Source organism: Janthinobacterium sp. ROICE36 (assembly GCF_002869965.1).
Taxonomy (GTDB): Bacteria; Pseudomonadota; Gammaproteobacteria; order Burkholderiales; family Burkholderiaceae_D; genus Janthinobacterium.
Map to the genome: position 1 here is coordinate 1 of NZ_PEBS01000048.1, position 44107 is coordinate 44107.

General features: G+C 62.6%; 40 protein-coding genes and 2 pseudogenes. 15 read left to right on the plus strand and 27 right to left on the minus strand.

Annotated elements, in window-relative coordinates; genetic code table 11:
- Positions 1 to 247, plus strand: a pseudogene (locus tag CSZ94_RS18565) (IS630 family transposase); the annotation flags it as partial.
- Between the two features lie 4 nt (positions 248 to 251).
- On the opposite strand, the gene CSZ94_RS18570 reads toward CSZ94_RS18565, so the two are convergent.
- Positions 252 to 1199, minus strand: a complete 948-nt coding sequence (locus tag CSZ94_RS18570) for a YihY/virulence factor BrkB family protein (protein ID WP_102122871.1) — start codon at positions 1197 to 1199, stop codon at positions 252 to 254.
- 67 nt (positions 1200 to 1266) lie between these two features.
- On the minus strand, positions 1267 to 2298 hold the full coding sequence (locus tag CSZ94_RS18575) for an OmpA family protein (RefSeq protein WP_102122872.1): 1032 nt from the start codon (positions 2296 to 2298) through the stop codon (positions 1267 to 1269).
- A gap of 472 nt (positions 2299 to 2770) precedes the next feature.
- Between CSZ94_RS18575 and CSZ94_RS18580 the strand changes: the two genes are divergently transcribed.
- Positions 2771 to 8524, plus strand: coding sequence for an alpha-2-macroglobulin family protein (locus tag CSZ94_RS18580; protein WP_258001077.1), 5754 nt, complete (start codon positions 2771 to 2773; stop codon positions 8522 to 8524).
- A gap of 17 nt (positions 8525 to 8541) precedes the next feature.
- Positions 8542 to 10638, plus strand: coding sequence for a penicillin-binding protein 1C (gene pbpC / locus CSZ94_RS18585; protein ID WP_102122874.1), 2097 nt, complete (start codon positions 8542 to 8544; stop codon positions 10636 to 10638).
- Here pbpC and CSZ94_RS18590 read toward each other — a convergent pair whose 3' ends face one another.
- The 5 genes and pseudogenes from CSZ94_RS18590 to CSZ94_RS18600 form a co-directional block, all read right to left on the minus strand.
- Entirely contained in the window at positions 10639 to 11190 is a 552-nt protein-coding gene (locus tag CSZ94_RS18590) for a DUF2875 family protein (RefSeq protein ID WP_180977533.1), read from the minus strand.
- Complete coding sequence (locus tag CSZ94_RS29310; RefSeq protein ID WP_180977534.1) at positions 11166 to 11600, minus strand: type VI lipase adapter Tla3 domain-containing protein; 435 nt, start codon at positions 11598 to 11600, stop codon at positions 11166 to 11168. Before CSZ94_RS29310 ends, CSZ94_RS18590 begins: the two co-directional genes overlap by 25 nt.
- A gap of 82 nt (positions 11601 to 11682) precedes the next feature.
- A pseudogene (locus CSZ94_RS29445) lies at positions 11683 to 11943 on the minus strand (T6SS effector phospholipase Tle3 domain-containing protein); the annotation flags it as partial.
- 110 nt (positions 11944 to 12053) lie between these two features.
- Positions 12054 to 12302 carry a hypothetical protein gene (locus CSZ94_RS18595; protein WP_102122876.1) on the minus strand — a complete coding sequence of 83 codons (249 nt, stop codon included), beginning with the start codon at positions 12300 to 12302 and terminating at the stop codon, positions 12054 to 12056.
- Positions 12303 to 12353: 51 nt separating this feature from the next.
- Positions 12354 to 13034, minus strand: coding sequence for a hypothetical protein (locus CSZ94_RS18600; protein WP_146009845.1), 681 nt, complete (start codon positions 13032 to 13034; stop codon positions 12354 to 12356).
- 161 nt (positions 13035 to 13195) lie between these two features.
- Between CSZ94_RS18600 and CSZ94_RS18605 the strand changes: the two genes are divergently transcribed.
- Entirely contained in the window at positions 13196 to 13714 is a 519-nt protein-coding gene (locus CSZ94_RS18605; protein ID WP_146009846.1) for a hypothetical protein, read from the plus strand.
- A 32-nt stretch (positions 13715 to 13746) separates the two neighbouring features.
- On the opposite strand, the gene CSZ94_RS18610 is transcribed toward CSZ94_RS18605, so the two are convergent.
- The 7 genes from CSZ94_RS18610 to CSZ94_RS18640 form a co-directional block, all read right to left on the minus strand.
- On the minus strand, positions 13747 to 14091 hold the full coding sequence (locus tag CSZ94_RS18610; RefSeq protein WP_102122879.1) for a hypothetical protein: 345 nt from the start codon (positions 14089 to 14091) through the stop codon (positions 13747 to 13749).
- 105 nt (positions 14092 to 14196) lie between these two features.
- Positions 14197 to 15543, minus strand: coding sequence for a sigma-54-dependent transcriptional regulator (locus CSZ94_RS18615; protein WP_102122880.1), 1347 nt, complete (start codon positions 15541 to 15543; stop codon positions 14197 to 14199).
- Positions 15543 to 17438, minus strand: coding sequence for a sensor histidine kinase (locus tag CSZ94_RS18620; protein WP_102122881.1), 1896 nt, complete (start codon positions 17436 to 17438; stop codon positions 15543 to 15545). The genes CSZ94_RS18615 and CSZ94_RS18620 overlap by 1 nt, the downstream gene beginning before the upstream one ends.
- A 77-nt stretch (positions 17439 to 17515) precedes the next feature.
- Entirely contained in the window at positions 17516 to 18307 is a 792-nt protein-coding gene (locus CSZ94_RS18625) for an ABC transporter ATP-binding protein (protein ID WP_102122882.1), read from the minus strand.
- Between the two features lie 11 nt (positions 18308 to 18318).
- A complete protein-coding gene (locus CSZ94_RS18630; protein ID WP_102122883.1) occupies positions 18319 to 19140 on the minus strand; it encodes an ABC transporter permease in 822 nt (273 codons plus the stop codon).
- 15 nt (positions 19141 to 19155) lie between these two features.
- A complete protein-coding gene (locus tag CSZ94_RS18635) occupies positions 19156 to 20157 on the minus strand; it encodes an ABC transporter substrate-binding protein (protein ID WP_102122884.1) in 1002 nt (333 codons plus the stop codon).
- A 395-nt stretch (positions 20158 to 20552) separates the two neighbouring features.
- On the minus strand, positions 20553 to 20789 hold the full coding sequence (locus CSZ94_RS18640) for a hypothetical protein (RefSeq protein ID WP_102122885.1): 237 nt from the start codon (positions 20787 to 20789) through the stop codon (positions 20553 to 20555).
- A gap of 480 nt (positions 20790 to 21269) precedes the next feature.
- Between CSZ94_RS18640 and CSZ94_RS18645 the strand changes: the two genes are divergently transcribed.
- Positions 21270 to 21770, plus strand: a complete 501-nt coding sequence (locus tag CSZ94_RS18645) for a winged helix-turn-helix domain-containing protein (RefSeq protein WP_226938940.1) — start codon at positions 21270 to 21272, stop codon at positions 21768 to 21770.
- Between the two features lie 236 nt (positions 21771 to 22006).
- Positions 22007 to 22879 carry a zinc-dependent peptidase gene (locus CSZ94_RS18650; protein WP_102122886.1) on the plus strand — a complete coding sequence of 291 codons (873 nt, stop codon included), beginning with the start codon at positions 22007 to 22009 and terminating at the stop codon, positions 22877 to 22879.
- 9 nt (positions 22880 to 22888) lie between these two features.
- Here the strand turns inward: CSZ94_RS18650 and CSZ94_RS18655 are convergent, their stop codons facing one another.
- Positions 22889 to 23578: a LytR/AlgR family response regulator transcription factor gene (locus CSZ94_RS18655; protein WP_102122887.1), complete on the minus strand. Its 690-nt coding sequence runs from the start codon at positions 23576 to 23578 to the stop codon at positions 22889 to 22891.
- Positions 23575 to 25248: a histidine kinase gene (locus tag CSZ94_RS18660; protein ID WP_102122888.1), complete on the minus strand. Its 1674-nt coding sequence runs from the start codon at positions 25246 to 25248 to the stop codon at positions 23575 to 23577. Before CSZ94_RS18660 ends, CSZ94_RS18655 begins: the two co-directional genes overlap by 4 nt.
- A 153-nt stretch (positions 25249 to 25401) precedes the next feature.
- On the opposite strand from CSZ94_RS18660, the gene CSZ94_RS18665 reads away from it, so the two are divergent.
- From CSZ94_RS18665 to CSZ94_RS18680, 4 genes are all read left to right on the plus strand, one after another.
- Positions 25402 to 27504 carry a serine hydrolase domain-containing protein gene (locus tag CSZ94_RS18665; protein ID WP_180977535.1) on the plus strand — a complete coding sequence of 701 codons (2103 nt, stop codon included), beginning with the start codon at positions 25402 to 25404 and terminating at the stop codon, positions 27502 to 27504.
- A gap of 95 nt (positions 27505 to 27599) precedes the next feature.
- Positions 27600 to 27749, plus strand: a complete 150-nt coding sequence (locus tag CSZ94_RS28085) for a hypothetical protein (RefSeq protein WP_180977536.1) — start codon at positions 27600 to 27602, stop codon at positions 27747 to 27749.
- A gap of 178 nt (positions 27750 to 27927) precedes the next feature.
- Positions 27928 to 28482, plus strand: a complete 555-nt coding sequence (locus CSZ94_RS18675) for a hypothetical protein (RefSeq protein ID WP_102122891.1) — start codon at positions 27928 to 27930, stop codon at positions 28480 to 28482.
- Positions 28483 to 28678: 196 nt separating this feature from the next.
- On the plus strand, positions 28679 to 29038 hold the full coding sequence (locus tag CSZ94_RS18680; RefSeq protein WP_102122892.1) for a hypothetical protein: 360 nt from the start codon (positions 28679 to 28681) through the stop codon (positions 29036 to 29038).
- A 21-nt stretch (positions 29039 to 29059) separates the two neighbouring features.
- Here CSZ94_RS18680 and CSZ94_RS18685 read toward each other — a convergent pair whose 3' ends face one another.
- Positions 29060 to 29926, minus strand: coding sequence for a universal stress protein (locus CSZ94_RS18685; protein WP_102122893.1), 867 nt, complete (start codon positions 29924 to 29926; stop codon positions 29060 to 29062).
- A 168-nt stretch (positions 29927 to 30094) separates the two neighbouring features.
- On the opposite strand from CSZ94_RS18685, the gene phbB reads away from it, so the two are divergent.
- On the plus strand, positions 30095 to 30841 hold the full coding sequence (gene phbB / locus CSZ94_RS18690) for an acetoacetyl-CoA reductase (RefSeq protein ID WP_102122894.1): 747 nt from the start codon (positions 30095 to 30097) through the stop codon (positions 30839 to 30841).
- 176 nt (positions 30842 to 31017) lie between these two features.
- Here phbB and CSZ94_RS18695 read toward each other — a convergent pair whose 3' ends face one another.
- The 7 genes from CSZ94_RS18695 to CSZ94_RS18725 form a co-directional block, all read right to left on the minus strand.
- Positions 31018 to 31389, minus strand: coding sequence for a TraR/DksA family transcriptional regulator (locus tag CSZ94_RS18695; protein WP_258001078.1), 372 nt, complete (start codon positions 31387 to 31389; stop codon positions 31018 to 31020).
- A 62-nt stretch (positions 31390 to 31451) separates the two neighbouring features.
- Positions 31452 to 31892, minus strand: a complete 441-nt coding sequence (locus tag CSZ94_RS18700) for a VOC family protein (protein ID WP_102122896.1) — start codon at positions 31890 to 31892, stop codon at positions 31452 to 31454.
- A gap of 106 nt (positions 31893 to 31998) precedes the next feature.
- Complete coding sequence (locus tag CSZ94_RS18705) at positions 31999 to 32472, minus strand: hypothetical protein (protein WP_102122897.1); 474 nt, start codon at positions 32470 to 32472, stop codon at positions 31999 to 32001.
- Positions 32457 to 33263, minus strand: coding sequence for a hypothetical protein (locus CSZ94_RS18710; protein ID WP_102122898.1), 807 nt, complete (start codon positions 33261 to 33263; stop codon positions 32457 to 32459). Before CSZ94_RS18710 ends, CSZ94_RS18705 begins: the two co-directional genes overlap by 16 nt.
- 88 nt (positions 33264 to 33351) lie before the next feature.
- Entirely contained in the window at positions 33352 to 34143 is a 792-nt protein-coding gene (gene otnI, locus CSZ94_RS18715; protein ID WP_102122899.1) for a 2-oxo-tetronate isomerase, read from the minus strand.
- A gap of 134 nt (positions 34144 to 34277) precedes the next feature.
- The gene (locus CSZ94_RS18720; RefSeq protein ID WP_102122900.1) at positions 34278 to 35651 is read right to left on the minus strand and encodes a DEAD/DEAH box helicase; all 1374 of its coding nucleotides are present in this window, start codon (positions 35649 to 35651) and stop codon (positions 34278 to 34280) included.
- A 227-nt stretch (positions 35652 to 35878) separates the two neighbouring features.
- Positions 35879 to 36130, minus strand: a complete 252-nt coding sequence (locus CSZ94_RS18725) for a hypothetical protein (RefSeq protein WP_102122901.1) — start codon at positions 36128 to 36130, stop codon at positions 35879 to 35881.
- A gap of 216 nt (positions 36131 to 36346) precedes the next feature.
- Here CSZ94_RS18725 and CSZ94_RS18730 point away from each other — a divergent pair, with 216 nt between their 5' ends.
- Positions 36347 to 37000 carry a hydrolase gene (locus CSZ94_RS18730; RefSeq protein WP_102122906.1) on the plus strand — a complete coding sequence of 218 codons (654 nt, stop codon included), beginning with the start codon at positions 36347 to 36349 and terminating at the stop codon, positions 36998 to 37000.
- A 45-nt stretch (positions 37001 to 37045) separates the two neighbouring features.
- Positions 37046 to 38896: an amidohydrolase gene (locus CSZ94_RS18735; RefSeq protein WP_102122902.1), complete on the plus strand. Its 1851-nt coding sequence runs from the start codon at positions 37046 to 37048 to the stop codon at positions 38894 to 38896.
- A 14-nt stretch (positions 38897 to 38910) separates the two neighbouring features.
- Here CSZ94_RS18735 and CSZ94_RS18740 read toward each other — a convergent pair whose 3' ends face one another.
- From CSZ94_RS18740 to CSZ94_RS18750, 3 genes are read right to left on the minus strand one after another with little or no spacing between them, the layout of a single operon-like run.
- Positions 38911 to 40275: a vWA domain-containing protein gene (locus tag CSZ94_RS18740; RefSeq protein ID WP_102122903.1), complete on the minus strand. Its 1365-nt coding sequence runs from the start codon at positions 40273 to 40275 to the stop codon at positions 38911 to 38913.
- Positions 40275 to 40889: a TadE/TadG family type IV pilus assembly protein gene (locus CSZ94_RS18745; protein WP_258001080.1), complete on the minus strand. Its 615-nt coding sequence runs from the start codon at positions 40887 to 40889 to the stop codon at positions 40275 to 40277. Before CSZ94_RS18745 ends, CSZ94_RS18740 begins: the two co-directional genes overlap by 1 nt.
- A complete protein-coding gene (locus CSZ94_RS18750) occupies positions 40886 to 41377 on the minus strand; it encodes a TadE/TadG family type IV pilus assembly protein (protein WP_258001081.1) in 492 nt (163 codons plus the stop codon). Before CSZ94_RS18750 ends, CSZ94_RS18745 begins: the two co-directional genes overlap by 4 nt.
- Before the next feature lie 276 nt (positions 41378 to 41653).
- On the opposite strand from CSZ94_RS18750, the gene CSZ94_RS18755 reads away from it, so the two are divergent.
- Together CSZ94_RS18755 and CSZ94_RS18760 are read left to right on the plus strand one after the other, a co-directional pair.
- Entirely contained in the window at positions 41654 to 43351 is a 1698-nt protein-coding gene (locus tag CSZ94_RS18755) for a sensor histidine kinase (RefSeq protein ID WP_102122904.1), read from the plus strand.
- A 39-nt stretch (positions 43352 to 43390) separates the two neighbouring features.
- Positions 43391 to 44014, plus strand: coding sequence for a response regulator (locus CSZ94_RS18760; protein ID WP_102122905.1), 624 nt, complete (start codon positions 43391 to 43393; stop codon positions 44012 to 44014).
- Positions 44015 to 44107: the final 93 nt, after the last annotated feature.

A 44107-nucleotide genomic window follows, 5' to 3' on the forward strand; every position in this document is an offset into this window, starting at 1 on the left:
CACGCCGACGTCCGCCTCCTGGCTCAACATGGTCGAGCGCTTCTTCCGCAGTTTGACAACGGATCGACTCCAGCGCGGAGTCTTTCGTAGCGTCCATGAACTGACCGTCGCAATCCATGAATATATTGCGGCCCATAATCAGAATCCGAAGCCGTTTGTATGGACCGCCAAGGCTAACGACATCCTGCAAAAAGTGATCCGTGCCAATCGGAGGCTTAGTTCAAAGAATAACGAAGCACTACACTAGCTGCTTACGACTGGTGGCGCTTCAATATCTTGACTTGCACATCGCCGTCTTCCGTCTTCGGCATATCCTTCATGCTACCCAGTTGCAGGGCGAACTGGCGCGTGAACTCGGCACCCAGGAAGAAAATTTGCGCCGAGTAATACACCCACAGCAGCAGGGCCACCAGCGAACCGGCCGCGCCATAGCTGCTGGCCACGCCGCTATTGCCGATATACACGCCAATCGCATATTTCCCCAGTGAAAACATGAAGGCCGTGCCCACGGCGCCGATCAGCACGTCGCGCCAGGACAGGTGCACGCGCGGCAGCATTTTATAGATGACGGCAAACAGGCTGGCGATGACGGCAAAGCCGATCAGGTTCGACAAAATGGTAAACAGCACGGCCGTGTCCTTCCACACGCCTTCCCAGAAGTTGGCGAGTATGGCCATGGCTGCATTGACCACCAGCGACACCATGAGCAGGAAGGCCAGCACCAGCACCAGGCCAAAAGACAGCAAACGCGTGCGCAGCATGTCCCAGGCGCCCGCTTCCTTCAGGGCTGGCACTTGCCAGATTTCATCGAGACTGGCTTTCAGTTCGGCAAACACGCTGGTGGCGCCAAACAGCAGCAGGGCGCTGGCGATGAGGGTGGCGATGCGGCCCTGTTCATGGTTCTTCGCGCCGGCCAGCACCAGCTGGATGGCTTCGGCGCCTTGCGTGCCCAGCAAACCTTGCAGTTGCCCCATCAGTTCGCCGCGCGCGGCGGCCGGGCCATAGAAAAAGCCGGCGATGGCGATCACCAGCACGAGGATGGGGGCGATGGAAAACAGGGTGTAGTAGGCGAGGGCGGCGCCCTTGCTTGAGGCGCGGTGTTCCAGCCATTCGGTGACGGAACACACGATGACACTGCGCATCTGCTTGCTGAACGACGCCAGGCCGGCCAGTCTGGGATAGCGGGTAGAGAAATTCATGGTGGCTTTCAATGAAAAAAAGGGGCCGCAGCCCCTTTTTTAACTAGTGGCGTACCACTGGTATTACTTATTGTACACGGCGTTCGATGGTGATCTGTTCCACTTCAACGCGGCGGTTTGGTTCCAGGCACTTGATCAGGTCGGCACGTTTCTTGTTATTGCAGGTGACGACAGGATTGGTGGAGCCCTTGCCTTCGGCCGTCAGGCGGTTGGCGGCGACACCGTGGCCGACCAGGTATTCCTTGACTGCATCAGCGCGCTGCTGCGACAGTTTCAGATTGTACTTGGGCGCACCGATGCGGTCGGCATAACCACTGATGACGACATTGTTGACGTCCGGCGCAGCGTTCAGCACACGGGCGATCTCGTCGAGCTTGGTCTGTGTCGAGCCCAGCTTGGCGCTGTCGAAGGCAAACAGCTCGGTTGACGACATCGTCACTTTTTCAAAGCGTGGTGGCGGTGGCGGTGGTGGTGGCGGCACGACCACGACGACTTCCTCGCGCACTGGTGGTGGTGGTGGTGGCGGTGGTGGCGGCGGTGCAGGCGGTTTGTCGAACGCGAAGTTCAGGCCCACGGTGACATAGTAGTTGTTGGACTTGCTGCTCGGATCGAAGGTATTGCCGCGCAGGAAACCGTGCACATTGCGCACGTCAGCCTGGAACGACAATTGATCATTGATCGTGGACTGGAAGCCCAGGCCCACGCTGGCGTATGGCGAGCTCTTGCTGCGCTCGCCAAAGGCGAAGCTGGTGTCCTTGTCGCGCTGCATGCCGGCACCCACCAGCAGGAAGGGGCGGAAGGCTTTACGCGAGAACATGTACAGGCCGTCTACGCCCAGCGTATTTTGCTGGTAGCGCTGACCGCCATCCTTGGAGCGGGCGTACGTGGTGCCCAGCTGGATATCCCAGTCCGGGGAAACAGGCTTACCGAAACGCAAGCCTGCGCCATAGCCGGTTTTATCCGTGGCAAAGTCGGAATCTGGCTTGAGTGCGTTGATGCTAGGTTGAATATACCAGGAGGGATTGATTTCCTGGGCATGTGCGCCGAGGGCGGAGCACAGGACTGCGGCGGCAACGGCGATTTTTTTTAGATTATTCACAAGTAACTCCCAACGTTGATAAGAGATTTTCTCTACAGCATCAAAGCGACATTTTGCTACACGTGCTATTGCATGAGATAGACAAGGACTCCAGGTGCGCCCGTCTTGCGATAAATGCACTGCTGTTGGACTAAGAATACGATTCCAGGTTCGCGAGGTCGGTGCGTTAGCGCACAAAGCATTGTTGTATATCAATGGTGTTGCAGATTCACGACAAATACTCTAGTGTTGAAAAAAACTAATTTACTCGGTGGAATTTTGACCCGCACGGCCACTTCCTGGCGCCGTGGCAAGAGGCAATCGAACGACTTGTTCCCTGCATGCCACTGTATATTAGCAACAATGATGAGCTTGATAACTAATATTGTATTGATGTTGTATTCCTGCCGCGTTCTGTTGCCTTGCCGGGCTTGCTCCAGGCAACTTGTGCGTGCCGCAGCCAGCTCCGCCACTTTTCATCAAGGAGTTACCCGTGCCTGACCACCCCCGTATTTTTTCTTCCCCGCTGTCTGGCAAACTGGGCCCGCTATGTTTGCTGCTCTCGCTAGGCATGGCTACGCCGGTCTGGGCCGATAGCGGCGTGTCTCTGTTTTCACCGAGCGGCACGGTCAAGGCCGTGCGCCAGGTAAGGGCCCAGTTCGCCACGCCAATGGTGCCGTTCGGCGACATGGGCTTGCCCGCGCCGTTCGCCATCGATTGCGGCAAGGCCGAGCCTGCCGTCGTGGCGGGCGCCGGGCGCTGGGCTGACGAGCGCAACTGGAACTATGATTTCGAGCGCGACTTGCCGGCCGGTGTGGCGTGCAGCTTTAGCTTGAAGGCGGGACTGAAGGACCAGGCGGGCCAGCCCTTGCAGGGGACGACGTCCTACCGCTTTTCCACGGGTGGCCCGGCCATCGTCGAGGCCGTACCTTATGACGGCCAGCCGTATATCGATGAAAACCAGATTTTCGTGCTGGGTCTGGACGCCGTGCCGAACGCCGCCAGCGTGGCCGCGCATGCGTATTGCCGCGCCGATGGCATCAATGAAAAGATTCCCGTGCGGCCGCTTGTAGGCAAGGAGCTGGAGCAGGTCTTGACCCTGCGCAAGAGCTTCCTCGACCGCTACCTGACTGTCTACTTCAAGAAGCAGGGGACGGTCTGGAAGGTGGGCATGCCCGTCGCCAGCAAGGGCGCGCCGCCGCTGCCCGTCACCGTGCTGCAATGCAAGCGCAGCTTCCCCGCCAACGCCAAGGTCTCGCTGGTGTGGGGCGAGGGCATTGCCAGCGCCAGCGGCATTGCCACGGAGAAGGCGCAAACCTTGCAGTACAAGACGCGGCCCGATTTTACGGCCAAGTTCAGCTGCGAACGCAGCAACCCGAAAGAGCAGTGCATCCCCTTCCTGCCCATGCGCGTGCAGTTTTCCGCACCCGTGAAAGCGTCGCTGGTGCGCGCCATGACCCTGACAGGGGGCGGCAAGACGTATGCGCCGACGATCTCGAAGGAAGAGGAAAAAGCGGAATTCGTGCAGTACGTCACCTTCAACGGTCCTTTCCCCGTGCAAGCCAGTTTTGTGCTGAGCTTGCCGCCGAAACTGACGGACGACGCTGGCCGCGCCTTGCTCAACCGCGCGCGTTTCCCCATGACGGTGCGCACGGGCGAACAGCCGCCGCTGCTGAAGTTTCCGGCCCCGTTCGGCATTATCGAAGCCAAGGGCGACGGCTTGCTGCCCGTCACCGTGCGCAATATCGAGCCCGTGCTGGTCGGCAAGGAAATTACCCATTCATCGGCGGCCACCGGCGCCACCTTGCGCGTGCCCGACAATGACGACAAGTTCATCATCGAGTGGATGCAGCGCCTGGCCGGCAATGGCGCCGGGGGCGAGTACTGGCAGCCTTACGCCCAGTACGCGGGCAACATGAGCAAATCCGTGCTGGCCGATGCGGCCGGCACGCGCCCCATCAGCCTGCCCCGTCCCGATGGCAAGAAAACCTTTGAAGTGATCGGCATCCCGCTGCAGAAACCGGGCTTTTACGTGGTTGAACTGGCCAGCCCCATCCTCGGCAAAGTGCTGCTGGGCAAACCCACCACGGCCTACATCCGCACGGCCGCGCTGGTGACCAACCTGGCGGCCCACTTCAAGCACGGCGCGCAATCGTCGCTTGTGTGGGTGACGTCGCTGGACAAGGGCGCGCCTGTTGCGAAGGCGCAAGTGGCCGTGCGCGACTGCGCCGGCAAGCTGCTGTGGCAAGGCGCCACAGGCGCTGACGGCGTCGCGCAGATCCCCGGCGAGCTGGCCAATTCCAGCTGCAAAAACAATGGCCGCTACTTTATCAGTGCGCGCAGCGGCGGCGACATGACGTTCACCCTGTCGGACTGGGTGGGCGGTATCGAAGCCTGGCGTTTCAACCTGCCCACGGACGACACGCGCGCCGACAACACCTTGCTGGCCACGGTATTCGACCGCACTCTGCTGCGCGCCGGCGAAACCGTGCACATGAAGCATTTCATCCGCAAGCACACGGCCGAAGGCATGCGCCTGGTCGACAAGAACAACGGCCCCGGCAGCGCCACCTCCGTCGTCATCACGCACCAGGGCAGCGACCAGAACTATCAGCTGCCCCTGCGCTGGTCGGCTACCGGCACGGCGGAAAACGACTGGGTGATTCCCGCCGACGCCAAGCAGGGCGAGTACAGCGTGACGATGGCGGGCCGCCCGTCCGGCAGCTTCCGCGTCGAAGCGTTCCGCGTGCCGACCATGAAAGCCGTGCTGCAGGGTCCGAAAGCGCCCGCCGTGCAGGCGAAACAGCTGGCTCTGGATGCGCAAATCAGCTACCTGGCGGGCGGCGCTGCCACCAACGCGCCCGTCAAGCTGCGCACGGTGTTGCAAGACAAAAGCGTGACGTTTGCCGATTATCCCGATTTCAGCTTCAGCAATGGCGACGTGAAGGAATGCCTGGTCAAGCAGGGCACCGGCTACGACGACGATGAGGGCGAATGGCAGGATGAAGGCAATGGCGGGCGCGCCGGAGCCGGGGCGACTGCCGCGCGCACGCAAAGTTTGACCTTGGACAAGGCGGGCGGCGCGCGCATCGTCATCGACCAGTTGCCGCAACTGTCCGCGCCGCGCGACCTGGTGGCGGAAATGGCTTTCCAGGATGCGAATGGTGAGACGGCTTCCGTTGCCACGCGCGTGCCGCTATGGCCATCGAATGTGGTGATCGGCATCAAGCCCGACGCCTGGGCCTTGAGCAAGGATGCTTTCAAGTTCACGGTCGCCGTGCTGGGCACCAATGGCAAGCCCGTGGCGAATGCACCGGTCGCCGTCGATTTCTTCCAGCGCAACAGCTATTCGCATCGCCGGCGTTTGATCGGCGGCTTCTATGCGTATGAAAACAGCAGCGAAATCGTCAAGCTGGGGCCTGCATGTTCGGGCAAGACGGACAACAAGGGCTTGCTGATCTGCGACGTGAAGGCGCCCGCCAGCGGCAATTTGATCTTGCGCGCCCGCACGCAGGATGCTGCCGGCAACGCGGCCGTCGCCAATCGCGAAACCTGGGTGGCCGGCAGCGGCGACTGGTGGTTCAACGCCAGCGACAACGACCGCATCGACGTATTGCCGGAAAAGAAACGCTATGAACCGGGCCAGGAAGCGAGCTTGCAGGTGCGCATGCCTTTCCGTTCGGGCACGGCGCTGATCACGGTCGAGCGCGAAGGCATCCTCGACACCTATGTGCGCCAGCTCAATGGCCGGGAACCGGTGGTGAATATCCCTGTCAAAGCGAATTACGCGCCGAATGTGTATGTCTCCGTGTTTGTCGTGCGGGGCAGGGTCGATGGCGTGCAGCCGACGGCCTTGGTTGACCTGGGCAAGCCGGCCTACAAGATGGGCATCGCACCCCTGAACGTGGGTTGGCAGGCGCATGAGCTGAACGTCATGGTGGTGTCCGACAAGGAAGTGTATAAAACGCGCGACAAGGCGGAAGTATCCGTGCGCGTGCGCCGCGCCGACGGCAAAGCCTTGCCGGCCGGCGCCGAAGTGGCGCTGGCGGCCGTCGATACGGGGCTGCTGGAGCTGATGCCCAACGATAGCTGGAAGTTGCTCGACACCATGATGGCGCAGCGCAGCCTGCAGGTGGAAACGGCGACGGCGCAGATGCAGGTGATCGGCAAGCGCCACTTTGGCCGCAAGGCTTTCCCGGCCGGCGGTGGCGGCGGCAAGGGCGCCAGCCGCGAACTGTTCGACACTTTGCTGTTCTGGAAGGGCACCGTCAAGCTCGATGCCAAGGGTGAAGCCACGGTGCAAGTGCCGCTCAACGATTCCTTGACGGCCTTCCGCATCGTCGCCATCGCCAGCGCCGGCAAGGAACTGTTCGGCACGGGCAGCACGGATATCCGCAGCTCGCAAGACTTGATTTTGATGTCGGGCTTGCCGAACCTGGTGCGTGAAGGCGACCAGTTGCGTGCCGGTTTCACGGTACGTAACACCTCGGCCGCAGCGCTGAACGTGGAACTCAATGCCACGGCGGCCGGCAAGGCCTTGCCGCGCCAGAGCTTGACGTTGGCGGCGGGGGAGGCGCGCGAAACGGGCTGGGATTACCAGGTGCCGCTCGGTGCGGCAAGCATCGTGTGGGATATTAGCGCCAAGACGGGCAGCGGGCTTGGCAACACCTCCGATCAACTGAAAATCACGCAAAAAGTGGGTCAGGCCACGCCCGTGCGGACGTATCAAGCCACCTTGCTGCAGATCGACAAGCCCGTCAATATGTCGGTGCAAATGCCGGCCGGCGCCTTGCCGGGCCGGGGTGGAATCCAGACCAGCTTTGTCGCCAGGCTCGGTGGCGAGCTGCCCGGCGTGCGCGAGTACATGGCCGCCTACCCCTACACCTGCTTCGAGCAAAACACCTCGAAGGCCATCGCCTTGCAAGACCAGGAGGCGTGGAACAAGCTGGCCGCCAGCTTGCCCGCCTATCTGGATAGCGACGGCCTACTGAAATATTTCCCCATCATGGAGCAGGGCAGCGACAGCCTGACGGCGTATGTATTGTCGGCAAGCCGGGAAGCGGGCTATGCGATTCCCGAGCAGACGAAGAACCGCATGGAAGCAGCCTTGACGGCTTTCGTGCAGGGCCGTATCGTGCGCCGTTCCGCGCTGGCCACGACCGACCTGGCCGTGCGCAAGCTCGCTGCGCTGGAAGCGCTATCGCGTTCGAACAAGGTGCCGCCCGATGCGCTCGACAGCATCAGCATCAACCCGAATGTATGGCCCACGTCCGCCGTCATCGACTGGAGCTTGTTGCTGCAACGCACGCCAAGCCTGGCGCGCCGCGATGCGCTGCAAGCCGAGGCGCAGCAGATCCTGCGCAGCCGTTTGAACTTCCAGGGCACGACCATGGGTTTTTCCACCGAGCGCAAGGATAACTGGTGGTGGCTGATGGTCTCCGGCGACGTCAACGCCAACCGGCTGCTGCTGGCCGTGATGGACGACCCGGCGTGGAAGGATGACATCGGCCGCCTGGTGCGCGGCAGCATGGGCCGCCAGAAGAAGGGGCGCTGGGATACCACGGTGGCCAACGCCTGGGGTACCCTGGCCATCAATAAGTTCTCGGCCAAGTTTGAATCGACGCCCGTGACGGGCGCCAGCGCCGTGAAGCTGGGCGGCGATACGCAAGCGCTCGTGTGGAATGGCGCGGCGAAAGTGGGACCCGTGTTGCAAGCGTGGCCGAAGGGCACGGACACCCTGGGCCTGGCGCACAGCGGCACCGGTAAACCGTGGGCCACCGTGCAAAGCCTGGCGGCCATCCCGCTCAAGGCGCCCGTCTCCAGCGGTTACACGATCAAGAAAACCATTACGCCAGTGGAACAGAAAACCACGGGCTACTGGTCGCGCGGCGATGTCTACCGCGTGCGCCTGGACTTGTCGGCGCAGGCGGACATGAGCTGGGTGGTGGTCGACGACCCGATTCCCGCCAGCGCCACCGTGCTGGGCAATGGCCTGGGCCGTGATTCGCAGCTGCTGACGGCCGGCGAAAAATCCACGGGCTGGGTCTGGCCCACGTTCGAAGAACGGGCCTTCGATGCTTTCCGCGCGTATTACGCGTTTGTGCCAAAAGGCACGTGGAGCGTCGAATACACGGTGCGCCTGAACAATGCCGGGGATTTCAGCCTGCCGGCCACGCGCATCGAAGCCATGTATTCGCCCGAAATGTTTGGCGAGTCGCCGAACGTGAATGTGAAGGTGGCGCAGTGAAAGGGTTTGTTTTACTGATGGGCGGCCTGCTGGCCGGCCCGGTCTTCGCTGAAGCGATATTGACGCCGGCCCAGGTGCAAGCCGCCTACCGCAGTTCGGAAGCGCAGTTGCTGGACCGCAGCGGCGCGCCCCTGCAATCGTTACGCGTGGACATGCAAGTGCGGCGTTTGCCCTGGGTGGCGCTGGCCGACATTTCTCCCGCCGTGCAGCAAGCCGTGCTGCTGGCGGAAGACCAGCGTTTCATGCGCCATGGCGGCGTGGATGTGTCCGCGCTGGCCACGGCCGCCTGGGACAATCTGTTTTCGAAAAAGCCCCGGGGCGCCTCGACCATCACCATGCAGCTGGCGGGCCAGCTGGACGCCGACTTGCAGGCGCAAGCGGGCGGGCGCAGCCTGCGCCAGAAATGGGAGCAGATGCGTGCCGCGCAAGCCATCGAAGACAGCTGGAGCAAAGCGCAGATTTTTGAAGCGTATTTGAACCTGGTGTCGTTCCGTGGCGAGCTGCAGGGCATCGCCTCCGCCTCGTACAGCCTGTTCGGCAAGGCGCCGTCCGGCCTGAATCAGACGGACGGCATCATTTTGGCCAGCCTGGTGCGGGCGCCGAATGCGCCGCCAGCCACCGTCACGCGGCGCGCCTGCGCGCTGGCCAAAGAGTGGCGCATGGACAGCAGTTGCCAGTTGATCGGCCAGCGCGTGCAGACGGCCTTGCAGCGCACGGCCCTGTACGCCGACCTGGCCCCCGCGCCACAAGTGGCGCAGCAGCTGCTCAAGCAATCGGGCGCCGCCGTGCGTAGCACCCTCGATGGTCCTCTGCAGCGCTTTGCGCAGGAAAACCTGCGCCAGCAACTGGCCTCCTTGCGCGAGCGCAATGTCAACGATGGCGCCATCATCGTGCTCGACAACCGTAGCGGAGACATTCTTGCCTATGTCGGCAACGCGGGCGGCAGCCACGTCGATGGCGTGGCTGCCCTGCGCCAGGCCGGTTCCACCTTGAAACCATTCCTGTATGAACTGGCCATCGAGCGCCAGCTAATGACGGCCGCGTCCGTCATGGACGACTCGCCGCTCGACGTCGCCACGGCGTCGGGCATGTATGCGCCGCAAAACTACGACCGCAATTTCAAGGGCCATGTCAGCGCCCGCACCAGCCTGGCCAGTTCGCTCAACATTCCCGCCGTGCGCACGGTGTTGCTGGCGGGGCAGGAGGGCTTTTACAACCGCCTCAAGGAAGTGGGCCTGTCCAGCCTGACGGAGCCGGCCGAATACTACGGCCCCTCGCTGGCGCTGGGCTCGTCCGAAGTGACCCTGCTGGAACTGGCCAACGCCTACCGCGCGCTGGCCAATGGCGGGCTGTACAGCACGGCCATCCTGCAGCCAGGGCAGGCCGGCAAGGACCGGCGCCGCGTGATGGAAGCGGGCGCCGCCTTCATCGTCGGCGATATCCTGGCCGACCGCGCCGCGCGCAGCATGACGTTTGGCTTGCGCAACGAGCTGGGAACGAATTTCTGGAGCGCCGTCAAGACGGGCACCAGCAAGGACATGCGCGACAACTGGTGCATGGGTTACTCGGCGCGCTACACGGTGGGCGTCTGGGTGGGCAACTTCGACGGCAAGCCCATGTGGGACGTATCGGGCGTGACGGGCGCCGCGCCCGTGTGGCGCGACGTCATGGATTACCTGCACAAGAACGTGCCCAGCCATGCTCCTAAGGCGCCACCCGGCGTGCTGCAGCAGATGGTGGCATACCAGCCCGCGCTGGAAGCGCCGCGCCGCGAATGGTTTATCGCCGGCACGGAAAGCCCCGTCATCGCCGTGCTGGGCGACAGCGTGAAGCCGCCCGCCATCGTGTATCCGGCCGAGGACAGCATCCTCGCCATCGACCCCGACATCCCGCCCGCCCTGCAGCGCGTCTTCTTCCAGGCGCAAGGCAGCCGCGATTTGCGCTGGGTACTCGACGGCAAGGACATGGGCGCGGCGCTTGACAGCATCAGCTGGTGCCCCGTGCCGGGCAAGCATGCACTGGCCCTCGTCGACGCCACCGGCAAGACGGTGGCAAGGGTAGCGTTCCAGGTGCGGGGCAACGCCTTGGCACAGCTTGCCGCACAGGGTAAATAATCAGTTCGTTGGATAATTCGCCGGGTCGGTGGCTGGCGTGACGTAATGCCGCAAGACGTCACCGCCGTGCGGATGCTGCTGCTTGCGGCGTGTCTCTTCCGATGGCGGGCTGATCAGCACGATGCTCGCTTCCTCCGGCTTGCGTAAATTCACCACCGCGCTGACGCCGCCATCGCGGTAGCTGCCCATCACGGCTATGGCCATTTGCACGAACAGGGTGGCCGCGCCCGTGTTGCCCAGGCGCTGATCCGTGTCTATCCACTGCGCCGTGTTGCCGCTGTCGAGTTCCGTGCCGCCATCTTCCGCATGTTTCAGCAAGGTTTTGTGCAGTGTCACCAGTTGGGCCTGATTGCCGCCTGTGGCGGCGGTCAGCCGCGCCGGCGCGGCGGACCGCTCCGCTTCCGGCAAGCTGCGCAAGGCTTGTTCGCGCTGGTCGCGCCGCGTGAACGGCTTGCCGTGTTCATCCGTCATCCTGACGAACGTGGGCCGGTGGATGAAGCCGAAGGTCGGCAGGCGGTCCAGTTGCGTCAGTTGTTCCTTGTTGAACGGCAAGGGTATCCGGATGCTCGCTGAAGCGGCGCGGACCGGCAATGAACAGATGCCAGTGCAGGCCGGAGGGTGCGGCGCCAGCGGCCAAACCTATTACCGGCGCATCGGGGCGGTCCAGCATGCGTGAGTTGTAGATAGGTGGTTCCGCGTTCAACACGGGCACGCCGAAATACATAGGGATGTACTTGGCGCCATTTTCCAGCGCCACTGCGGCCACCCGACATTCCTGATCTTTCCATGGCATCCCATGGATACTTTTCTTTGTCCTGTTCGCGGATGCTGGCATAGGCGTTTCCCTTCTGCAGCGCTTCCCACAATTTTCCTTGTCGGTATTTGTCCAGGGTGACGCCGAGGCCGATGACTTCCAGCACATATTCCCTTTTTTCCTGCTTGGTGGGCGTAGCCAGTTGCACTTGCGGCTTTGCGACGGCGACAGGCTTGGACGAATGCAGCCAGCGTGCACTTGAAATAGATGGCGTCCGGATCGGCGATCACTTCATGCTTGTCGGACGCTTGTGGCAGGCGGTAGGTGGCCGGGGTGAACACGTGGCCGTCGCCATACATGCGCGCATCGAGTCCCTGGCATAAACCCTTTTCCACGGCGCCAACACTGGTGCCCACGTCGTTGACGCCATGGATGACGATGACGTTGCCTGGCAGCTCAGGGCGGATGTGCACGATGGCGTCCTGCATGCGGCCGGAATAGAGCAGGGCGGTGCTCTTGCCGCCGGTGTAGGGAAGTTTGGGATACGCCATCGCCGCTCCATGCTGACCAGACAGGACAGCGTAGAGGGGCGCGATGGCGGATTAGTTGTATTTGCGAAAACTTTGCCGGAAAGGAGGCAGCGTTGCCGTGGATGCAGCCTCTACCGGCTGGCCGGCTTGCCCTTGGACAGCTTGCTGTCCGCCAGCCCCGGCGCGCCCCACAACAGGCCCATCCAGATGCAGAACGACAGGCCGCGGTGCAGCGATGCGAAGCACAGGCCGAAAATCAGGCTGCGCGCGAACGGGTTCGTGTTTGGCAGGTTGGCACTGTCGAGCAGAAACAGGGTGGCGACGGCGGCAACCGTCATGACGGGCAGCATGAACCACCATTTGCGTTCGATTGGCGACATGATTTCCTCGTAAGAAGTGTGTTACCGATTCTAGCGCAATATTGTCAAAAATTACGGCGCACTGATGATTTTCGTCAATGCGATACGATACGCAGGCTGCACATCGCCATCCTGGTCCAGCTTATCCGTCATGATCACGCCGTAACCTTGCGCGTACCACACGTATTCGCCGCTTTTGCCTTTGCTTTTTCCACCGACGTCACGCAGTTCGAACTTGCAGGCGTCGGGGAAGCGGCGCCCGCCCAGTTCCAGGCGTTCCCAGCCCAGGAAGGTGATCGAGAAATCGCGTTTGTCGGTGCGCGTGGAGGTGGTGATCTTGTCGGACAGTCCCGCCAGCGGGTAGTGGGTGCTTGTTTGCGTGTCCGTGAATTGCACGCGCACTTCCTGGCCGGGGCGCATCTTGGCGGGGATGGCGGACTGCGGCGCGTAGACGTTCTTGCTGCGCACGCTGCCGTCTTCGTTGTAGTGCACCATGCCAGTCAGGAATACCTGGCCGTCGCGGATGTTCTGGTAGGACGTGGCCAGCAGCACGCCGCCGTCGAGGATCAGCTGCGTTCCCTTGAGCTTCTTGCCCTCGAAGGTTTCTTCGACGTTGATTTGCGCGTCGCCATTGTTCTTGCTGAACTTGATACCCGTCGTCAGCTCCATGCAATCGCCCACCGTGGGCGCCGCCTGTACACTGGCGGCGGCCAGTACGCCTGCCGCCACCATCGCTTGCCATGCTGCTTTCATTGCCATCCTTGTTATTTTTAATGATGCGATGATAGCGTGCGGCTACTGTTCATGAGTGCACGATTGCATTATGCTCGAACTGCGGGCGGCATCAGGACCACCTGCGATTGGCGTCAGCGGGCCGCGCGTTTCGCGGCATGGATCGTTGCAGGAGTTAGCCCATGACATTACGATTGTCGATATTGCTGTCCTTGCTGTACGGTGCGCTCGCGCTGCCAGTCGCGCAGGCGGAAGATGCGCCCTATGCCATGCGCGCCGCTTCGGCGCCTGTGCAAGGCGCGCTGGATCTGGGTTTCCTGGATGAGGCGCCCAACCGAAAATTCAAGCGGCGCGTGGACTTGTCCGGCATCACCCGTGCCGACGACTTGGCGGTCGTCAAGGCGGCCATCAATCCTGTCGTGGTTTTTTTTCAGGTAACAGGGGCGGTACGCCAGCCTGCGCATGCGATACGGATGGTGACGACGCGCAACGGCGAACTGGCCTTGATCAAGCCTCCGCGTATCGATGACTATAATTATCTTCTTGCGCGCCGCTTGTGGAACTGGACCGTGCATGACGCACAGACCATCAGCTTGACGGTCGAGTTCGTGGGACTCAGTAATACTCAGCCCCACTATTTCAACACCTATGTCTTTGTCGAACGCTACGGCACTTGGCTGTTCGACCGCCACGTGCTGTAGTGGCGTTTCGCGTCATGCATAAGCGCCGCGCGTCAGCGCGCCGTTGCTGCTGGCGGTGGCGCGATGGGAATGCTTGGTGCTGCTGGCGTCGCGGCTGGGGGCGCAGTGGGCGTGCCGCCGTGCGGCTTGTCCCCGGAATTGGCCGTGGGCTTGTTACGCCGCGTGCGCTTGTCCGTGCGGGTTTTGCCGGGCTTGCCGTCGTGCACCAGCTTGCCCTTGTTGTCGAGTTTGTCGGACTGGTCCGATTTCTGGCCCGGATCATTTGGATTGTTGGCGTGGTTGCCTGTCTGGTTCACATTCGTCGTCGACTGGGCTTGCACCCAGGCGCCGCCGACGGTCATCAGGGTGGCGGCCAGCAAGAGAGCGGCGGTTTTCATGGCAGTGTCCTGTGCAGAAGTGAGTAAGAACCGGCATTCTCACACAGGATACCGCCCGCACGGGTAGGACGGCGCCGCATGCTTGTGTCGGCAATTTGCTTCAGATCAACGAAATTGTTCCGTCGAGATATCAAAGCGCTTGAGCTTGTCGTACAGGGTTTTCTTCGGGATATTCAAGGCCGCCGCCGCCTCGATGACGTTGCCGTTATGGCGGCGCAAGGCTTCCTCGATGATGGAAATTTCAAAGGTGTCGACTTGCTCGGCCAGCGAGGCTTCGCGGCAACCGGCCGGACTCAGCGTGTCGTCGAGCAAGCCCAGCACGAAGCGGTCGGCCACATTGTGCAGCTCGCGCACATTGCCGGCCCAGCGCTGCGCCATCAGGGACGCGATCAGTTCGCCGCTGACGAGGGCCGCCGGCTGGCAATAGCGCAGCGCCGCCTGGAGCACGAAAAATTCGAACAGCAGGGGAATATCCTCGCGCCGGTTGCGCAGCGCGGGCAGGGTCAGGCTGGCCACGTTCAGGCGGTAATACAGGTCGGGCCGGAACTTGCCCTGTTCGGCCAGCACATTCAAATCTTCCTTGGCGGCGGCGATCACGCGGAAATCCACGGAAATGAGCTTATTCGAGCCCAACCGTTCCACCTGCCGCTCCTGCAGCACGCGCAGCAGCTTGACTTGCAGGGCCAGCGGCATGCTTTCGATTTCGTCCAGAAACAGGGTGCCGCCGTTGGCGTATTCGATCTTGCCGATGCGCTGGCGCTGCGCGCCGGTAAATGCGCCTTCCTCGTGGCCGAACAGTTCCGATTCAAAGATGGATTCGGGCAGCGCGCCGCAGTTGATGGCCACGAAAGGGTGGTCGCGCCGCTCGCTGAAATCGTGCAGGCAGCGGGCAATCAGTTCTTTGCCTGTGCCTGTTTCGCCGAGGATGATGATGTCGGCAGACTTGGGCGCCAGGTTCAACACCAACTGGCGCACCTTGGCCATGGCCGCGCTGCGGCCGACGATGCGCGCTTCGATGCCGACCCGCTGCTCGAGCTGGCGGCGCAAGTTCATGTTTTCCAGCACCAGGTGGCGTTTATCGAGCGCGCGCCGACACACTTCCACCAGCAGGTCGGCGGAAAACGGTTTTTCGATGAAGTCGTAGGCGCCACGGCGCATGGCGCCCACGGCCATCGATACATCGCCATGGCCCGTGACGAGGATGACGGGCAGGCTGGCATCCTGCGCCACGGCGATATCGAGCAGTTTCAAGCCATCCATGCCGGGCAGCTTGATATCGCTCAATAAAATGCCGGCAAATTCGGGCACCAGGTAGGGTAGTGCTTCTTCGGCCGTGGCGACGGCCGTGACTTGCAGCCCTGCCAGTTCCAGCGATTGCCGGGCGCCCTTGCGCACGACGGCATCGTCTTCCACCAGCAGCACTTGCATGCCTTCAAAATTATTCTCGTGCATCAGATGTTTCCTTCGTCTCTCTCCCCCGGGTCGCAGCTCAGGGTGATGGTAAATTGCGCGCCGCCCCCTTCCTGCGCGCTGCGGTTGCGCACGGCCAGTGCGCTGCCGGCCGCGCGCAGTATGCCTGCGCTGATCGATAATCCCAAGCCCAGTCCGTGTTCCTTGGTGGTATAGAAGGGGTCGAAGATCTTGTCGAGCGAGGCCAGCGGGATGCCGGGGCCATTATCGGTGATATGCAGCACGGCAAGGCTACCTTCGCGGCGCACCTGGAACCATATCTGCACGGGCTCGCTTTCCGGCACGGCATCCATGGCGTTGGTAATCAAGTTGGTAAACACCTGTTCCAGGCCGATGGCGTTGCACAGCACGATGATGTCGTCCTCAAGCCAGCTTTCATGCAGGGTCAGGCGCTGCGAATGCTTGCGCGTACGGATTTGCAGCATGGTTTGCGCAAACGCCTGGCGCACGCTGACGGGTTTGCGGGCATCGTCGCTGCGCCGCGCAAAGCCTTTCAATTGCGACGTCACGTAACCGAGGCGCTTGACGAGGTCGGAAATGGTGGAAAGGTTGTCCAGCGCATCGTCGATGCGGCCGCGCGCCAACAAGACTTTGGCATTGTCGGAAAAGGTTTGCAGGGCGGCCAGCGGCTGGTTCAGCTCGTGCGTGACGCCGGCCGCCATCTGGCCGATGGCCGCCAGTTTACCGCTTTGTACCAGTTCCGCCTGGGCATAGCGCAGGGTTTGCTCGGCCCGCTCGCGTTCGGCCACTTCCGCCTGCAGGCGGCCATTCGCGTGCACCAGGTCGGCCGTGCGCTGCTCGACCTTGATTTCCAGCTGTTCATAGGCGCTTGCCAGCGTCTGTTGCGCATTGAGCTTGTCGGCGATGCGGCGCCGGCGCTGGCGCGCATACATCAGGCCCAGCAGCAGCAAGGCCCAGCCCAGCGCGGCGGCGATGGCCGCGTTGCGCGCCGCCTCATCGACCTGGTCGAGTTCGGCCAGCACCGTGATCTGCCATTGCAGCGGACCCAAGGCGCGGTTCACGGCCAGATAGTTCACCTTCTCGGCGCTGCCGGACAGGGCCGGCGTATCACCCGACTGTTGGCGTTCCAGGGTCATCACGCTGGCGCCGTCGGCGAACTGGCGCAGTACCTTGTGCGGCAGGATGGACAGGTTTTCCTGCAGGAACTGGCGTTGCTCGCTGATATCGTTCTTGGCGGCCGACGACAGGGGCGCCAGGGTCTTGAACTTGAAGGCGGGCGTGGTGGCCAGGATGATCACGCCATTCGCATCCTTGACCCAGATCTGCTCGCCTGCACCGGGCGTGCGCCACGATTGCTCGATCCAGTCCAGGTTGACCTTGGCGGCGACGATGCCGATGATGCGCCCCTTGCGCTGCACGGGCTGGGAAATGAAATAGCCGGCCTCGAAGGTGGAGAAGCCGATGCCGTAGAAGCGGCCGATGCCGCCCGCGATCGCGTTCTTGAAATAGGGACGGAAGCCGTAGTTGACGCCCACGTAGGAGCTGCGCTCTTGCCAGTTGCTCGATGCCAGGGTCGTGCCCTTGTCGTCGAGCACATACACGGCAAAGGCGCCCGCGCGGCGGTTCATGTCGACCAGGTAGGCATTGATCTGCGTGACCTTGTCGGCGCTGGGCTGCTCCAGCAGTTGCGCCACGGCATCACTCTGGGCCACGGCCAGGGGCAGGAATTCGTATTTGTTGAGGGCGCCGCCGATGGACGCCGCATACAGTTCCGCGCGCGAATCGAGCGTGCGGTGCAATTCATCGAGCTGGCGCTGCTTGACCCAGGCATACGAGGCCCACGTCAGCACGACCAGTGACCCCACGGCCAGCAGGGGGGCGAGCGCGGGTCTCAAGGGCCATTTGCCGAATGCCATGGTGCTCCGTGTGTCGGGTTGATGGGGGCAGCCCCGGTGGGACTCCCCCATTTGCTGCTCACTACTCAGACATACTATCAGTCTGCCGTACTGGCCATCGTCTCGGCATTGTGATGACGCTGCTGCTCTTCCATCACCATTTCGCCCAGCATGCGCTTGATGCGGTTGAACTCGGGGTCGCTCGGGTCGCGCGGGCGGGGCAGGTCTATGGCCACGTCGCGCTTGATGGTACCGGGACGGTAGGTCATGACGATGGTGCGGTCGGCCAGGTAGATCGATTCCTCGATCGAGTGCGTGACGAAGACGATGGTGGTGCCGAAGACTTTCCAGATTTTCAGCAATTCATCTTGCAGGTTGCGCCGCGTCAAGGCATCCAGTGCGCCGAACGGTTCATCCATCAGCATGATGGGCGAATCGAGGGCCAGCACGCGGGCGATGGCCACGCGCTGGCGCATGCCGCCCGACAAGTCTTTCGGATAGCGGGCACGGAATTCCGTCAAGCCCAGCATGCTCAGGAGCATGTCGACCCGTTCGCGGATCTCGGCCGGCGTCTTGCCGGCGATTTCCAGGCCGAAGGCGATATTGCTCTCAATGCTCATCCATGGGAACAGCGCGTATTCCTGGAACACCATGCCGCGGTCGGGACCGGGTTCGGTGATCAGCTTGCCGCCGGCCAGGATTTGGCCGGAAGTGGGCTGCGAAAAGCCGGCGATGGCATTGAGCAGGGTCGACTTGCCGCAGCCGGACGGCCCCAGCAGGCAGATGAACTCGCCGCTGGCGATTTCCAGGTTGATATCCTTCAGGGCGATGACGTCCGCGCCGCCCGTGGTGAAGATTTTATTGACTGCATTGATATTGATCGTGGTCATGGCCGTTCCTCTCAGTGTTCCAGGCCGCGGTGCCACTGCAGCAAATGATTATTCAGGGCATTCATGGCCATATCGATGGCCAGGCCGAACAGGCCGATGGTAAACATGCCGGCGATAATTTTGTCAGACCAGAAATACTCGCGCGCTTCCAGGATGCGGAAACCGAGGCCGCTGTTGACGGCGATCATTTCCGCCACGATCACGACGATGAAGGCCGTGCCCATGCCGATGCGCGCGCCGGCCAGGATGTAGGGCGTGGCCGCCGGCAGGATGACGCGGCGGAACATCGTCATCTGGCTGGCGCCCAGGTTGCGCGCGGCGCGGATATAAATGCCGTCGACCTGGCGCACGCCGGCGATGGTATTCATCAGCACGGGGAAGAAGGAACCGATGCTGATCAGGAAGAAGGCAGGCGGGTTGCCCAGGCCGAACCACAAAATCGCCAGCGGGATGTAGGCGATGGGCGGAATCGGACGCAGCACTTGCACCAGCGGGTCGAACAGCTTATAGATGGTCTTGTTGGTGCCCATCAGCAAGCCCAGCGGCAAGGCCAGGCCGGCGCCGATGGCGAAGCCGCCCAGCACGCGCGACAGGCTGGCCCAGGCGTCATGCGGCAGCTCGCCGGAGAACATCCACACCAGGTAGTTGCCCGCTGCGGGCGTGTACGCTTCCATGGGGATCAGGTATTCATACCACTTCACCAGCACGGCCACGGGCGACGGCAGGATTTGTGGATTGATCCAGCCAAACGTGGACAGCGCTTGCCAGAACAGCAGCACGGCAACGGGCACGATGGCACCGTGCACGAAGCGTTTCATCATTTGAATATTCATCGTGACACTTTCAGATTAGCGGGGTGCGTAGGATTTCTTGGCTTTTTCCAGCAGGTCGAGCTTGACCCAATCCTGGGCGGCAGGCGGCTTGGCCATGCGGCCCACGCCGAATTTCACCATGTAGTCGGTGGTCAGTTGTACGTGGCTCTGCGTGATGTCTTCCGTGAAGATGGCGTTGTCGATGGCATCGCGGTAATCCTCGGACGTGATCTGGTTTTTGAACATCGACTCGCGCACATATTTTTCCGCCAGTTTCGGATCGGCCAAAAACGCCCGAGTGGCGGCGACGAAGCAATCCATGAAGCGCTGGGCCACGGCCGGCTTTTCCTTGTACATTTTTTCCGTCATCACCAGCGCGCGCACGGGTTCGCCCAGCGGCGTGTCGTAGGGCTTGAGGATGGCCGTGCCGTATTTCTTGTGGATCGCCTGCGTGGAGTAAGGCTCGGACTGGCTCATGGCATCGATATCCTTGGTCAGCAAGGCCTGGTTCAGGTCCGGGTAGCCCATGTACAGGATCTGCACATCCTTGCCCGGCTTGTCGGACCAGGTCAGCTTGGCTTTCGAGAGTTCCGCGAATAGCAGGATTTCCTGTGGGCCACCGCGTGTGACGCCGACTTTCTTGCCCTTCAAGTCGGCAATGCCCTTGATGTTCAGGTCGGGACGCCCGACGATCTGCACGCCGCCCTTGGCGAAGCCGCCCACCAGGTACACGGGCAAGCCCGTGGCGCGGCCCGTGATAGCTGCTTCCAGCGCGCTGGCCGAGACGTCGATTTCACCGGCGATCATGGCCGGCACGATGTCGAGGCCCTTGGCGAAGATGCGTTCCTCGATTTTCAAGTCGTATTTCGGCGCGATTTCCTTCATGTAGGCGACGGCGCCGTAATGGGCGAATTTCAGGTTGCCCAGGCGGACCAGGTCGGCCGCGTGGACGGCCAGCGGGAATTGCGCGGCCAGTGCGACGGCCACGGCCAGAGTCTTGGTGTTCAGGAAGGACGCGATACGGAAGGTGCTTGCCATGCTGTTGTCTCCAAAAGGTAGATGGTTTTATATAGTGGGTCAGGCTGCCGCTCTGGAGGCGGTTATGAAAATATAAAAGCATCTTCCGTGCCAGTGGAGCGCATTTTGGGTTTTATTGCAAGTGATTGTTTATAAAGGTTTAATTTGAATTTGTTGAAAATGGGAAATATCGATATTCCGTCTTTCCGCACGGTGAGGCCAAAGACTGTGCGGATTGCCGCATTTTTAGCGCTCGGCTTCGATGCTGGCTTGCGGGTTCATTGCAGCTGAACCTAAATGGCGCGGCCGACTCCAATCGTAAAAAAACGCGTTGCAAACAGGCTGGCAACGCGTAACTCCCCCGTGGAGTAGGGATGGCGCCGCATGGGCGCCTGATCGATCGCCGGTTGGCGGGTTTATTTCGGCGCCGTGGTGGGCGGCAGTGCTGGCGCGGTGGCCGGATCGGTCAGCGGCGCAGGCGGCGTCGTGCTGCCAGGACCCGTTTCCGGCATGGCAGGCGTGACGGGAGCAGGCATCACTTGAGGGGCGGACGAGGGGTTGGGCGCCGTTTCGGGCAGCGGCGCTTCAGCCGGTTTCTTACAGGCGGACAGGGTGACGAGCAAGGCGGCGGCCAGCAGGGTAGGCATTTTCATGAAGTTTCCTTTGCAAGAGTCGAAATAGCGCGATGCGGGCGGCGGGCGCCGCGCGCGAAGCTTGAATTTATTGCAATAGCGCATCCGCTTCTGTTCGCTATTTCACTTTGCGCCATGCATGGGGCGCAGAGTGGGAGCGCGGCGTTTTCCTGGATGCTATTTTTCGATGTCATGAGAGAAAGAATTCAGTAGGGCAATATTTTTCACTTTCTTGCTTCTAATGTTCGTTAACGCACAGACCAACTGTGTGCACGGTGGCATTCTGTGTGCAGACGCTCAGGATTTGTGGTGTTCTGGTATAAAAATTGCCAAGAACTTAACAATCCGGGCTACCGGCAATCGTTTAAAAGGAGTATTCAAATGCATGCAATGACTCAGTCTCACGTGAAGAGCGAATTAAAGGCAGCGCACCAGGAACTTCGTAGCCCCGAAAAAGGCTCGCAAATGGTAGAACGGGCAGCACCCATTCCCCCGGAGCGCATGAATCCCATTTCCATGGCACCGATCGAGCGCGTGCGTTCGACGTCAGCCACCCTGCGCCGCATCGAAAACATGCAAAAGCTGATCGGCGAACTGTCGCTGCACGAGATGCTGGCCGATGAAATCGCCTGGTTCCTCAAGTTTTCGCCATCGGGCGCCCGCAAATACATCCGCGACTTGCGCGAAGCGGGCGTGATCGAACTGGCACGCTACATCGAAGGCACCGCCACTTACCTGGGCAAGGCAGTGTACCAGCTGACGCCAGACCCTGAGCGCGTGCGCGCCTTCCTGGCCGCCATCGTCCAGCCGAAACGCGAAGGTGCGCCACCGCGCAAAGACCGTCCGGGCCTGCGCGAGCAAAGCATGGCAGGCAGCGGCCGCCACTTCCACATCCTGGCCGATGATACGCATTACGCCATCCGCGTCAACCGCGGTCCCGTGACGCGCGATCCCTTGGTTGCCGCCCTGTTTGGCGCTCCACAGCAAAAAACGGCCGAGTAAAACCTATCGGTTTTGGCAGCTGTTGTGATGTTGTAATGAAAGCCGGGTTACGCCCCGGCTTTTGGCGTTGCACGCGGCGCTTTGATCTGCTCTGATTGAAAAGACTGCAAGCATCCCCATGTGGGCTGGACTGCCCGCCCGTCCCGATGCGGGTTCATTCGAAGGAGCTTGTCCTTGTTTGCCTACGCCGTCTGCCATTGCCCCATTGCCCTCGTTGTCCTGAAGCGGGCCGCCGCATGAACCCGCTGCTATGGATCGCCTTCGTCACGGCCGCCATCGTCTTTTCGCTGTGGTTCCCCCGCTGGCGTTTGACGCGGGCCCTGGCCAAGCCCTTGCCGCCCGAAGGCCTGGCCGTGCTGGAAAAGAATATTCCCGTGTTTGCGCGTATGCCTGCCCCGCTGCAGGAACAATTGCGCCATCTCGTCGTGCAATTCCTGTACCAGAAGAAATTCGTCGCTTGCGGCGGCCTGGAGATCACGGACGAAATGCGCTACACCATCGCCGGCCAGGCTTGTTTGCTGCTGCTGAATCGCCAGACCCAGGTGTATCCGGAACTCGACACCATCCTCGTGTATCCCACGGAATTCATCGTTACGCGCAATGAAGTGGGGCCGGGCGGCGTGGTGACGCCATCGGCGAATGGCTTGTTGGGCGAATCCTGGGGCGATGGCCGCGTGGTGCTGGCCTGGGACCACGTGCAGCGCGGTGCAGCCGACTGGACCGATGGCCACAATGTGGTGCTGCATGAATTCGCCCACCAGCTCGACAGCGAATCGGGCGCCGCAAATGGCGCGCCGTATCTGCCCAGCTTGTCCAGCTACCGCAGCTGGGCCACCGTGCTGTCGCGCGACTTCGACAAGCTGCGCCACGACGCCATGGTTCAGCAGCAAAGCGTGATGGACCATTACGGCGCCACCAATCCCGCCGAATTTTTTGCCGTGGCCACGGAAACCTTCTTTGAAAAGCCGTACCAGATGGCCGAGCACCATGCAGAGCTGTATGCGCAATTCTTGCAGTACTACAAGGTCGACCCGCGCGACTGGATGGCGCCGCCCGTGGAGCCGGAACACATGGCCTCGCCGTTTCCCAACTTTGCCCAGCACTGGTAAGCGGGGACTTCAGCCCAGCAACCGCTGTTTCAGCGCGGGATAGCTGCTGCGCGAGACGGGTATGCCCGTGCTGGTCTGCGTGTCGAGTGCGTATTTGCCGCCCGCCGCGATCTGCAAGCGCTTGAAGCCCAGGCTGTTGACGAGGTAGGAGCGGTGCACGCGCAAGAAGTGGGGCGGCAGCAGGGCCATGAGCTTGTCGATAGACAAGTCATGAAAGCACTGTTCGCCGCTGCGCAGCACGATATTGCTGTAGTGGCCATCGGCTTGCACGTGGTCGATCTCGGCCATGGCGATCCATTCCAGGGCGCCCCGCTTCTTGACGGCCAGCGAGGCCGTTTCCGTATGCCGTCCCGTATAGCGTTGCAGTGCCTTGTGCAACCGTTCGCGACTGAAAGGCTTGGCGACGAAGTCGAGCACGCCGAATTCGAAGGCCGTGATCGAGCGTTCCGCGTGGGCCGAGACGATGATGGTCTGGAACGAGGCGCTGCCGGCCTGGCGCAACAAGTCGTAGCCGTCCGCGCCGTGCAGGTGCAAGTCCAGCAGCAGCAAGTCATAGTCATGCTGCCGCAAGGCGGCTTGCGCCTGTTCCACATTGTCATGCAGCACGACATTGCTGAGGCGCGCGCCGAAATGCGCGCGCACCTCGCGTTCCAGGCCTTGCGCGAGCAGCGGTTCATCTTCCAGTATCAACACATTCATGGCGCCGCCGGCAAGGTAAAGCTGAGGCGCCAGCCTGCTGGTTGTTGTTCGCGGGCATATTCGCTGGCATAGCGGGCGGCATCGCCAAATACGGCCTGCAGGCTGGCGCGGATGTACTGTTCGCCCACGCCGCTGCCCGCATGCGGGCGCGCCTCGCCTTCCGGTACGACCAGGGTGAGCACCTGCGTTTGCGCATGTTGTGCGATGCGCAGGATAAAGGCCGCGCCATGGCGGTAGCGGTTGTGGCTGAACGCATTTTCCAGCGCCGTCAGCAACATGGCGGGCGGCACGCTGATGCCCGCCGCCTCGCCATCGAGCTGCAGGCTGCACGGTTGCTGCAGCCGCGTGCCCATGATGCTCAGATAATTGTGGCACAGGGCCAGTTCCTGCGTCAGGGCGATGCTGGGCTGCTGCGCAAATTCATTGAGCATGCGCAACTCGGCGCCCAGCGCTTCGATGAAGGTTTCAGCGGCCTGCGGCGATTGCGCATTGAGTTCGCTGATCAGGCTGAGGGAATTCATCAGGAAATGCGGTTGCATGCTTTTGCGCAAGAGCTGGTTTTCCAGCTGCCTGGCGCGCGCCGCCTTGCTGCGGTCACGCAGCAGTTGCGCCAGCAATTGCGCGCACAGGGGCAGCAGCAAAAAGCACACGACGAGGGCGAAACCGCCTTCGGCAAACTGGCTGCCTGTCAGCAGGAACAGGGCGCAAGAGGCCAGCGCGATCAGCGTGCCGCCACGGCTGCCCGGCAGGCGGCGCCACAGGGCGCCAAGGTTGAGCGCCAGGCTCGCCGCCAGGCCCGCTAAGAACATCAGCCAGCAGCGCGCGTCGAAATGCGCGGGCAGCACGCCGGCCAGCGCGATGCACGCCAGCAGCACTGCCGCCGCCAGCGGCCAGCGCGGCAGGCGGTAAGCCATATAAAAATACACGGGCAGCACGGCGGAAAACAGCCAGGTCAGGGCGCTGACGGCATACAGGCGCGGCAGGTGCAAGGGGTAGGCATAGCCGCTTACGCTGCGCCAGAGTTCCACCACCAGCAGCAGCGCCGCCACCAGGCACAGCGCGGCAAACATGGCCCAGTGCCGCTGCCGCTGGTACAGCGCCGTGAGGGCCAGGAAGAGCAGGGCAATGGCGCCCAGCGCCCCGGCCAGCAGTAGTGGCGGCAGCCGGTACCAGGCCAGCGCCGTGCGGTAATCTTGCCGCTCGACCAGGTACAGCGCATAAAATGGCGACGGCAGGCGCGCCGGTACCTGCTGCGTCGACAGCAGCAGGCGCAGGTGGTGCGTGCCCATCGCCAACTGCTGTGGTGTCAGGTGGATGGCGAAATCGATGTCGCCCGGGCGTTCCCCGCTGGCCTGGCGGGCCGGTTGGCCATTGCTGCCGATCCTGTCGCCATCGAGCCAGAGTTCGCTGGCGGCCAAGGCTGACAGCACCATCAGTTGCGTCGATGGCGGCGTGGCGGCCAGGGTGACATCGCGCTCGACGCACAGCAGCTGGCCCGCCTGGAGCAGTTGGTGCAGCGCGGCGGCGGGCGCGGCGCTTGTTGTGCCGCAGGCGCGCCAGCCCTCGTCCAGCGAAAGCCTGTCCATGCCCATGGCGAAAGGGGGCAAGGCCAGGCAGCAAGCGAGGCAGTAGCGCAGCAGGCAGCGAAAGAAGGAGGGCATGGCGGGCATTGTAGCTGCTCTTTTGCAACATTTTCATCAACTTAGGTGCCGTTCGTGCGCCTCACGTGCATTTCGTGCACAGCCAGCCAATGATGTGTGAAAGACACTTACCATCTATCAGCGCCGTGCTGTGCACACGGCACTCACCATGGATTAATGACTATGCAAAGCTGCAAATACTACGCTTTCGTTGGCGCACTGGCGCTGTTGTGCGGCGTGGCGCAAGCCACTTCCGCTCCCTCTCCTGCGCTGGCCGCGCGCTTGGCGGACTTCGACGGCTGGGTGGCCCAGCGCATGGCCACGCAGCGCTTGCCGGGCATCACCGTCGGTTTTAGCCAGGGCGAGGTGGAGTGGGTAAAAGGTTATGGCTATGCCGACCTGGAAAACCGCGTGCCGGCCACGGCTCGCTCCAGCTACCGGCTGGCGTCCGTCACTAAGCCCATGACGGCGGTGGCTGTCCTGCAACTGGTCGAACAGGGCAAGATCGACCTGGACGCGCCCGTGCAAACCTATGTGCCGTATTTCCCCGTCAAAGCATTTCCCATCACGGTGCGCCAATTGCTGGGCCACTTGGGCGGCATCGACGCCTACCGCGACAGCAAGGTGGAGCAGCATTTCAAGGAACACAAGGATACGCGCCAGTCCATCGCCGTCTTCGCGCAGTTCGAGTTGATCGCTGAACCGGGCACGCGCTTCCGCTACACCAGCTATGGCTACAACTTGCTGGGCGCCGTCATCGAGGGTGCCTCGGGCGAAAGCTATGGCGCTTACATGCGGCGCCACGTGTGGGGGCCGCTGGGCATGGACGCCACTGTCATGGACGACCCGGACGCCGTGATCGCCCATCGCGTGCGGGGCTACCGGCTGGACGGCCAGGAATGGAAAAACTCGGAATTCGTCGATATCAGCAGCCGCTTTTCGGCCGGCGGCACGCGCAGCAGCGTGCCCGACATGCTGGCGTTCGGCAGGGGCGTCCACGAAGGAAAGATCCTGTCGGCGGCCAGCGTGGCTGCCATGGTGCAGCCGATGGCCACGCGCGCGGGCCGCTTGACGCACTATGGCATGGGCTGGGAAATTTCCCCCACGGGCGGGCGTTACGCCATCGCGCACAGCGGCCAGCAGCCGGAAACCGTCACCTATCTGTACATCTTTCCCTCGCGCAAACTGACCATTGCCGTGGCCGCCAATCTCGAACGTATCAATCCTGAAGGCTTCGTGCAGCGCCTGTTCGAGGTCGTCACGGGCGAGCCGTGGCAGCTCAATACGTATATCGCCGAGGCCGGCGCGCAGCGCGCTTACCAGGTGGCGCAAGGCCTGTTCGAGGAGGGCAGGGCGTACGCCGAGCGCACGCGCCAGCCTTATGCCGATGTCGTCGCCACGCGCGAGGCATTCACGCAGATCAACCGCCAGGCGCTGGCGCCGGACGCCAGGGCGGCGCGCGCCTACATCGAGGCGGCCCGCCATCCCGCCGGCGCAAGCGTCTTCCTGGTGGCCGGTGCCAGCATGGCCGAGGCGCTGCGCCAGTCGGGCGCCGACCTGGACACCTACTCGCGCAGCGGCGCGCTGGCGTTTGCGCGCGACTATATTCTGTTGTCGCAAGGAACAAAGGACGGCAGCTTGCCCCGCTTCGATCCCGCCTTCGAGCAAGCCATCGTGGCCCTGGCCGCCAGCTGGGACCGCACGGCCGCCATCGCCTGGCCAGCCGCCTCCGCCTCCATCGCCGCACTCGATAGCCAGCTGCGCACAGCCTTCCGCGGCCAGCGCGCCTATCCCGATTTCGTGCCCGAACTGCTGGAACTGGCGCAAGCGTCGGCCGCGCGCGGCGAGGCGGAGGTGGCGCTGGCGGCCAGCCGCCTGGCCGTGGCGCTGTATCCGCTCAGCGACCGCGCACATGCGCTGCAAGGCTTGATCTCGCTGCGCGCCGGCAACACGGATGCCGCCATTGCCGCCCTGCACCTGGCGCTGGCCCGCGACCCGCTGGGCGCGGCCAGTCCGGCGGCGCTGAACCTGGAAGCCTACCGCCTGAAAGGCAGCGGCGCCGTGGCGCAAGGCATGGCCGTGCTGCAGGCGGCCGTCAGCCTGCATCCGCGCGACGCGAATCTGCAGGACAGCCTGGCCGAGTTTTATGTGGAGCAAGGCTTGCGCCCGCAGGCGGTGGCAGCGTATCGCCAGGCGCTGCAACTCGATCCCCGCTATCCGGGCGCCGTGGGGGCGAGGGCGGCGATCATTCGCCTGGGTGGCGAGACGAAGGCGCTGGCGCCTTAGATGATTTACGTATAAACGAGGGTGAAAAGATTTCTTTTTGAACATGATGGCATCACAGTCGGATGGGCCATGCGGCATGCCATCAGCGCAATCCCATGCCGCCCCGTCTTCGCTTCGCCGTCCTGTCATTGACCAGCATCGCCTTCACGCAGGCGGTGCAAGCGGACCAGCTGGCCGCCATCAAGGCGAAGGGCGCGCCGGACTGCCGTACCCCGGACATGGACGAGCCGAACAGTTTCATCTGATGACCATCGCTGCCGGCTCCATTTCGGTGGCCGCCAGCATCTCCACGTGGCTGGGCAAGATGGCGTATCCGCATGATTGAGCAACTGTGTGCGCAGGCGTACAGTCTGCGGGTGCCGTTCGGCGCACGCTATCGTAGCGGCGCACGGTGCGCCAGCAGCCGACCAGGAGGGCCATATCATGTCACGCATCATCGCAGGTCATTTTCAGTTGCAGGAACAGATAGACGCCGCGCGCGTCGCCCTGAACCAGGCGGGCTTTCCCGACAGCCGCATCAGTGCTTTTTTTGTCAGCCAGCCGGGCCAGCACGACTTGCACGCGCTCGGTGGCGACCGCGACATGTCGCCCGGCGCCAAAGAGACGCCGGAAGGTGTGGTGGAAGGCGTGACCGTCGGGGCTGCCGTGGGCGCAGGCATCGGCGCCGCCGCCACGCTGGCGACGGGGCCGCTGGGCCCGGTGGTGGGGGCGCTGCTGGGCGCCCACGTGGGCTCGCTCTACAGTTTCAACAAGATGAAGGAGGCTGGCGAGCCCGAGGATAATGGCGAAAACCGCCGTCAGCCACGGCATCCTGGCATGCTGATCGCCGTCGCGCTGGGCGGCCTCGACGAGCGTGAACGGGCGCTCGAGGCGCTGCACCGGCTGGGCGCCGAGCACATCGAGGAAGCGGAAGGCAAGATCGCCAATGGCGACTGGCACGACTTCGATCCGCTCAGCATTCCCGTGCTGGTGGCGTGAATCGGCGCACCTGCCGTGCAAGATGTATAAATGCCGCGCAGCACGAAATGTAGGTATGATACTTGTCAGTATTCGTAATTATTGGTAAACAATGCCGACAGGGATAGTTTCCGTGCGCCCGAAGTGACACTGGACCCAGGTGACTGCCTGCAGTACTTGCCTCGCATGCTAACGAGTATGGATAGGAGGGCGCGTCATGACACAGGCATGGTTCATTCTGACACGGGCCGACGGGCGCGACATCTGCGCGCCTTCGCCAGCACAGCTGGCCGATGCGCTGGCCGAAGTCTACCGCGGCAGCGCCATCACGCCGGATGGCAGCCAGGCCGCCGTCGTGTTGCGCTTTGGCTACGACGATGGCTTGATGTATCAGGTCGAGGTCGCTAGCGGAGGCGAAGTCACTTTCGAAGAATGGTCGGACCGCGATTGCGAAATCGCCCTGGCCAGTCCGCGCCACATGTCAGCCCTGCCGCAGGACGATGCACTCCAGCTGTGGCAGTGGCTGGCGCAGCGCCAGGTGGCGAAGATCCGCAGCCAGCCCTGGCAGGGCGGCTAGCCCTGCCATTTTCCTCATGGCTTAGTGCGCCATCAGCACGGGGATCGTCATGCTTTGCAAAATCGTGCGCGTGACGCCGCCCAGGATGGTTTCGCGCAGGCGCGAATGGCCATACGCTCCCATCACCAGCAAGTCGGCCGACAGGTCGGAGGCCTGCGACAGCAGTGTTTCGCCGATATCGCCACGCCGCACGCCACCGCCATCGAGCAAATGCAGACGCGCTTCCACACCGTGGCGCGCCAGGTAGTGCCTCAGTTCGGCGCCCGGCTGTTCGCCATGCTCGGCGGCATGCACCTGGGCGTCGAAGATGGCCACGTGGACTTGCCCGGCGCGCTGCAGCAGGGGCAGGGCGGCGGTCACGGCGCGGCTCGCTTCCTTGCTGGCATTCCAGGAGATGAGCACATTGCGCGCGGCCGCCGGCGGCGCCAGCAGCGGCAGCGGCGGCGCATACGGCACGATCAACACGGGGCGGCCCGAATGCAGCAGCACGTAGGCGGGAAAGTCGCGCATCACGGACGGCGATTTATCCTTGGCATTGTATTGGCTGATCACCACCAGGTCCGCATAGCGGGCCAGCAGGCTGATGCCGCCCGCCGCCTCGTCGTCGATCACGCGCTGTTCGAACGAGGCGACGCCGGCCGCGCGCACCTGCGCCTCGAAACCGTCGAGGGCGCGCGTCGCCCGTTCTCTCAGGAAATTGAGGTGCAGACTCAGGTTTGGGTCGGCATCGAGATCGGGCTGGTTCTGATACAGCAGGCGCGACATGCCCGTCAGCGCCACGCCCGTCAGGTGGCCGCCGCAAGCCTGGGCGATGCTGGCGGCCGCTTCAATGCGGGCGGCGCGCCCGGCGCTGTCGTCGATGTGCAGCAATACGGTTTTATACGTCATGGCCTGTCCTCTCGCTATGCATTAGCGGCCATTCTGGCACAGACCGGGGCGTCGGCCGCGCACGACTGCATCAGGCTGAGCACTTGATCTGGCGCAAAGCTGGCGATAAAAACTGCTCCTACACTTGATCGCACGCAGAACAACCATAACAAGCGGGGAGAGACAGCAATGAAGGAACAAAAGGTAGCGCTGGTCACGGGCGGCATGGGTGGCCTGGGCACGGCCTTGTGCCGGCGCCTGCATGCGGCGGGCTTTGCCGTCGTGGCGGCGCACACCCCGGGCAATGCGCGCGTGGAAAGCTGGCTCGACGGGCAGCAGGCGCAGCAGTATTATTTTCATCCGCTGGCCATCGATGTGGGCGATTTCGATGCCTGCAGCGAAGCCGTGGCAAGCGTGCTGTCGCAGTTCGGCCGCATCGACGTGCTGGTCAACAACGCCGGCATCACGCGCGACCAAAGCATGCGCAAGATGGAATTGCCGCACTGGGCCGAGGTCATGCGCACCAATCTCGACAGCCTGTTCAACATGAGCAAGCAGGTGCTCGAACCCATGCTGGCTAACCGCTGGGGCCGCATCATCAACATCTCGTCCGTGAATGGCCAGAAGGGCGCGTTTGGCCAGTGTAATTACGCGGCCGCCAAGGCGGGCGTGCATGGCTTCAGCAAGGCGCTGGCGCTGGAAGTGGCGCGCCACGGCATCACCGTCAACACGGTTTCGCCCGGCTACCTGCGCACGCAGATGGTGACAGCCGTGCCGGCCGATATCCTGGAAACGAAGATCCTGCCGCAGATTCCCCTGGGTCGCCTGGGCGAGCCGGACGAGGTCGCTGCCCTGGTGGCTTACCTGGCGTCCGACGAGGCGGCATTCGTCACGGGCGCGAATATTGCCATCAATGGCGGACAGCACATGAGCTAAGCAAACCGAGTCAAACAAGCGTGCAGCTTGCAGCAGGGCAATGGCAGTAGAGGGGACCCGTCCATCCAGCCGGCACACAGAGGCTGGCGGGGGACGACAGGCAGCATGGCAGCGCGGATGGAAAGCAGGGTGCGGGGCAGCGATACCTTGCCCCTTTGCCTTGCCGCAGCACCAAGTCAGCGCTGGGTTTTTTCCAGCCGCGTCTGGCAATCGATACACAGGCGCGCTTCGGGACGCGCATTCAGGCGCGACAGGCCGATGGCTTCGCCGCAGTTGTCGCACAGGCCGTAGCTGCCATCGGCAAACTTGGCCAGCGCGTGCTTGATGATGGCCAGCTGCGCCAGCTTGTGCTCGGCCGCTTCGCTGACGAGGGCGTTCAAGGTGCGCACGCTGGCGTTGTCGGCAGGCGAGGCTTCGATTTCATTGAGCAGCGAGGCGCGCGCATCCGCTTCGGCCGCTTCGTTTTCGATCTGTTCCAGCAACGCCAGCTTGCGTTGCTCCAGCGCCCCCTGCAAGCGCTGCAACTGGTCTTGCGGCAATCCATTCATGGCCATTACCCGGTAGAAGCTACTCCCCTCATGGTAGTCCAAGATTGGCCGCTCTGCTTGCGCTACTGCCCGCGCCGCGTTTGATGCGGCGCAGGCAGGCATGGGCTGTTGTATGCTGGTTCTTTCAGACAGTTGACCATCCAGGCCACGCCGAACTGGTCTTTCAGCATGCCGAAGCGCTTGGCCCAGAACGTTTCCGCCAGCGGCATCTGGATGTTGCCGTCACGCGCCAGTGCGTCGAACGCCCGTTCCGCTGCCTTCGGCGTATCGCGGGTCAGGCAGACGCAGCAGCCACTCATGCCCTTGGCGCCATCCTCGGTGCAGCCGCCGTCCGAGCCCATCAGCATGGTGGTTCCCAGCTGCACGGAGCCGTGCATGATCTTGTCGTTCCAGTCTTCCTTGACTTGCTCCTGGCCCGGCGAGCCGCGAAACGGCATCAGGCACAGGGTTTGTGCCATGCAGGTGCTGGCGGTAATATTCCAGCGCTTGCGCGCAATTGCCATTGAATTGCAAATACGCTTCGCTACGCTGAGGGTCTCCTCTGGTCGCCCCGCCGGCACGATTGTCATGCGGGACGTCCCAGTATAGGCGCTCGCTGGCCAATTTCAATCAGTCCGGCGCCATCTCTTGCAGCCGTTCACGCACCTTGCCCAGGGTGCCGAGGATGCGCTCGGGATTGCCTGCCAGGACGGCGCTGCCCAGGTGCAACAAGCTCGTCGCCAGGCTGATCCAGTGCCGCACGTCGTCGTTGCGGGCGATGCGTAAGCGCACCGTGTCGAGCAGGCCGCTGAGCTGGCGCTGCGCCGTTTCCAGGCCGGCCACCGTGTGCCCGGCGGCATCGGCATACAGCTGGTTGGCTTGCTGGCGCAGGGCCACTTCCAGCGCGAAGACGGCTTGCGCCTGACTGTGGCTGATGCCGTTTGCTCCCTGGCTGGCGCGCTTGCGGATGGCGCGCATGACGGCGCCGTGCAGGGTGACGGCCGCCTGCGACAGGCTGTCGGCCAGTTGCTCGACGCGCATGGCGCTGCTGAGCGCCGCTTCGCGGCGTTCGCCGCTGCTGCTCCTGTCTACCGATCCGTCCATCTTGCCTCCATGGTGGTGAGGGTGGCAGCGAGGTGGGCATGGTCGCGCCCCAGTGCCGCCAGTTGCCGGCGCGCCAGCGTATGGCGCAGGCCAAGCAGGCGGTATTCTTCAGTTTTGCTTTGCTGCATGTTTTTCGCCAGCACCGCCAGCAGGCGCTGCTGCGGCGTGTCGGCATACGCGATTTCCACGTCGAGCAAACCGAGCACCATGTCGCGCTCGTTGTCGCCGCTCTTGTCGTACAGCGCCAGCAAGCTGTCGAGCGCGGCCAGCAAGGCTTGCAGCGGCGCGTCGCCGTCGTGCAGCACTTGCGCCAGGTGCGCGTGTTGACTGGCCGCGCCGCCCAGGCGCGCGAGTTGCTGCAGCAGCAAGGTGTAGGCGCTGACATGGCGGTCGTCGATGCCGCTGCCCGGCCAGGCGCGGATGGCGGCGCCGGCACTGGCCAGTTCCGGCTGCACATCATAGGCATCGGCTTGCGCCAGCCGGCCCAGCGCTTGCAGGTACAGGCGCACGGCCTGCGCCAGGCGCGCGACATCGGCTTGCGCGGCGCGGCGCTGCGCATCGAGCAGGCGTTCGCGCGCGTCTTCGACGGGTGACAGATAGGGGCGGGCGCGCTGATAGCTGTCCACATGGCGCTGCGACAGTTCGCTGAAGGCGTTCACAGCATCGGTGCCGGCGGCCAGGGCGCGCACTTGCGCCAGCTCGGGGCGCGCGGTGGCGCAGCCGCCCAGCACAATCACCAGGCAGAGGTTCAGGCCAAGGGCGCGGCGAAGGCGGGCGGGCAGGGCGGACACGTTACCTCTCGACAGGAAATACTGTATGGAAAGGTATTGTGGTACCGGCCTGCGCCGCCCGCCTTGTGCGGGCGCAAGCGTGCTGCGATCAAGCGCCCGTGATGTCAGTCAATTGCTCGCGCCAGCCCAGTCCGGCCACGGTGTCGCTGACGGGACGGTATTCGCAGCCGACCCAGCCCGCGTAGCCGACCTGATCCAGCAGTCTGAATATGTGGCGGTAATTGATCTCGCCCGTGCCCGGTTCGTGGCGGCCCGGCGTGTCGGCGATCTGGATGTGGCGGATCAAGGGCAGCAGGGCACGGATGGTGTTGCTCAGTTCGCCCTCCATGCGTTGCATGTGATAAATGTCGTATTGCAGGAAAACATTGCTGCGCTGGCAGTCGGCGATGATGTCGGCGGCCTGCTGGCTACGGTTCAGAAAGTAAGCGGGCATGTCGTAGTGGTTGATCGGCTCGATCAGCACATTGATACCATGCGGACGGCAGGCGTCGGCCGCATATTGCAGGTTGCCGATCAGGCTTTGTCGCGCTCGCTCCAGGCTCATGCCGGGCGGCCCAATGCCGGCCATGCAGTGCAGCTGTTTCGCCCCGAGCGCCAGTGCGTAGTCGAGCGCCAGTTGCACGTTGCTGCGGAATTCTTCACCCCGGCGCGGATCGCAGGCGATGCCCCGTTCACCGTGTTCCCAGTCGCCGGGCGGGAAGTTGAACACGGCCAGCTGCAGATGGTGGCGCTCCAGCCGCATGGCGATCTGCCGCGCCTCGACGGCATAGGGAAACAGGAATTCGACGGCATCGAAGCCCGCCTCCCTGGCGGCGGCAAAGCGGTCCAGGAAGGGCAGTTCGGTAAACATCGTGCTGAGGTTGGCAGCAAAGTTCGGCATGGCAGCACGCAGGTGAGGATGATGGACGCTATCCTAGCCCAAATCGGCAAATGGTGGCGTGCATAAAAAAACCGTTCCAGAAGCAAGTTCTGGAACGGTTTTCTATTCCTGCGATATCCGCTTAGGATCGGATATTAGCGGCCGCGGCCGCCGGAACGATGATTCGCTGCCGAACGCGGCGCATTGCCGCTGCGGTTGCCACCGCCACCGCCGCCGCCCGCCGGGCCGGCGCTGCGTGGCTTGGCGCCGCTACCGCCGGTTTTCACGCGCACCACGGCGCCAGCTGGCGCGCGGCTGTTGTTGCGGTGACCGCCGGTGCCGCTGCGCAATTGCACAGGCTGGGCGCGGGCGTTCAGGTCTGGCTCGAAGCCTTCGATGACTTCGCGCGGCAGGGTTTGCTTGATCAGCTTTTCGATGTCTTTCAACATTTCGTGCTCGTCCACGCAGACCAGCGATACGGCTTCGCCCTTGGCGCCGGCACGGCCCGTGCGGCCGATACGGTGCACATAGTCTTCCGGAATGTTCGGCAAGTCGTAGTTGACGACGTGCGGCAACTGGTCGATATCGATACCGCGCGCGGCGATGTCGGTGGCGACCAGCACTTGCAGGCTGCCATCCTTGAACTCGGACAGCGCGCGCGTGCGCGCCGACTGGCTCTTGTTGCCGTGGATGGCCAGGGCGCCGATGCCGTCCGCGCCCAGTTGCTCGACCAGTTTATTGGCGCCGTGCTTGGTGCGCGTAAACACCAGTACTTGCGTCCAGTTGTTCGATTTGATCAGGTAGGACAGCATCGGGTGCTTCTTGTCGCGGTCGACCGGATGGATTTTTTGCTGGATCACTTCCACGGTCGAATTGCGGCGCGCCACTTCGATCATGGCTGGCTTGTTCAGCAAGCCGTCGGCCAGGGCCTTGATCTCTTCCGAGAACGTGGCCGAGAACAGCAGGTTCTGGCGTTTCGGCGGCAACACGGCCAGCACTTTCTTGATGTCGCGGATGAAGCCCATGTCGAGCATGCGGTCGGCTTCGTCCAGGATCAGGATTTCCACTTTCGACAGGTCAACCGTGCCCTGGCCCATGTGGTCCAGCAAACGGCCTGGCGTGGCGACGAGCACGTCGACGCCGTGTTTCAGCTGCTTGATTTGCGGGTTGATGCCGACGCCGCCGAAGATCACGGTCGAGTTCAGCTTGGTGTATTTGCCATAAGTGCGCACGCTTTCCTCGACCTGCGCGGCGAGTTCGCGCGTCGGTGCCAGGATCAGGGCGCGGATCGGGCGCGTGGAAGTGTTGCTGGTGATGGCCGCGCCATTCGCGTCAGTCGACAGGCGGTGCAGCAAGGGCAGGGTGAAACCGGCCGTCTTGCCGGTGCCGGTTTGTGCACCGGCCAGCAAGTCGCCGCCAGCCAGCACGGCGGGAATCGCCTGCGTCTGGATCGGGGTCGGCACGGTGTAGCCGTGTTCGGTAACGGCACGTACGATAGCGTCGGACAATCCGAGAGAGGAAAAGGACATGGTAACTTTATTGTGAGATCGGCCTGTCGCCATCGGGGGGCGCCAGTCGCAGGCAATCAGATTAGGGGTCGAAAGACAGCGGCAAGGGGACTGGTCATATGTGCCGCACACGCGAAGTATAACAGCATGGCAAAAATGCGCCGGGTTTGTTTCAAGTTGGCAATGCCAAAAGTAAAGAAAACGGGTGATCGGCGCGCTGGGCCCTGTCATTTGTCATGGCATGGAGCCTAGTCGTCGATCTCCTCCACTGTGTAGCGCACGCCCTGCGCATCGAGGTAGGCGCGCACGGCGTCCAGGCCGTGCCACGGGTCCGGACGCAGATGCTGGCATATATACAGGCCATGGTCGTTCAGCCGGACGTCGGTGTCGGGCATGGCGCCGGGCGCGCGCGGCGCCTGCGGCCGTGTCGCCAGCAGCTGCGTAATGTGCTGGCGCTGTTCCTGCGTCAGGCTGGCCGTGACCCTGAATTCAAATCCCATGTTTTCTCCTTGATGTGCAGCGTGTTGCTGCGCCTGTTTCCTATCATCGAAAAAATTGCATATAGCTTGGCATTCTTTCCGTTTTTTTTCAAAGTATCTCGTCCATACTGCATGGCACTGGCCCGGCACACCCAGCGTGACGCAAGGGCAGGAGCAGAAGCGCTGTACAAGGAAAGTCCCTTTTTATATTCAATTCTTTTCACTAAGAAAAACATCATGCCTGTCGCTACCGCCCAAGCCGCACAAAAACTGCTGACCCCTAACGATCATACCCTGATCATGATCGATCACCAGTCGCAGATGGCGTTCGCCACCCGCTCCATCGACCTGGCCTTGCTGCGCAACAACGCGGCCGTGATGGCCAAGGCGGCGTTTGAATTCAAGGTGCCCACGATTCTGACGACGGTGGCGGCCAAATCCTTTTCCGGCCCGATCTTCGATGAAATCCAGTCCGTCTTCCCGGAACAGGCGCCGGTCGACCGCAGCACGATGAACACCTGGGAAGATGCGCGCATCGCCGACAAGGTGAATGGCTACGGCAAGGGCAAGATCGTGCTGGCCGGCCTGTGGACGTCCGTCTGCATCGTCGGCCCCGCGCTGTCGGCGCTGGAGCAGGGATTCGAGGTGTATGTGATCGCCGACGCCAGCGGCGACGTCTCCGACGAAGCCCATGCGATGGCCATGCAGCGCATGTTGCAGGCGGGCGCACAGCCGATGACGTCCGTGCAGTATTTGCTGGAGCTGCAGCGCGACTGGGCCCGCAGCGAGACCTACGACGAAACGGTGGCGACGGCCGTGGCGCACGGCGGCGGCTATGGCCTGGGCTTGATCGACGTCACATCCATGTTCAACGCCAGCGAAGGCCATTGATTGTTCATCGATGTATCGTCCAGCACCTGATTCCGGAGAACCAGCATGAGCGCAAGCGCGTTCTTACTCAATGGCCGTTTCCACACGGTCGACCGGACGCAGCCGCTGGCGTCCGCCATCGCCATCGCCGATGGCAAACTCCTCGCCGTGGGCGACGTTGAAGACGTGATGCGCCATCGCGGTCCCGCTACGCAGCTGATCGACCTGGCTGGCCGCACGGTGATTCCCGGCCTGAACGACTCGCATTTGCACCTGATACGGGGCGGCTTGAACTACAACCTGGAATTGCGCTGGGAAGGCGTGCCCTCGCTGGCCGACGCCTTGCGCATGCTCAGAGAGCAAGCGCTGCGCACGCCGAATCCGCAAGGGGTGCGCGTGGTGGGCGGCTGGACGGAGTTCCAGTTCGCGGAAAAACGCATGCCGACCCTGGACGAAATCAACGCGGCCGCGCCCGATACGCCCGTTTTTATCCTGCCCCTGTACGACCGCGCGCTGCTGAACCGCGCCGCCCTGCGCGCCGTCGGCTACGATAAAAATACGCCGAACCCGCCGGGCGGCGAAATCGTGCGCGACGCGGCCGGCAACCCGACCGGCTTTCTGATCGCCCGCCCGAACGCCATGATTTTATATGCGACCCTGGCGCAAGTCCCGAAGCTGCCGCTGGAATGGCAAGTCAATTCCACGCGCCAGTTCATGCGCGAACTGAACCGGCTCGGCATCACCAGCGCCATCGACGCGGGCGGCGGCTTCCAGAATTATCCCGAGGATTACGCCGTCGTCGACGAGCTGGCGCAAAAGCAGCAGCTGACCATCCGCATCGCCTACAACCTGTTCACGCAACACAAGGGCGCCGAATTACAGGATTTCCAGAAGTGGACCGGCATGCTGAAACCCGGTGACGGCACGGACTTTTACCGGCATAACGGCGCCGGCGAGATGCTGGTGTTTTCCGCCGCCGATTTCGAGGATTTCCTCGAACCGCGCCCGGAACTGGCGGCCGGCATGGAAGACGCGCTGGAAAAGGTCGTGCGCCACCTGGTCGAGCAGCGCTGGCCCTTCCGCCTGCATGCCACCTATGACGAATCGATCAGCCGCATGCTCGACGTGTTCGAAAAGGTCAACCGCGACACGCCGTTCGCCGGCCTGCACTGGCTGTTCGACCATGCGGAAACCATCAGCCCGCGCAATATCGACAGGCTCAGGGCGCTGGGCGGCGGCATCGCCATCCAGCACCGCATGGCTTTCCAGGGCGAATACTTTGTCGAGCGCTATGGCTTTGATGCAGCCAAGGCCACGCCGCCCTTGCAGCGCATGCTGGATGCGGGCGTACCGGTCGGCGGCGGCACGGATGCGACCAGGGTGGCCAGCCACAACCCGTGGACAGCGCTGTACTGGCTGGTGTCGGGACGCACCGTGGGCGGCCTGGCCCTGACGGAGGCGGCGGGCAGATTGTCGCGCGACACGGCGCTGGAACTGTGGACGGCCGGCAGCGCCTGGTTTTCCAGTGAGCAAGGCAAGAAGGGCTGCATCCGCGCGGGCATGTTGGCCGACCTTGCCGTACTGTCGGCCGTTTACTTTACAGTGCCGGAAGAGGCGATCAAGCGCATTGAATCCGTGCTGACCATGGTGGGCGGCAAGATCGTCTACGGCCAGGGGCCATTTTCCTCGCTGGCGCCGCCACCGATTCCCGTGCTGCCCGAGTGGTCGCCCGTGCGCGCGGTGCCGGGCCATTACCGTCCTGCGGCCAGGCCGGCGCAAGCCTTGCTGCCGCAGCAGTGCGCGGGCGCCTGCGGCGTGCACGCACATGCCCACGACCGGGCGCGCCAGTCGGCCGTGCCGATCAGCGATTTTTCCGGCTTCTGGGGCACGCTGGGCTGTAGCTGCTTCGCCTTCTAGCAGGCGACCAGACGCTATTTGGAAATGCGCAGGATGGCCGAGGCGAGTCGCGTGAAACAGGGGCTCAGATCGCTCTCGGTGGCCGCGTAGCAGTACAGGCCCATGGGCTCGGCCGGCTTGCGGCAACGCGTAGGCGCATCGCTCGTGTTGGCCATGCAGCGCAACAAGTCTTCGCCGATTTCATTGTCCGGCCCTGCCTTGTCCTTCAGCGCGGCTCCCATGCCCAGGGTAAAGATGTAGGTTTTTTCCAGGCGCGCTTTGCTGGCCATCGCTTCTGCCAGGTTGCGCGATGCACGGTGCATATTGGTCCACTGGAGTTTTCTGGTGGACATATCGTTGCTCACCGCGCGCGGCGTAGTGGTCACGATGGGGAATTCGCGCAGCATCACATCGTCGGCCTTGGCCTGAACATTGTGCGCGTTATACCAGGCCGGTAATTTACTGATCAGGTTTCTAGCGCAATAGGTCTCGGGCGCGAGCTTGGTGCTGGTTGAATCGATACGGTACAGTCCATCTGTCGCAAAACCGCTCGATGGTAAGTCATCGTACACGGCCAGCGCCCCAGCGGTCGTGCAGTTGCCACTCATGCTGGGGAAAAAGTAAGAGGAAAAGGCGGACGGAGATCCATCGGAAAAGAACACGATGACGCGCAGGCTGGAGCGATTGCTCTGGCTGATGCCCTTGAGTTGATCGAGGGCATTCCACATGCCTTCCGAGTAATTCGTGCCGCCTTCAAACTTGTAGGCATTAATGGAATTGGTAGCCAGCGTGCGATTGAAACCGCGATCGCTTGTCTTGATCGGCAGATCGACTTGCGCACCGCTGGCAAAATGCAGGAGGCCGACGCGGTCCACGGTGGAATTGAATTTGTTCAGGAATGACTTGCCCGCCGCCCGGACGGCGGCGGCATAGGGTTCCAGCGACCCCGACGTATCCATCACCAGCACCATGTCCAGGTCTTTGCGGATGGTTTGCGCGCTGGCGGCCACGTTCAGGGTCTTGAAACCGAGTATGCCCATCAGCGAGACGGGCAGGGAGGCGGTGGCCGAGACGTCGATGGTGACGGTGCCCCTGTCGAAAACCACGCCGACGGGATTGAGTACGGGAGTCGAGAGCAGGAATTTGTCGGGATAATTGATGGCAAAAAATTCCTTGGCCGACTGGCGCGCGCTGGCCCGCTGTTCCGCTTCCGAGTTGCCCGCAGTGACGCCACGCGCCGCCGCCAGGCTGGCCGAGTCGACGGCCGCATTGAGCTTGGCCTTGACGAAATAGCCGAGCGCCGAATCGATGGCCAGGCCCGCCGAGGCGATCAGGACGACGGCCGACAGCGCCACCATGATCAGCACTTGGCCGCTTTGCCGCTTGTGTGGAATGCGCATCAAAATATCGTCATCGAATTAAGGTTGGGCCCCAGGATGGGCGTCGTGCTGTTGCCAATTTTCAATGTACCGAACAGCATGTCGAAATTATAGAAAGTCTCCACGGCATAAATCAGTTCGCCGTCGGACAGCTGGCCGGACATCAGTGACACTGCGGGGGCACTGTCGGCCTTGGCGATATTGGTGCACGTGCCATTGCTCCAGCTGCCGCATTGCCACACCTGGCTGGCGGGCAGGTAGCCGCTGGCCTTCGCGCCGGCGTCCCAGCGGTACTGTTCCAGCACGATATTGCGCAAGCCGCTCTTCGCCGTGTAGCCCATGATCTTGGTGATGTAGATCATGCCGCGCTTGTTCATGTCCAGCGGCGGCGTGCTGGCGGCCAGCGCATTCATGATGGCCTGGCTCGAGCCATTGAGGTCGGTGGTCGAGCGCGAGGCCAGGTTGGCGCCTTCGCGGCTGATGTTGAGCAGGATGATCTTGGCCTGGATGGCGCGCGACAGGTCGACCACCATGAACAGCAGCAGGGCCAGCAGCGGCAGCACGATGGCAAATTCCACGGCGGCGATGCCACGCGCGGCACGGCGTGGCAGAGGGAGCGAGCGCTGGCGCATCATAGGCCGCCAAAGCTTTCATTGCGCATGGTGGCGGCCACCACGTAGGGCGCCTTGCCGTCCTTGTAGAAGGCGGCCATCATCGGCGTGGCGAATGTCCAGTCGTATGCGACGGAGATGACGACGATATCGCCCGCGTTGCCGAACATGCCGGTACTGGTGCCGCTGACGCCGTTTACCGTGATGACGGGATTGACCTTGTCGTAGATACCCATCGAGCTATCCTTCATTTTTTGAATGACGGCCTGGTAGCGCTGCTGGTTGCTGCTGGCGGGATCGAGATTGTTGTTGCCCGTCACTGCATAGCGGGCGCCCTCGCGCACCGCATGCTGCATGGTGAGGTTGGCGAAATACGCCATGCTCAGCTCGATGATGCCTATCATCAGTAACAAGAAAACCGGTGCGATGATGGCGAATTCGACGAGGGTGGAGCCGCATTGCCTGAATCTGTCTTGCGGGGGCCGGGTGGGTGTGGCCTGGTTGAGCATCATGTATGGTATCCGTATCAAGGCTCGCGCCGGCATCGGTGTGATGGCGGGCCTGTTGCCCTATGGCGGCCTTCATTGTATCTCGCTTCGAGTGCGCAAGGTTGGCATTGAAATGCATATAAATCAAGTTCATTGTATTTAATGTAGTTAATGGAGTGCTCTATACCCCCTGATTAACGTTCCTGAGAGTAAGATACTGAGGCTTAAGAAATTAAAAAATAATTAACCATTGTCCTGGCGACCCAGTCGATGGTGTTTTTGGAAAGTGAATAAATCAGCATGCTGCAACAGCAACAACTGCAAGAGGAACCAAATGCCGACACGGCATTGCCATTGGTCGATCAGGCAGATTTGGTCATGATCTTTGGCATGCGCCTGTTGCTGTCGGTGACGGCGTTGTTAACCCTGATCATCAACCCCGGCAAGCTGGGTGTGCCGAATCAGCTGGCCTGGCTGATCCTGTGTTCGTATGTGCTGCATAGCGCAGTGCTGTTTGTTTTTCTTTATTTCAAGCATCCGGTGGTGTATGGCAAGCTGGTATGCTGGCTCGACGTGCTGTGGTGCGGCATGATCGTGTTCGCTACCGGTGGCGCCGAAAGCTACTTTTTCCCCTTCTTTTTCTTCGTCATCCTGGCGTCGTCGTTTCAGTGCGGACTCGACGAAGGTGCGCGCATCACGCTCGCCTCCTGTGTTCTGCTGGTGCTGGCATCGGTGGCATCGACCCCTGAGCTGATCATTTCGCAGCTGTTGCTGCGCACGACCTTTGTCATGGCGCTCGGCTACATGATCGCGTACTGGGGTGGCCTGGGGCTGTTGCAGAAGCGCAGACTGGCGTTGTTGCGCGAGGTCAGCCAGCAATCGAATCCCCGCTTTGGCGTCGACCACACGGTGGCGTCGGTCCTGCAGAAGGCGCGTGTCTTTTTTGACGCCAGCAGCTGTATACTCGTCATGCGCGAGGGCGATGCGGCGCAGTGGCAGTTGCGTACGGCGCTCGAAGAGAGAGGCGGACACGCGGGGCGTGTCAGCCAGCTGAGCGAAGCCGCGGTGGCGCCGCTGATGGTGTTCGGTGCCAGCCAGAGCGTGCTGTACGCGCCGTCCTTGCGCGCGCGCCTGGGACTGACGAGTGTGCTCGTGGGAGTCGAACGCGGCAGTGCAAAGTGGCAGCGGCTCGATGCGCATGGGCCGCAGGGCACAGCGCTGGCCGAACTGCTCGATGCGCGCTCCTTCATCAGCGTGCCCCTTCCTTTGCATAAGGGACTGGGCCGCATCTACGTGATCTCCGCGAAGAACCGGCTGACCCGGGCCGACGCCAGGTTCCTGCTGCATATCGTTGCGCAAGTGTTCCCCCTGATTGAAAACATCGCCATTCTCGACAAGCTGGCATCCGGCGCGGCGTACCGCGAGCGGCAAAAGATTGCGCGCGACTTGCACGATTCGACCATCCAGCCGTATATCGGCCTGCGCCATGGCTTGAGCGCCTTGCGCGCCAAGGCGGCTGCCGACAGCCCCTTGCTGGCTGATCTCGACAAGCTGATCGACATGAGTGGCCAGGTGATTGGCGACCTGCGCCAGATGGCGCAGACGGTGCGCGGCGGCGCGGAGCGGGAACAGGTGACCCTGCTGGTAGCGCTGCGACGCCAGGCGGAACAGCTGAAGAAGTTTTTTGGCATCACGATCGAGATCGTTTCGGACAGTGCGTTTGATCTGAGTGACCGGCTGGCAGCCGAAGTGTTCCAGATCGTCAATGAAGGCATGAGCAATATCCGCAAGCACACCACCGCCCGCGAAGGCCGCGTGACACTCGTTTGCGATGCGCATGCCTTGTCGATCTCGATAGAGAATGCCGGCGAAACGTCTTCCCGCGTCGAGTTCATGCCGGCCTCCATTGCTGAACGCGCCATGGCGCTGGGCGGCCGGGTGCAGGTCAGCCAGCGCGCTGATGGCCACACCGCCGTGCATATTGAAATTCCCGTCTGACGGCAAGAGCGTCACGGTTGACCCGTTAAAGGCCATCGTATGTCAAGTTTACATCCCATCCGCGTCATGCTGGTCGATGATCATAAAACCATGTTGTGGGGGCTGGAAAAGCTGCTGGAAGAGGCGCAACCGGCGATGCAGGTGGTCGCCAGCGCCAGTACGATAGGCCGCGCGCTGGAGCTTGCCGAGAGCCTGCGCCCTGATATTGTCGTGCTGGACGTGGATCTCGCCGGCGTGTGTTCCGTCGATTTCGTCCCCGCGCTGTTGGCCAATGGCGTCACGCGGGCGGTGATGTTCAGCGGCACGCGTGACCAGGAGGTGCTGGGCCGCGCCGTGCGCAGCGGCGCGCGCGGCGTGATCGGCAAGGAGGCGGCGGCAGATCAGGTGATTGATACCATTGCCAGGGTACATCGGGGCGAATTGTGCCTGGACCAGGCCTTGCTGGGCAGTCTGCTGGGAGCGCTGCTCAAGCCGGCGCCTGTGCCGGCGCCGCCCGATCCCGAGATGGCGCGCATTGCCCTGCTGACTCTCAAGGAACGCAAGATTGTCGCCATGATGGTCGAAGGCAATGGAGCACTCAACAAAACCATCGCGCAGCTCGCCTTCATTTCCGAGCAAACCTTGCGTAACTGTCAAGACCGGCCTGGTTATATACGCGTTTAACGAATAATTCCGGCTTTTTCTCCTGCCATTTCTTCATCGCCTGAATCGGTGTTGCGTTATCCAAGGCGCGCTGGGGAATGTTGTGGTTGTAGA

Coding starts and splice junctions, on each gene's coding strand:
- CSZ94_RS18570 (WP_102122871.1), bottom strand. CDS start 1,199: ATGAATTTCTCTACCCGCTATCCCAGACTGGCCGGCCTGGCGTCGTTC.
- pbpC (WP_102122874.1), top strand. CDS start 8,542: ATGGGCGGCCTGCTGGCCGGCCCGGTCTTCGCTGAAGCGATATTGACG.
- CSZ94_RS18595 (WP_102122876.1), bottom strand. CDS start 12,302: ATGTCGCCAATCGAACGCAAATGGTGGTTCATGCTGCCCGTCATGACG.
- CSZ94_RS18600 (WP_146009845.1), bottom strand. CDS start 13,034: ATGAAAGCAGCATGGCAAGCGATGGTGGCGGCAGGCGTACTGGCCGCC.
- CSZ94_RS18605 (WP_146009846.1), top strand. CDS start 13,196: ATGACATTACGATTGTCGATATTGCTGTCCTTGCTGTACGGTGCGCTC.
- CSZ94_RS18610 (WP_102122879.1), bottom strand. CDS start 14,091: ATGAAAACCGCCGCTCTCTTGCTGGCCGCCACCCTGATGACCGTCGGC.
- CSZ94_RS18615 (WP_102122880.1), bottom strand. CDS start 15,543: ATGCACGAGAATAATTTTGAAGGCATGCAAGTGCTGCTGGTGGAAGAC.
- CSZ94_RS18620 (WP_102122881.1), bottom strand. CDS start 17,438: ATGGCATTCGGCAAATGGCCCTTGAGACCCGCGCTCGCCCCCCTGCTG.
- CSZ94_RS18625 (WP_102122882.1), bottom strand. CDS start 18,307: ATGACCACGATCAATATCAATGCAGTCAATAAAATCTTCACCACGGGC.
- CSZ94_RS18630 (WP_102122883.1), bottom strand. CDS start 19,140: ATGAATATTCAAATGATGAAACGCTTCGTGCACGGTGCCATCGTGCCC.
- CSZ94_RS18635 (WP_102122884.1), bottom strand. CDS start 20,157: ATGGCAAGCACCTTCCGTATCGCGTCCTTCCTGAACACCAAGACTCTG.
- CSZ94_RS18640 (WP_102122885.1), bottom strand. CDS start 20,789: ATGAAAATGCCTACCCTGCTGGCCGCCGCCTTGCTCGTCACCCTGTCC.
- CSZ94_RS18645 (WP_226938940.1), top strand. CDS start 21,270: ATGAATCCCATTTCCATGGCACCGATCGAGCGCGTGCGTTCGACGTCA.
- CSZ94_RS18650 (WP_102122886.1), top strand. CDS start 22,007: ATGAACCCGCTGCTATGGATCGCCTTCGTCACGGCCGCCATCGTCTTT.
- CSZ94_RS18655 (WP_102122887.1), bottom strand. CDS start 23,578: ATGAATGTGTTGATACTGGAAGATGAACCGCTGCTCGCGCAAGGCCTG.
- CSZ94_RS18660 (WP_102122888.1), bottom strand. CDS start 25,248: ATGCCCGCCATGCCCTCCTTCTTTCGCTGCCTGCTGCGCTACTGCCTC.
- CSZ94_RS18665 (WP_180977535.1), top strand. CDS start 25,402: ATGCAAAGCTGCAAATACTACGCTTTCGTTGGCGCACTGGCGCTGTTG.
- CSZ94_RS28085 (WP_180977536.1), top strand. CDS start 27,600: ATGCCGCCCCGTCTTCGCTTCGCCGTCCTGTCATTGACCAGCATCGCC.
- CSZ94_RS18675 (WP_102122891.1), top strand. CDS start 27,928: ATGTCACGCATCATCGCAGGTCATTTTCAGTTGCAGGAACAGATAGAC.
- CSZ94_RS18680 (WP_102122892.1), top strand. CDS start 28,679: ATGACACAGGCATGGTTCATTCTGACACGGGCCGACGGGCGCGACATC.
- CSZ94_RS18685 (WP_102122893.1), bottom strand. CDS start 29,926: ATGACGTATAAAACCGTATTGCTGCACATCGACGACAGCGCCGGGCGC.
- phbB (WP_102122894.1), top strand. CDS start 30,095: ATGAAGGAACAAAAGGTAGCGCTGGTCACGGGCGGCATGGGTGGCCTG.
- CSZ94_RS18695 (WP_258001078.1), bottom strand. CDS start 31,389: ATGAATGGATTGCCGCAAGACCAGTTGCAGCGCTTGCAGGGGGCGCTG.
- CSZ94_RS18700 (WP_102122896.1), bottom strand. CDS start 31,892: ATGGCAATTGCGCGCAAGCGCTGGAATATTACCGCCAGCACCTGCATG.
- CSZ94_RS18705 (WP_102122897.1), bottom strand. CDS start 32,472: ATGGACGGATCGGTAGACAGGAGCAGCAGCGGCGAACGCCGCGAAGCG.
- otnI (WP_102122899.1), bottom strand. CDS start 34,143: ATGCCGAACTTTGCTGCCAACCTCAGCACGATGTTTACCGAACTGCCC.
- CSZ94_RS18720 (WP_102122900.1), bottom strand. CDS start 35,651: ATGTCCTTTTCCTCTCTCGGATTGTCCGACGCTATCGTACGTGCCGTT.
- CSZ94_RS18725 (WP_102122901.1), bottom strand. CDS start 36,130: ATGGGATTTGAATTCAGGGTCACGGCCAGCCTGACGCAGGAACAGCGC.
- CSZ94_RS18730 (WP_102122906.1), top strand. CDS start 36,347: ATGCCTGTCGCTACCGCCCAAGCCGCACAAAAACTGCTGACCCCTAAC.
- CSZ94_RS18735 (WP_102122902.1), top strand. CDS start 37,046: ATGAGCGCAAGCGCGTTCTTACTCAATGGCCGTTTCCACACGGTCGAC.
- CSZ94_RS18740 (WP_102122903.1), bottom strand. CDS start 40,275: ATGCGCATTCCACACAAGCGGCAAAGCGGCCAAGTGCTGATCATGGTG.
- CSZ94_RS18745 (WP_258001080.1), bottom strand. CDS start 40,889: ATGATGCGCCAGCGCTCGCTCCCTCTGCCACGCCGTGCCGCGCGTGGC.
- CSZ94_RS18750 (WP_258001081.1), bottom strand. CDS start 41,377: ATGATGCTCAACCAGGCCACACCCACCCGGCCCCCGCAAGACAGATTC.
- CSZ94_RS18755 (WP_102122904.1), top strand. CDS start 41,654: ATGCTGCAACAGCAACAACTGCAAGAGGAACCAAATGCCGACACGGCA.
- CSZ94_RS18760 (WP_102122905.1), top strand. CDS start 43,391: ATGTCAAGTTTACATCCCATCCGCGTCATGCTGGTCGATGATCATAAA.